We start from the raw sequence: 57671 nt of genomic DNA on the forward strand, positions 1-57671 counted from the left end.
CCGTATGCCCGTTCGTTACCGCAATGAGGACATTTCCCCACGATATAACGGTCTGCCAGGAATTGCCCTGCCTTCTCGTCGTAGAACTGCATCGAGGTCTTTTCGATAAATTTTCCCTCATCATACAGCTTCTTGAAAAAAGCGGAAGATAACTCGTGATGCGTCTTCGAACTTGTCCGGGAATATATATCAAACGAAATACCCAGTTCTTCGAAAGAATCCTTGATGATCTTGTGATAACGATCGACAATATCCTGCGGGGTCACACCCTCTTTCTGAGCCTTGATCGTGATCGGCACCCCGTGTTCGTCCGATCCACCGATAAATGCCACATCCTCACCTTTTTTCCTCAGATACCTCACGTAAATATCGGCAGGCACGTATACCCCCGCCAAGTGTCCGATATGCACGGGTCCATTCGCGTAGGGCAAAGCCGTGGTAATCAAATTTCTCTTGAACTTACTCATATATCCAGTTTATAAACTTTTGAACTCTAGTGGCGCAAAGTTAGAAAAATATTAGTTACCTTCGTACTATAATAACAAAACTTCAACTTTTATGTTACGACCTATATACCTGCAGCCGGGAGATAAGGTGGCTTTAATTTCACCTTCCGGCGTTGCAACAAAAGAACAGCTGGATGCGGCCTGTTCACTCCTGACCTCTTGGGAGTTGGAACCTGTACCCGGACAACACGTTCTTTCCCGACACGGGAGATTGGCAGGCACGGATGAAGAACGATTACATGATTTACAAACAGCCCTTGACGCCGAGGACATCCGGGCCATCTGGTGTATGGCGGGAGATTACGGGATGTTACGTATCGTGCAAGAGGCGGATTATTCCATATTTCAAGGAAACCCCAAATGGGTGATCGGGATGAACGACATCACGGTGTTACACTCCAAACTCCATTCCCTCGGAATCGAGAGTTTACACGCCTTCATGCCTTCCGATTACAACACAACTTCCCCGGAAGTGGTCACGCAATTACGGAATTTCCTTTTCGGGATCATTTCCTCGTACGCCATACCTGCACACCCGTTCAACCGACCGGGAATCGTGGAAACCGAAATGATTGGTGGAATGTTGCAATGGGTGCATAACCTGCATGACACTTGTATCGAACGGAACACGAAAGGGACGATCCTTTTCATCGAGGACCCGTCTAACGATCTGTACGAAATTGACCGGAACGTGAAATGTATGAAATACGCTGGGAAATTCCAGCACTTAGCCGGATTGATCGTCGGGGAATTCGGGAAAGACTCGACCCCGGAATTTAAAGAAGAAGTGTATAAATTGATTCATGACGCCGTGGAAGATTACACGTACCCCGTGTGTTTCGGTCTTCCGGCCGGACACGTGCGCAACAATTTCCCCCTGATCCTGGGAGCAAACGTGGAATTAATCGTTCACCCGAAAGGAGCGGAACTACATTTCCCCTGATCACGTACAAGCCATGCACAAAATTTTATTGGTAATTCTATTTTTAATTTACATTGCAATGAATAATATTGTTTATCCGGCAAAGCTGGACACCCTATACCGGGCGATTGACTATCGCCAGTCACAACACGATTTGCCCATGATCGGCATTTCTGCCAATTTCGAAAACGGGAACTCATGTATCGAACACTCGTACGTGATTTCAATCCTGCAAGCGGGCGCGATACCCGTGCTACTTCCCGTGCATAACGATATCGAAACACTCCGGAAGACCATCGAAACACTCGATGGATTGATGCTTACCGGAGGTGGGGATATTAATCCGCTGTACGGGAACGAGGAGCCTCTCCCCCCGCTCGGAAGTATTGATGCCGCCAGAGATCAATTCGATTTCACGCTGGTAAAACTGGCTGCCGACCGACAAATCCCCATCTTCGGAATCTGCCGCGGGCACCAGATCATTAACATGGCTTTTGGGGGGACAAACTACCAGGACATCTATTCCCAGCATGAACAGCAACTACTGAAACACAGCCAGTCCATCAGCCGGGAATTCGGTTCCCACACGGTAAACATTGTCAGCAACACCGTACTCCATTCTGTTCTCGGAACAGACTCCTTGATCGTGAATTCATACCATCATCAAGCAGTCAAAGACGTGGCTCCCGGATTCCGGGTAAGTGCCACCTCTCCCGACGGGATCGTGGAGGCCATGGAAGGGATGCCCGGACACCGCGTATTCAGCGTGCAATGGCACCCGGAGAAAATGGCCGTTCGCCCGGATGAGCAAATGATGAAGTTATTTCATTATTTCGTGGACGAGGCAACCTTGTTTAAGAAAGCCAAAGAGATTCATCGAAACAGTCTTATCGTGGATTCCCATTGTGACACCCCGATGAAATTCACCGAAGGATTCAATTTCGGGGAACGTCACGAGGATGTCAAAGTCGATCTCCCCAAAATGCAGGAAGGACGAGAAGATGCCGTTTTCATGGTAGCCTATCTTCACCAAGATGCCCGGGATGATGAATCCCTGCAAGCTGCCACGCAAAAAGCCGTGGATATTCTTTTCCAGATTTCCGAGCAGGTAAAACTCAATGAAAACCAAGTAGGCATTGCCTATAACGTAGATGATTTGATCTACTTGAAAAATGCCGGAAAGAAAGCCATCTTCCTTGCCATCGAGAACGGGTATGCCATCGGCAAAGACCTCAACAATCTTTCCATGTTCAAAGACATGGGAATCACGTACATTACCTTATGCCACAACGGCAGCAATGATATATGCGATTCCGCCAAGGGCGAGCCGGAACATGACGGATTGAGCCCGTTCGGTCGGGAAGTAGTAAAAGAAATGAACCGCCTCGGTATTATCATCGACATTTCACATACCAGCGCAAAAACGGTGCAGGATGTTCTGGAACTCAGCACGGCACCCATCATCGCATCCCACTCTTCCGCACGGGCTTTATGCGACCACCCGAGAAACCTCACGGATGATCAGATCAAAGCGATTGCGGCCAAAGGTGGAGTAGTACAGGTATGCCTCTACAACTGGTTTCTAAGCAAACAACCCAACCCGACGATCCTGGACGCCGTGGCACATATCAACCATATCGTGCGACTTGTCGGCATTGACCACGTGGGTATCGGCACGGACTTTGACGGTGACGACACCGAAAAGCTAACCGGTTGCCGGGCTGCCAATGAAGTGATTAACCTCACGGTTGAACTTCTCCGACAAGGGTACACCGCCGAGGAACTGCATAAATTATGGGGAGATAATTTATTGAGAGTATTGAATACCGTGCAAAATTAAAATACAAGCTTGCAATTTCAGCTCATGCTAAATTTCACATTTTAAACCATGACGATCGAAACGTTACACCAGAAATTTATACACGAACTACCCGGTGAAACAGCACAAGAACGGATGTCTCCCCAGCCGAAATACGTGGAAGGGAAAGAGGGAATCCACCAAGGTCATCCCATCAACAGTGCCGTTATGATGCTCCTTGTTCCCTACCAAGGTGACTTGGCAATACCTTTTATCAAAAGAACAAATGCAGGGAAATATCATGGGGGACAGATGGCCTTACCCGGTGGTAAAAGTGAACCGGGAGACGGGAATAGCCTGAACACGGCATTACGGGAATGTGAAGAAGAGATTGGGGTACCCCCCAAGGAGGTCACGGTTATCGGAAAATTAAGTGACGTGTATATTCCATTAAGTAACTTTAATATAACGCCCTTTGTTGGAACTATCCCAGAAATGCCTAATTTTGTACTCTCGAAAAATGAGGTAGAAAAAGTGATCATCATTCCGTTAAAAGACTTACTGGACGACAAGAATAAAACAAGTCAGGTATTGTACCGGCAGGAACAAAAAATCATAGCCCCGGGTTACAAGATCGGAGAAAATTTCATCTGGGGAGCCACGGCCATGATGATCGCGGAACTGGAAGCCATGGTAAAAAACGAACAATAACGACTGAACGCAAGATGAAGAACAAATTTTGTATATACATTCTCTTCCTATTACTCGGCTGCATGGCTTGTAACTTTTCCTCCACACAGGAAAAATACAAAACACTTGGCAGCGAAACATGGGAACGAGACAGCAATTACAAATTCGAATTCGACATCGCGCAACCCGGCAGTTATCATATCAGCACCTGCATCCGTCACACTACCGACTATAAACAAAGAAATATCAGTTGCTACTTGATCATCCGACATCAAGGAGTAGACGTGGATAAAGAGAATTCAGACATTATCATTGTCGACAATAACGGCAGGTGGGTCGGTCAAGGACTCACGGGACTAAAAACAGTCGTACAACCGATTGAACGGATTTTCCATTTTGACTCCACGGGCATTTATACCGTGGAAATCAAACACCGGATGAAAGATAAACAACTGAAAGGGATTAAAAATATAGGAATTAAAATAAAATCCATAACTTATTATGGCGAAGAATAAACTGGCGAAATTTGCCGAAATGGAAACCTTGGAAAACGTGTTCCAGCCCACCCATGAAGAAGTATTCCGCACGGATTACAAGTTAAAGGGAAAATGGGGAGAACAAGTTTTCGGCAATGATCACCCGATCGTTTTAGAAGTGGGATGCGGCAAAGGAGAGTACTCCGTGGGATTAGGCGAACTCTATCCCGAAAAGAACTTTATCGGACTTGACATCAAAGGGGCCCGAATGTGGACAGGAGCGAAAGCCGCGAACGAAAAAGGAATGAAAAACGTCGTTTTCCTGCGTACTCACGCAGAAGAACTAGAATCTATTTTCGCACCCGGAGAAGTTTCCGAAATTTGGATTACCTTTCCCGACCCTCAAATGGCAAAAGCCCGCAAACGACTCACGGGAACCCGTTTTCTCTCCCTGTACCGAAAGTTTCTGAAGGAAGACGGTCTTATCCATCTGAAAACAGACAGCCCTTTCCTCTATCAATACACGGCAGAACTGGTCAAGGTGAACCACCTCCCCGTAAACGTCAACACGGATGATCTTTACGGGGTTGGACTGGATGATAAAATTTTAGGCATCAAGACTTTTTATGAACGTCAGTGGCTGTCACGAGGTAAAACCATTAAATACATCCAATTTTCATTAGCTGGGCCGATCCAACTCGTGGAACCCGAAATCGACATTGAAAAGGATGATTATCACAGTGAAACACAATTCATGACGAGACAATTGAAAGTTGAAAATTGAAAATAAAGAAATGAAAGAACCTGTAACCTGTAACCTACCAATTGGTAACTCGCCGAAGGCGAATCCTCCCCGGGTATTAATGGCCATGAGCGGCGGAATTGATAGCACGGTGGCAGCCATGTTGCTACAAGATCAAGGGTACGAGCTGGTAGGGGTTACTTATCGGGTATACGATCAAATCTCCCAGGCCTGCATGGAGAAAGAAAAAGGGTGTTGCAGCGTGAACGCCATTTTCGAAGCTAAACACATGGCCCTACAAATGGGATTTGAACATCATATTCTCGATATTCGGAAAGATTTTAATGATCTGGTGATTCGGAATTTCATCGATGAATACTTGCAAGGACACACGCCCAATCCTTGCGTACTCTGCAATTCCACGATCAAGTGGGGAAAATTGATTGCCATGGCCGACGAGTTAGGCTGTGATTATATTGCCACGGGACACTATGCCCGCATCGGTCAACAGGACGGACGTTATTTTCTGCGCAAAGGAGTGGACGAGACCAAAGACCAGACTTATTTCCTCTGGACGTTAACCCAGGAGAATCTTGCCCGCACGATCTTTCCTCTGGGGGAATTAACAAAACCTGAAGTACGACAAATTGCCTTGGAGAAAGGATACGAGAAACTCTCCAAGAAAAGCGAGAGCCAAGAAATTTGCTTTATCCCGGATAATGATTACCGTACCTTCCTCGCGGAGAACGTGGAAAACTTTACAGAGAAATACGGTCCCGGATTGTTTGTTGACACTTCCGGCAAACGCTTGGGAGAACACCGGGGATTCCCCAACTACACGATCGGACAACGCAAGGGACTCGGCATCGCCCTAGGACATCCCATGTTCGTGGTCGACATCCGACCGGAAAGCAATGAAGTCGTGCTGGGAACCCGGGAAGAACTACAAGGAAAGACGTTCCGGGCAAAGGATATTAACCTAATGAAGTACGCCTCCCTACCCGATGGCTTTGAAGTAAACGCCAAAATTCGTTATCGCAACCGGGGAGCGCAAGCCTCCGTCTATCACGAAAATGACTTACTCCGGGTAGAATTTCACGAAGGAATGGATTCGATCACCCCGGGGCAAAGTGCGGTTCTATATGAAGGAACCGACGTTGTGGGGGGAGGAATTATCATCTAAATACAAAAATTTAAACTGGAAAAAGAAAATAGAACTCTCTTTTTCCAGCCTAACGTATTATAATCCTTCAACCTAATTGCGGGTACAAAATCCCTTACTCATACTCGTGAAGTGAAAGTGGGATTATTTTATTCCGGTACCCAAGAACTTCATAGAAAAAGAATCAAACTGGTCTATGGCCTCCGGCTGACGAGCCAAGGCATCTGGAACTCCTTCCAAAGCGTATAAACGGGAATATTTCAATATTTTCTCGGACATCGACTTTATCTCTGTTGTCCCTAGAAACTTCTCGGCAGCCCAAACAATATTATCATATGCTTCCGGTTGACGGGCAATAGCGGAAAAACAAGCCGCCAGACATTTTCCCCGAGCCGTTCCCCGTTCCACTTCCGCCTCTTTATCCAATGGAGCGATAGCAGTAATCGTGTCATACTGAGCCAATTTTGCCGTAGCTTGCATCAGTTCTTTTGCCATTTCCGGCTGACGGGCAATACTTTCATATAATGAAAGGGTAGAATACATTTGATTCGCCTTGTAATCAGACGTAAATGTATCACCATTATATATAGTAACATCATCCCCCTCATCCGAACAAGCGACAAAAAATAGTAGGCAGGCAGCCATTAATGTGGTAACAATTCGTCTCATTTGTAATTTAAATTTATCTGTTTAACTTGTTATCTATAATCTTCGTCAATACCTCCCGCAGCGTCCCCCCCATGGCACGCACCATCTTCGGCACGAAACTATTGGAAGTCATCCCCGGAGTAGTGTTCACCTCCAACATAAAAATCTCGTCCTCCCGCACGATATAATCCACCCGGATGATCCCTTCACATCTTAATATATCGTAAATCATCGAAGACAATGTCTTGATCCGGTTAGTCAGTTCGGGTGAGATACGAGCCGGGATAATTTCATCCGACTTTGTCGGGTCATATTTGGCCTCGAAATCAAAAAACTCGTTCTTCGGGACCACCTCGGCAATCGGCATGGTAATATCCATATCCCCAGCCTTCACGACCCCGCAAGTCAGTTCCGTCCCGTCGATAAATGTCTCGATCAACACTTCCCGACAGAGAGCAAAAGCCTTTTTCAAGGCATCTTCCAACTGGGTAGCCTCCTTTACTTTTGTCACCCCGAAACTGGAACCCTCGGCATTCGGTTTCACGAAACAAGGTAACCCCACCTCGTTGATAATCTCGTTCACGTCGTATGCCATTCCCCGAATCAACATCACGGAATCGGCCACGTTTACCCCGTAACTCTTCAAATAAGTATTACACGTGTGTTTATCGAAAGTCAAAGCAGAGGCCAACACGTTACAGCACCCGTAAGGCACACCCATCATATCCAGATACCCCTGCAACAACCCGTTCTCTCCCGGAACACCGTGTATCGTGATATAGGCAAAATCAAACAAGATCTTCTCCCCGTTCCGGGTAAACGAAAAATCATTCTTATCCACGGGGAACTTTTCCTCCCCGATCTCCACGTGCCAGTCTCGTTCTTTCAGAACAACAAGATATTTATTGTACCTAGTCTCATCAACCTCATCATATATATTCTTCCCAGATTTCATGGAAACCTCATATTCTGAGGAATTTCCACCGGCGATAATTGCAATATTTTTCATTTTGAATTCATCTTTTATAACACAACAAAAATACAAAAAAGAGAATAGGAGATGATAAAAAGTTTATATTTTTGCAAGCCTCAATAACACAAGGATATGACAAAGATAAACGACCTGACACAAGGGAGCATCAGCAAGGGAATTTGGAGCATGGCAATTCCCCTTATCACGGCCTCTTTCGTTCAAATGGCATACAGCATGACCGACATGATCTGGCTGGGACATTTGGGTAGCGAAAGCGTGGCCGCAGTCGGTGTCGCCGGATTCTTCACGTGGTTAGGTAACGCTTTATCATTCATTAGTAAAGTCGGGGCCGAAGTCACGATCTCACAATCCTTGGGGGCTCGTGCAAGCAAAAGGGCCCGGGCATACGCCAACCAATCGGCCATGTTGTCATCCATCATTGCCTTGGGTTACGCTTGTTTTATTTATATCGCGGCTCCCATGCTGGTCGGGTTGTTTCACTTGGAAGAGAATATCTCGGAACTGGCCATCATGTACATGCGCCTAATCACCCCCGGACTGTTCTTCACGTTCAATAACAACACGTACAGCGGACTGTACAACGGGCAAGGAAACAGTAAAACCCCGTTGAAGATTGTCGCCACCGGATTAATATTCAACATTGTCCTCGACCCACTATTAATATACGGGTACGGTTTTGTTCCCGCAATGGGAACGGCAGGGGCAGCCATTGCCACGACGTTCTCCCAGTTAGTCGTGTTTTCTATTTTCATTTGGAACCTTTATTTCCGTAATTCATCCATCGGAAAACTATATTTTATCACCCGATTAAGAGCCCGGTTCGTGAAACGTATCGTCTCGCTCGGCTTACCCGTGAGTATGCAAAGTGCTTTATTCGCCATGTTCTCCTTGACACTGGCTACCGTGGCCGCACAATGGGGACATATCGGGGTAGCCGTGCAGAGCGTGGGCGCACAAATCGAGGCCATCACCTGGATGACAGCCGCCGGTTTTTCCACTGCCCTAGCAGCCTTCACGGGACAAAACTTCGGGGCCCGCAACTTGGGCCGCATACGCTTGGGATACCATTACACGTTGAAACTCGCCGGGGGAATCGCCTTGATCGCCTGCCTGGCCTTCTTGTTCTTTAGTAAAGAAATATTCAGCGTGTTTATCAACGAACCGCAGACACTTGTTGCAGGAAGCGCATACCTAAAAATTCTCGCTATTTCCCAGATATTCTCGGCCATAGAACAGGTCACTGCCGGGGCTTTCAACGGATGCGGACGTACCACCCCGCCTGCTATCGTGGGCATCATTCTTACAGGAGCCAGAATCCCCCTAGCCTACTACTTGGTTACGTTCCCCTCACTCGGGCTAAACGGTATCTGGTGGAGCATTTCACTCTCCAGCGTGATGAAGGGTATCGTACTGGCTATCTGGTATCAATCTTTTCAGAAACGTCTGGAAAACGGACAATACAAACCTGTCGGTATTCTGGGAAAAATGCACGCCGTGGCAAGTCGTCTTTGGCAGCAATTTAATTGAAAATTGAAAGAATAAACCGGGATTCAATAAGAATCTCGTTCTTTTCGTGTCAAAACGACATGAAATTATTACAGAAAAAATTCTGTAATTTTTCGGCATAAAGATTGTTGATGTAAAAAATAAGGCTTACATTTGACGGCGTTAAAAAGCAACAAATAGCCATTTAAGAAACGTATAACAATAAAAAAATTACAGAAATGAAAGTAACAGTTGTAGGAGCAGGAAACGTTGGTGCAACTTGCGCGAACTGCATCGCTGAAAAGGACATCGTGAATGAAGTTGTTCTTCTGGACATTAAAGAAGGCGTTGCTGAGGGTAAATCATTGGATATGTGGCAAACCGCCCCGATCAATCTTTATGACACCCGTATCAAAGGTGTAACTAACGATTACGAGGCTACCAATAATTCAGAAGTTGTGGTAATCACTTCAGGTCTTCCCCGTAAACCGGGAATGAGCCGTGATGACTTAATCGCAACAAATGCCGGCATTGTAAAATCAGTTACTGAAAATATTATCAAACATTCTCCGAATGCCAAGATTATTATCGTGTCTAACCCGCTTGACGTAATGTGCTACTGCGCTTACTTGACTGCCAAAGTCGATTCAAGCCGTGTATTCGGTATGGCTGGTATTTTGGATACCGCTCGTTACAGAGCATTCCTAGCTGAAGCATTGAATGTTTCCCCGAAAGATATTCAAGCCTTGTTATTAGGTGGACACGGGGACACGATGGTTCCGCTCCCAAGATACACCACGGTTTCAGGTATTCCTGTAACAGACTTGATTGACCATGACACGTTGAATGCCATCATCGAAAGAACGAAAGTTGGCGGTGGCGAGCTGGTTAAATTGATGGGTACTTCAGCATGGTACGCTCCCGGTGCAGCCGCTGCTCAAATGGTTGAGGCAATCGTGTGCAACCACAGAAGAGTATTCCCGGTTTGCGCTTTGTTGAATGGCGAATACGGAATGAACAACATCTATTTAGGAGTTCCGGTAATCTTGGGTAAGAATGGTATCGAGAAAATTATCGAGGTAAAACTTGACAAGGACGAACAAGAATTATTGGCTCAATCAGCTAAAGCTGTTAGGTCAGTAATGGATGTACTTGACAACATGAAATTATTTTAACTAACAATAGTACTTCACGATCATTCTTTAAAAAACCGTTCCGGGGCGCCGGGACGGTTTTTATTTTGGTACTTATATACACCTTGTAGTGAAATGTGAATTCCTAAATAAGAACACGTGTTATCAAATGAAGAAAGGATAAACATTTAAGGAAATCACCAGATAATCAAAGAGCAAAAGCCTATTAACTTCGTATCAAAGACGTTCATGAACGTCTTTGATACGTCTTTGTTGCGAAGTTGATACGTCTTTGATCCCTGAACACATCGAATATGCAACGGCTAAACACCGTGTATTATCCTAAAAAAGCTACTGTAAACCAGGGTAAACCTATGTCAGAATTTAGTTTTCTAGTTCCACCCCGGATTCTGTTCCAGCTTGGCATCTATATTTGCGTCAATCGCTTTCTGCGGGATCGGGAATAATTTCCACTCGATTGTTCCCGTGTAAGTCGGGTAATCAGCAATGTAATACGCATGAGCCCGAAGTTGATCCTCCATGACAGAGCCTTGCATACGTAATAACGTACACCATCTTCTTTCCTCCATGAACAACTCTCTTGCTCTCTCGTCCAAGATAAAAGCTAAAGAAATATCTCCCGCTGTTGCCATGCGGCTGCATTGCGCCCGACTGCGCAACTGGTTTATGTCATTAGCGGCACTACCGGCATCCCCCATACGGAAATAAGCCTCCGCCCGTAACAAATAAGTTTCGGCTAAACGACAAGCATACTCGTCCCGGAAAGTATTCGTACGATTTCCCCCGTACACTAAATCCTCGTATCCCCAATCATCCACGGGAGCGAATTTGGTCCATACCGGGTAATAATGATCCATGTTTGATTCATCCAACATATCGGCTGTCACGATCTGACCGTATTTACTGTGTTTGGTATCGATACACACGAATTCCCGACGGATATTCGCCTTTGAATTCCGAATATCCGTGGCAAAATCACCCGCCCAAATATCATTAATCATGTAGTTTGTCGGGGCATTAAAAGACACTCCCCGGCCACCAACATAGGCACATAGGTTTCCCCCGGGATAGATTGATTCATCAATATTCGTGTTCCACGGGCCATACCCGGCATCCGATTCCGAATATTCGCTTTTCCAACGCATCTCCCTCAACACGGGAGAAAAACTTCCGGCATAAGGCAAGAAATGATTTCCCCCGAAGTCATGCCAGACCGTCACATCATTTTGCAACGTCCACAAAGCCTCGGTATTTCCCTCGGCATAATCCAAGTTTCCCCGTTGAAAAAGATCAAAAAAGACATCCCCGTCCGGGTAATAAGCCTCGACTCCATTCATGGCTTCACCAGAACCCGGTTTTGCCCGGGAACCGAACCGCTCGGTCATCAAAGAGTGTAACTCGGTAACCTTGGTCGCGTAAAGAATAGATTGCTGCAACAATTCCCGATCATCCCCCAACTCGGTAGCCAAAGCCAGATAAGCCTCTGCCAAATAATGATAGGCCGCACCTTTCGCCACGTATCCCGCCTCTCCCGGATAATCAGGCAAAGTATCCGCCGCATTCTCCAAATCTTGAATGGCAAACCGATACGTTTCCTCCCGGGTCATCCGGGTGAAATCATACCGGGGTTCCTGATAGAATTTCGTCACCTCGGGAACTCCCCCGAACAACTCACCCAAAGTGAGGTAAGCAAATCCCCGGAAGAAATTAGCCTGTGCCCGTACCTGCGCCCGGTCATTCTCGCTATCCCAGTTCAATGTCTTTACTTCTGTCCCCTCCAAAGTCTGGTTGGCATAACTCACTAACTGATAATAGGCCTCGTAAATATTCTTCACTTCATTTTTATCCGTGGACCAAGAAGAGAAATTAGACATCCCGTTACCACTTGACCGCCACATCGGGGTATCAAACATATCGGTACCTGCCCCTTTTAAAAACACGTCATTCTGTAACCAATAACGAGCGTGGGCATACATATTCGTCACGCAAGCTTTTACCTGATCCACGGTCTTGAAAGCATCTTCAGCCGTGTAAAACGTGTCGGGATGTTCTTCCAGAAAAAGATCATCGTTACACCCGGAAATTCCCATTACCATAGCGGCAAAAATAACCGCAATATATTTTCTAGTTTTCATCATCACGTTCCAAATTTAAAATGTCAAATTAACTCCAAATGAATACATGGCTGCTAACGGATAACCGTAACTTCCTCCTAACGTTTGTTTGATTTCCGGATCACCACCAACCCAATTGGTTATCGTGAACACGTTCTTTGCAGCAAAAAAGACTTTCAACCCGGTGATCTGCAAACGACTCAACCAATCCTGATGGAAAGTATAGGAAAGGCTTAAATCCTGCAAACGCACGAACCCATAACTTTGCAGCGGGGTAAAACGACTGTCTGCATAATCCACACGGGGATATTTGTTACTTCTGTTTTCCGGGGTCCACCAACCATGATTCAAGTTATTATCCCACACGGTTCCTGTTGCCGTTTGGTAAGCATACGTGTTCTGGCTCAGTCCGTAACCATTTCCCCCGAACACACCCGCAAACAAAAAATACAATTCCAGATTCTTGTATTTAAGCGTACTACTCAAACTCATCCGGAAGTTTTCCTTGTTATATCCCAGAATCGTACGATCGTCTGCCGTAATCTTACCATCCTCACTCCCGTCCAAATTAGCAAATTTCACGTCACCGGGTGCCGCATTATTTGCCTCGATGTATTCAATATCTTCTTCCTGTACAATTCCTATTGACTTATAACCGTAAATGGCCCCCAAAGATTTCCCGATAAACAGACTATTGGAAATATCATCTTTCCCGTCACCGTATAAATCTTTCAATTTATTCCGGTTTAGATAGAACGTGACAGCCGTACTCCAATTCCAGTCTTTCGTTCGGACATTCTGCGTGGTCAACGTGGCCTCTATCCCCCAGTTATCAATCTGCCCCATCGTGGCTTTCATACTTGTCAACCCGTTATTCATCACGGGCAACAATCGATCAAAAATCTGATCGGTCGTCTTCGAGAAATAACCATCAAATTCCAAATAAATCCGGCTACCCAATAAACCGAGGTCAAACCCATAGTTAAATGCCTCCGTTGTCTCCCAACCCAGATCGGCATTTCCAAGTTTATCATAGCGTTGTCCCCAACTAATCGTCGATTCATTCCCGAAAGGATAACCGATACCGCCTTGTTGTCCTAATTTTATCTGAGACAATGTCATGTACGGATCCAGAGATTGATTACCATTCTTACCCCACGATCCCTTCAACTTTAAATAATCAATGAACGACACCCGTTTCATAAAACGTTCATTCGAAACCGTCCATGCCACCCCGACTGCCGGGAAAACACCCCATTTCGAGTTCTTCCCGAACACGGACGATCCGTCCCGACGCACGGAAACACTTAAATGATACGTGTCGTTATAATTATAGCTAAGTCGTCCCAGATACCCGATATTATTATGCTTTGTCTTATCGATATTCGTGATTTTCTGTGTTTTGGCATATACCAGTCCATCGGCTCCCAACACGGTATTTCCTTGATCCGAAAAATCACTTCCGGTCATCTTCCGGTAGTCATACCGTTTGGAATCCCTCGTGTAAACGTAGGTTGCATCAATAAAATGTTTCCCGAATTGACGATTAAAATTCACGATATGGTCCATCACCCAGTACGTGTTCTTCGTGCGGGCGCTATACCCGTTCGCCTTACTCAAGAAACCGGATAATGCCGAGGCAGAATACCGATCTTCAGAAGTTCCTTCTGCCACAAAATACCCCTCATGCTCGAAATAATCCCGTTCCACGTTCTCCCAGGAATAAGCAGCATTTACCCGGTAAGTCAGTCCTTCCAACCAAGGACATTTCACAAGTACATGCCCCTTTATTAAAGTCGTGGCATAAGTGTCATGATCATCCACCGTACCACTATTCACCAACCACAAAGGATTTGTCAATCCGCCTCCCAATTCTCTCGGGTACTTCTCCAGTTCACCGTTCGGACGTGTGACACGGCCGTAAGGAGTCAAGCGCAAGGCCTGTACCAGATTGTAAGTCGTGGGACCGGAGTAATCATTAAAGGTATATCCCATTTGTGTCCCGACTTGCAACCAAGAAGCCACGTCACTCTGCAAACGGAGCGACAAAGCCTCCCGTTTATAATCATCTCCAATAATCACACCTTCCTGATCAACGTGAGAAGCGGATAGGAAATAATTCAATTTTTCCGTCGCACCGGATACGGATGCCGAATAACTCTGCATCAATCCTACCCGGCTCACGTAATCCAACCAATCCGTAGTCTTGCCGTTTTTATAATTCTCTAGCTCGAATCCACTCATCCAAGCTGAAGGATCGGCATCCTCCGCTAGATGCTGGGTTGCATTAATCTTTTTAATATAATTCTCCGGACTCAGCACCTCCGGACGATTCGCCATCTCCGACAATGTCCACGATGCATTAAAATTCAGCACGGGTTTTCCTAATTTTCCCTGTTTCGTCGTGATCATCACCACTCCGTTAGCAGCTTGTGATCCATAAGCAGCCAAAGAAGTTGCGTCTTTCAACACGCTCATGCTTTCGATGATATTGGGGTCTATATCCCGCAAACTCCCCATAAAAATCACCCCATCCATCACGATCAACGGGTTAGATGTCGATCCCCCGATCGATTTTTGCCCCCGTACTTGTAAAGAAGGTGCCTGTCCTGCTCCTTGTTGTTGCGACACGGTAATACCCGTTACCGTTCCCCGCAACGCATCCATCGAGTTCGTATTCGGTAACAAAGCCAAAGGAGATTCCGCGGTGTTAATCACACTCACGGACCCCGTAAAATTCTTCCGGGCCACGGAACCATATCCCACGACAACCACCTCGTCCAACTCTTCATTATCCACCCGCAACCGGACATTTCGCATCCCTTCCTTTTTTAACACTATTTCCCGGGTAACATACCCGACAAAAGAAACCCGAAGTACGGCTCCAGCCTTTACCGTTAACTTGTAATTGCCCAAAGTATCGGTCACGCATCCATTTGTTGTTCCTTGTTCCAAGATAGCGGCCCCGATAATTGGTTCTCCTTGTTCATCAATTACTCGACCAAATATTTTCCACTTTGCCACTTGCGCCGAATTGATTTCACCCGCAACACTTCGGGAAATTGTTCCCACCATACACAGGCCACCAAGCAATAAAATCATTCCGAACTTGATAACGCCTTTCTGAAAAAAATCTAGATCCTTCATTTTATATCACGTATATGCATTAATTTTCCTTCAAAAATTCACGTAATTTTTCCTACACAACAAACACGCCAAAACACAATGAAGAAAATATCGAATTGATTTTCTGCAAAGAAGGTATCTAAGTTTCATCATGGGCCAACAAAAAAGTGTGGAATTTTTACACATGCCAAACACCAATATTCCACACCGTTTAAATTTATATAAATTTCAACAACAATATCCCTTGCAAAATAATTCACCTTTTTATTGATTTAATAAAAAATCTATTTTAACTTTGTATCGCAAAGAACTTTTAGAATATGGAAAATAAAGAAGCGCTCGATACATTACACGACATCAAAGAACTCATGGAAAAATCCACGAAATTCATGTCGATAAGCGGAATTTCCGCTATTCTCGTTGGCATTTATGCCTGCATCGGAACCGGCTTGGCCTACTTTATTCTAAACAAACAAGACTCTTTTGACACCTTGTTTAATATACCATTATTAAATATCAACACCACTTACCAGCTCGCATCAATTTGCTTGATCGCGCTGGGAGTACTCGCTCTTTCCCTTCTTACCACTTTCACGATGAGCTACCAAAAAGCCAAAAAAGGATGTAGAAACATCTTTAAAGATAAATCCGTTCACCGTTTGCTCTGGAATTTCTTCCTTCCCTTGCTGACTGGCGGGATTCTTTGTTTCTCTTTAATATGGCAGCAATATTACGGATTGACTTCTTCCATAATGCTCATTTTCTACGGGTTATCTCTCGTGAATTGTTCCAAGTATACCTATTCGGACATACGCTATCTAGGTTACGCGGAGATTCTGTTAGGTCTCGTTGACAGTTTCGCAATCACCCATGCCCTTTTATTCTGGGTTACCGGTTTCGGATTACTTCATATAGCGGCAGGAATATACTTTTATTATAAAGTTGAACACAAACAGCATCCGGCAAGACCGTAACCAAGTGTAAATCGCAATCCATGAAAGAATACCTGGAAAATATAAACAAGGCTTTTGAAAGCAAGGCACGCTTGGGGATCATGTCCATCTTGATTGTCAACGAATCGGTAGATTTCGTAACCCTCAAGAATTTACTCGATCTCACGGACGGGAACCTAGCCAGCCATACCAGGAGTCTTGAGGAATTGGGATATATTCAATGCCAGAAACAATTCATCGGACGACGCCCCAACACGACGTTCTCCGTCACGCAGAAAGGCCGGGAAGCTTTTGCGAAGCATTTAAACGCCTTAGAAGAGTTTTTAAAGAATCAGAATATATAATTTTTTTTACTTATTATACTTTGAAATTCAAAGTTCTTTTCAAACAATATTAAATACAATACACCATGGACGAACAAACAGCAAAAAATCAAAAAGAGAACAGCACACGAAAAAGTCTCAACAAACAAGACTCTTTAGTTCTAAAGATCGTACTCATTGCCTTCCTTATCCTCTTGTCTTTCATTCCCATGAGCATGATTCGAGGACTAATCAATGAAAGGGAAATGACAGCAGATGCCGCCGCACAAGAGGTGCAACAGAAATGGAGTAAGTCTCAAACCCTCATTGGCCCGATATTAACCATCCCTTATTTTTACCAGAACGAAAAAGGAGAGAACCAAAAGGGATATATCAATTATCTCCCCGAACAACTGAACATCACCGGAGATGTCAACACGCAGGAACTCAAACGAGGACTATATGAAATTATCGTTTACAATTCCACGCTGGAGATTACCGGGACATTCTCGGCCAGAGACCTGAAAGAAAGCAATCTATTCACCAACGACAAGTGGATTGAAGGTGCCACACTCAACCTTGGGATCAGTGATTTGCGAGGAATCAATGAACAAATCTCGCTTGAATGGGACAACCGGAAACTGAATTTCACACCCGGGGTTGATCCCCACAGTCTCGTCGTTTCCGGCATATCATCGAAAATCACGCCACAACAACTGTTTGCAAACGATTCGGTCGTTCATTTCACGATCAAACTCAAACTGAAAGGCTCCGAATCCATTCAATTTACCCCTCTTGGCAGGACAACAAAAGTCGCCATTCGTTCAAATTGTCAAACCCCAAGCTTCAATGGAGCCTTTTTACCCACGGAACGAGAGGTCTCGTCAGAAGGCTTCACGAGCAAATGGGAAGTACTGGAATTCAACCGGAACTATTCACAGATTCTCAAAGAGAGTCCCTATCGTGCCACCACGAACGAATACAGGGATATGACGGATGACAATTTGGGATTCCAATACACGAACTACGCCATCACGGAATCCACATTCGGGGTAAATCTCCTGTTCCCGGTAGACCAATACCAGAAATCCACACGCTCCGCTAAATACGCCTTTTTAATCATCATATTGACTTTCGTTGTCAGTTTTTTCGTGGAAATATTCCAGAAAAAGAACATTCATCCGGTTCAATATCTACTTGTCGGACTGGCCCTATGCTTGTTCTACACGCTATTAGTCTCCACGTCCGAACATATCGGTTTCACCCCCGCCTATATCATCTCCGCCCTCATGACCACTTTACTCATCACGTTCTACATGGTCGGTATTTTAAAAATAAAGAAAACGGCATTCACGATCGGGGGACTTCTGGCTTGCCTTTACGCCTACATTTTCTTCCTGATCCAACTGGAAACCTACGCCCTACTGGTGGGGAGCATCGGATTATTCGTTATCTTAGCGATTATCATGTATTTCTCTCAAAAAATAAACTGGTACAATAACCAATAACCACTTTTTCCTCTTTCCGAGATCAACCGGAAAGAGGAAAAACAAAAATCGACAACATCATGAAAAAATTCTGGATACACAATTTATCTATCACGCTATCCCTACTCGTTGTTTTCCTAGTCACCTTGTACTCGATAGGAATATACAACAACCGTTTCGGCCATTATCTTGCCCTAGCGATTTTTGGGATTTCCGGATTGCAATCCATAGCTAGTTTGATCATAGGCCTTTACAATATCAAGCTCCAAACCGCCAATATGATTTTACTGGGAATTTTATCCATGGTATTTTCCTCTCTAATAACCATTTACACGTTCAATTGTTTATTCATATCGTGCTAAGAACAGCATACACGAGGATTAACGAATTGTAATTATTAGCTTTATTCCTCGATTTCTTTCTGAAATTAACATTCCTCTTTTTTGGATTTCACCGAAAATGCGTAAGTTTGTGCAAACTTTAAAATATGGAGATAAAGATTCCGATAGAGATCGTTGAACTGGAAGATAACAGCTTTCACATCATCGTCTCTCTGCAAATCGGTAGCATTGAGGGAGATTTCATTATAGACACGGGAGCATCCGTGACGGTCATAGACAAACTTACACCGTTTAGTTATGAACCGCTGGATGATGTTTCCGAGATTAACTCCGGGGGTGTGTGCGGAGAAATTAATGAGGTTCAGCTTGTGAATATCACGGCTCTACAAATCGGCAACCACACGATCGAGAATATCCACGCGGCAGTCATCGACTTGCAGTACGTGAATTCTCTATACGACAAACACCTGCAACGCAGGGTTGCCGGATTGTTGGGGAGCGATTTTCTCGTCAGGCATGAGGCGGTCATTGATTATGGAAATAAGGAGTTAACATTAAAAGTATCTGCCTAATTGTATAGCAATTTTGAAAAAATTGTTATACTTTTGCGCACTAAATATGTGTTAAAAGAAGAATTGAAGCTTAAGTAATTATAAATTCATTAAACAGATGCAGAATAAAGGAGCGATTACACTACTCGCTGTTGCTTTGGCATTGGTGAGTCTTTATCAGTTGTTTTTTACTTATAAAACCAACCAGGTAGAGAACGCGGCGAAGGAGTTCGCCAACGGTAACCCTATTAAAGAGAAAGAGTATTTAGATTCGGTCGCAAACCAACCCGTCTACAACTTCCTCGGTTTAGCCAAATTCACTTACAAGGAATGTAAGGAGTTGGAACTGAACCTCGGTTTGGACTTGAAGGGTGGTATGAACGTGACCATGGAAGTTGACGTGGTAGACGTGATAAAAAGTCTGGCAAACCACAGCACGGATCCCGCTTTCAATCAAGCAATCGAGGAAGCCGTGAAGATGAGAGTTTCCAGCCCGAAAGACTTCGTAACCCTTTTCGGTGAGGCTTTCGAAAAAATTGCCCCGGGAGCGCAACTAGCATCCCCGGCTATTTTCGGTACTCACGAAATGAAAGAAAAGATCAAAGTCGGAGCTAGCAACAAGGAAGTTCTTGACGTGATCCGCAAAGAGGCTGACGGAGCAATCGACAACACGTTTAACATTCTTCGTACTCGTATCGACCGCTTTGGTGTTGCTCAACCCAATATCCGTAAAGCTGACATCTCCGGAAGAATCGTTATCGAGTTGCCGGGTATCAAGGAACCGCAACGTGTGAGAGAGTTGTTACAAGGAACTGCCGCTTTGGAATTCTATGAAACATTCGACAACGCGAAAGGACAAGATGCCGGAGAAGATGCATTCTTCAACTATTTGGTTGCCGCAGATCAAAAACTAAAAGAGGTTCTTGACGCCCAAGCATCCAAAGTTGCGAATGAAGAAACAACCGCTCAGGTAACTGACACGACTAAAGTACAAGATAAAGAATCAGCCATCCTAGACGCGATCAAAGGTGAATCCGATTCATTGAAAACGGTAACCAGCATGGCTGAATACGAGAAAGAACACCCGCTTCTTGCCATATTATCACCTAACGTAACTCAACAATTTCAACCCGTGGGTGGTTCTACAATTGGATATGCCAACATTAAAGATACGGCTAAAATCAACGCCTATTTAAGATTACCGCAGGTAAAAGCAGCTTTCCCCAGAAACGCACGTTTGTTGTGGGAAATGAAAGCTGTAAATGGCATGGTTCCTTTACACGCCATCAAGATTACCACGCGTAATGGTAAAGCTCCGCTTGAAGGAGACGCTGTAATTGATGCAAGACAAGACTATGATCAACAAGGTCGTCCGGTTGTTTCCATGCAGATGAACGGAGAGGGAACCAAAACATGGGCTCGTTTGACAAAAGATAATATCGGACGTTGCATCGCTATCGTACTTGACGGTATGGTTGCATCCTCTCCTAACGTAAACGACGAGATTAAGGGCGGTAGCTCTCAGATTTCCGGACGTTTTGACGTGAAAGAGGCAGGTGACCTTGCAAACATCTTGAAATCCGGTAAATTACCCGCACCCGCACGTATCATTGCTGACGAGGTAGTTGGAGCATCACTGGGACAAGAGGCTATTCAATCCGGTATGTGGTCATTCATCATCGCATTCGTGTTGGTATTGGCCTATATGTTATTCTTTTATAGTAAGAATGCCGGTTTGGCTGCCGACATCGCATTGCTCGCCAACTTGTTCTTCTTGTTCGGTATTCTGGCATCCATTGGAGCCGTGTTGACCTTACCCGGTATTGCCGGTATCGTGTTGACCATGGGTATGGCCGTCGATGCCAACGTGTTGATCTACGAACGTATCCAAGAGGAAATCAGAGCCGGTAAGGGATTGAAACTTGCTATCAAGGAAGGTTACAGTAATGCCTACTCGGCTATTATCGACGGTCAGTTGACCACGTTATTAACCGGATTTATCTTGTACTACTTTGGAGAAGGCCCGATCAAAGGTTTCGCAACCACGTTGATCATCGGTATCCTTTCTTCACTATTCACGGCTATCTTCATCACTCGTTTGATCCTTGAAAGAGCTGCATCCAAGAGTGACAATGTTACCTTCACAACCCCGTTAACTGCAAACTGGTTGAGAAATACCAAGTTCCCGTTCTTGAAAAAACGGAAAATCAGTTACACGATTTCCGGTATCGTGATTGTACTTTGTTTCGTATCCTTGTTCACCAGAGGTTTGGATAAAGGTATCGACTTTGTGGGAGGTAGAACTTATACCGTGACTTTCGCACAAGACGTACAAGTGGGTGATGTTGCAGAGAAACTGGCAGGAGTTTACGGAAGCGCTCCGGAAGTGAAGACCGTGGGAACTGCAAATAACGTGAAGATCACCACGAAATACCGGATTGCTGAAACCGGAGCAGATGTTGACGCAAATGTAGACTCATTATTATATATCGGGTTACAAGAAATTCTTCCTGCCGGAACAGACTACGAAACTTTCCGCAGCGTGAACTTGCAACAGACTCAAAAGATCGGCCCAGCCGTGGCTGAAGACATGACAAGAGCTGCCGTTTGGTCGGTATTGTTTGCCTTGGTTGGAATCTTTATCTACATCATGGTACGATTCTCAAAATGGCAATATGGTGCTGGAGCAGTTGTCGGTTTGGCTCATAACACGATTATCGTGATCGGAGCATTCTCCCTATTTGCCGGTCTCTTACCGTTCTCTTTGGAGGTTGACCAATCCTTTATCGCTGCCGTGTTGACGGTTGTGGGTTACACCATCAACGATACCGTGGTTGTATTCGACCGTATCCGTGAGTACCGTAAACTATACCCGAAACGAGATGATGAACAAGTAGTAAATGACGCATTGAACTCTACGTTACGTCGTACATTTAGTACTTCATTGTCAACCATCGTCGTGTTGTTAGCGATATTCATTTTCGGTGGTGCTTCAATCAAGGGATTCATTTTCGCCTTGTTAGTAGGTATCATTGTCGGTACATACTCATCACTGTTCATCGCAACTCCTATTTCTTTCGACTTGACCAGAAGATTCAAAAAGAAAGTAGAAGAGAAGAAATAAAAAAATATTTCAAGTTTATACAAAGTAGCTCCTTTTTACAGGAGCTATTTTTTTGCACACAGAATAAAGGTACTCACTCCGGTATTACAGTATACATACGCCGGTGTCTCGCTCGCAAGTCAACGGGAAGTTAACGGGAAGTCAACGGGAAGTCGACTGGATAAAGAGGTTCACTTGTGGGCGATATTTCCTTGATATTAATTTCATATATACAGGAAAATACGGAGAGACCCCGGAGGGAGTCACTCGCAATCCACTTTCAATAACATCAAAAAAGTTACAAATTGAAAGTAAAAATGATATATCAATATTAAAGTTGCAATATAATTGGGTTTGTAACAATAAATATCCTACTTTTGTAACGTAGAAAGCAGCAACAGGATAATCGAACAATTACAAGTATGTCAAAGCGTCAGATCAGAATCTGTTTAGGAAGTTCTTGTTTTTCCCGGGGAAACAATACCAACCTCGGAGCGATCAAGAAATATCTGAGTGAAAATAACTTGGAGGCAGAGATCGATTTCTGCGGGCATTTGTGCGAGGAATTGTGTAGTAAGGGTCCTATTATCCGGATCGATGACAAAGTGTATGAAGAAGTAAATCTATCGCGTTTGTACAAAATCTTACAAGAAGAATTCCCATGCAACTAAGACCCATCTATACAGAACCGGATAATTGTCAGGATTGTTATAAATGTATCCGGGAATGTCCCGTGAAGGCAATCCGGATGGAAAACAATCAGGCATCTATCATTGAAGATCGTTGCATCTACTGCGGGCATTGCACGCAAGTATGCCCAACCGGGGCTAAAAAGATACGTGACGGGTTAACCCGGGCGAAATTAACCCTTACGCAGAATCCCAAAGTCATTCTATCACTGGCTCCCTCGTACGTGAGTGAATTCGAAGGAATTCATTCCAGCGTGCTAATTGCCGCCATCAAACGTTTAGGTTTCACAAGTGTATCGGAAACTGCCCTGGGAGCAGAAATCGTCACGGATAGAACAGAGAAATTCCTGGAAGAAGCCGAAAATGGCGTGTACATCTCTTCGGCTTGTCCGGTTGTTGTTGAATATATCCGAAAATATTCCCCGGATCACGCACGTTTTATCACACCGATTATTTCTCCCATGCTGGCTCACGCCAAGATTTTGAAACAGTTATATGGGGAAGATGTGAAAATCGTGTTTGCAGGTCCCTGTATCTGCAAGAAGTTGGAAGCGGACTACTTTAATAACCTCGTTGACGTGGTAATCACGTTCAAGGACTTGAAAAAATGGTTCGAACAATCCGACATCAACTTGAAAAATATCGCACCGAATCAACCGGAGGCTCGTTTCGTGCCTTACCGTTCCGGGATGGGCGCCTACTACCCCATCGAGGGTGGAATGCTGAAAGGGATGCAAGAGGGCAAAAAACAAATACATCACATGGCTTTCTCGGAACTTTCAACCGTGAAAGACGTGTTGAAAGAACTGGATTCACACCGGGAGAACGATTCCATTTTCTTGGAATTATTGGCTTGCAAGGGCGGATGCATCAACGGTCCTGCCAAATTAAGCCATATATCCCCGGCCTTAAAAAGATACGAGATTATTCATCAATCGGAATTGGGAAATCCCAAGGATGATTTCAAAAATATCGATTTGCAGATTCTATTCTGCAAAGACCCTCACGTGCAAGATCACACCTACACGGAAGAGGAAATCAAACAAGCTATGGCCGTCGTGGGCAAAACCGGACCTGAAGACGAATTAAATTGTAGTGGTTGCGGTTACGACACTTGTCGTGACTTCGCCATTGCCATGCTGGAAGGGCGGGCCGAAGAAAACATGTGTGTATCTTACATGAGAAGAATCGCGCATGATAAGGCCACCGTACTCCTCCAAAAGATTCCGGCCGGAGTATTACTCGTCAACTCGGAATTGAAAGTCGTGGACATGAATCAATCCTGCGCCACTCTCATGGGAGAGGACATTGCCTCTATTTACGAGGTCGATCCCGGTTTGAACGGCGTGGAGCTGAAAAACATCTGTTCCTACGAGGACTTGTTCCGTGCCGTGTTGACAACCGGTAAGGAAATTATCGAACGCCAGGTACGGGAAGAAGACCGCACATGGATTATATCCATCTATAACATACAACCTCACCGGTTGGTTTTCGGGTTATTACAGGATTTACGCGAACCTTATGTCCGTAAAGAATGGATGCTCGAAAAGACTCAGGAAGTAATCAAGAAACACATGGAAACCGTCCAACAAGTAGCTTGTTTGCTTGGGGAAAATGCCGCTTTCACGGATGCCACGTTACGCACCGTAATGGAGGCTTACAAGAAAAATGATCAAAAGAAACCACTCTAATTTCATTTGTCTTGAGAAACAACGGTAATTTCATCGAGGTTGACTTCTTCCAGAAGAATAAAGCGGGCAATGTTGTCTGCGGGGATTGTTTCATGTCTCAAAAACTAAAAGGTGAGGGACGTGTCATCAGCGTGTTATCAGATGGTCTGGGAAGCGGGATCAAAGCCTGTGTCCTATCCACGATGACGGCAACCATGGCCATGAACTTTACCGCCATGAACGAGAGTATCCTGCGCACCTCCACCTCGATAATGAATACCTTACCGAAAGATATGGTGCGAAAGATCAGTTATTCGACCTTTTGTATCTGTGACATCGACTGTTTCGGTAACGTGAAAATTATCGAATATGAAACTCCCTCCTACTACTTGTACCGGAACGGGCGTTTTGTCAGTATTTCCAAGGAGAAAATTCCGGTGGAACGGGAAGACCTCGAAAATACGTTTCTGTGGATTTCCGAGTTCACGCTGGAAAAAGAAGATCGAATTATCTTCTTCAGTGACGGGGTTAGCCAATCCGGCATGGGAACGGCTAAAATGCCCTTTGGCTGGGAAGACGGGGCAAAAGAATATATTGCAAACCTGGTAAATCAATATAATGATATATCCGCCAAGGAATTGGCACATAAGATAGTGAATCAAGCGGAAAAGAACGACGGTTACTCGCTGAAAGATGACACGAGTTGTTGTGTCATTTATATGCGAAAACCCCGTAACCTGCTTGTATGCACCGGACCTCCCTACGACGAGAAGAACGATAAATACCTGGCCAACCGGGTACGGGAATTTCAAGGGAAAAAGATCCTGTGCGGGGGAACCACGGCGACCATTATCTCCCGTGAACTGGGAGCAAAAATGGAAGTTGACATGAATATCGTGGACAAAGAACTCCCTCCCATCTCCAAGATGGAAGGTGTCGATCTTGTCACCGAAGGAATTCTGACGTTAGGTAAGGTTGAGCGTATCCTGACGGAAGGAGATATTGACCGCCGTCGGGAAGCCGGACCGGCAGAGATGATGGTGAGAATGTTGTTGAATAGTGATAAAATCACGTTACTCGTGGGAACCCGTATCAACACGGCGCACCAGGATCCCAATCTTCCCGTGGAGTTAGAGATCCGGAGAAACGTGGTCAAAAAAATAAAATTTTTATTGGAGACAAAGTATTTGAAAGATGTCGAGATTATGTATATTTAGGGGATAAAATCAAAAACAAAACCAACTCACAACACTATGGAAAAAGTAAATGTAAAAATATGCGTAGGAACCATGTGCTATGTCATGGGTGGCGCAGAGTTGAGAGACACGATTGAATCTCTTCCCCAAAATATCCTCGAACATCTAAATGTAAGCTATTCTCCATGTTTAGGGTGTGGCAAAGGTGAACAAGCCCCACCGTTTATTGAAGTAAATGGAAAACGTATTGCTGGCGTTAGTAAAAATAGTTTAATACAAATCGTTAAAGAGGAAGTAAGAAATGTTATATGACAATTTTGCGATGCTCACGAAACGTGAGTTACTGATTAGAATTGTAAAACTTTTAAAGGAAGAAAATCTAGTAGATGGGGTGAAGTACATTCCGGTGGAAATGCGCCCAAAAAATAAAAGACCGATCAAGTGTTGCGTGCATAAAGATCGCTACATCTTGAAACATAAGATTATTTCAATCTTGGGTTTCGAGATCACGGACGAGGAAATCGACCTGATCCCCTTGTCTGAATTCGCACAGAAAGCACTTGATAACAAGAATACGAAAGAGAATATTCTTTCCGTGGTCCACGAGGCTTGTAGTGCTTGTATGCAATCCCAGTACTTCGTGACGAACATGTGTCGCGGTTGCGAGGGACGTCCTTGTTTGATGAACTGCCCGAAAGCGGCAATCTCTTTCAAGGGGGGTAAAGCTTGCATCACGCAGGAAGACTGCGTGGGTTGTGGACTATGTTCTAAAGTCTGCCCTTACCACGCGATCGTGTACACGCCCGTACCTTGCGAGGATGTTTGCCCGGTGAAAGCGATCACCAAAGGCGAAGACGGAACCGAGCATATCGACAAAGATAAATGTATCTATTGCGGGAAATGTATGCAAACTTGTCCTTACGGGGCCATCATGGAACGTTCCAAGGTGATCGACGTGTACAAGAGCATTACCGCCCCGGACAAGAAAATCATAGCTATTCCGGCTCCGGCTATCTACGGACAGTTCAATGCAACTCCGGGACAGATTCTTTCCGCCATCAAGGCCATCGGTTTTGATGACGTGGTAGAAGTAGCTTTGGGTGCAGAAGATACTTCCCGCAACGAGGCAGCCGAGTTCTTGGAACGCATGGAAGAAGGAAAACCTTTCATGACTACTTCCTGCTGCCCGGCTTACGTGGGTTGGGTCGACAAACACGCCCCTATGGTAAAACCGTTTGTTTCCGACACCCGTAGCCCGATGGTTTATGCCGCCCGCCGGGTAAAAGAACAATATCCGGATGCCGAAGTCGTATTTATCGGCCCGTGTCTGGCTAAACGTTACGAGGCTGAAATGTACGTTCCGGAAGTAGACTACGTGATGAGTTTCGAAGAATTGGGAGCATTCATGGTGGCTTATGACATTAATCCGGAAACTTGTGAAGAATTACCATTGGATCCGGAAGTTACGAAATTCGCCCGCGGATACGCTCAAGCCGGTGGAGTTCGCAATGCTATTGTAGAGGCTATTGGAAATAGTTACACGACTCTTTCCATCGAAGGACTTGACAAGAAGAACCAGACTTTACTGAAAACTATGGTGAAAAAACCGGAAGCCCAGTTTGTCGAAGTAATGGCGTGTGATGGTGGCTGCGTGAACGGACCTTGTTCACTAGCTCCGCTTACATTAGCCAAACGGCAGATCAAGAAAGCGTTAGAAAAATAAAATAGGAATCCCCGCCTTTTGAGCGGGGATTTTCATTTACACGATATTACTTTCCTCTTCTCCTTATCCACATAAATATTGTAAAGATCAATAGACCTATTGGTAATATCCATTTGAAAATGATCTTAAACACCTCCATAGCTGTCTCTCCAATATAAACCTCATTATCCGGCAGCGGGGGACGACGAACATCAATTGGCACCTCTTCATCTGATAACCAATAGAAAATACCTGAAATTAAGATGTAGTTAGCCGCTTTCACGTTAGCTCTTCCCCGACTTAACTCCACATTACTCAAGCAATCCGCATCACCCAGAACAACGATCTTTTGTCGCTTTTCTCCAAACTGACGGGACAAGGCCAAAGCCGTAACATAAGAACGTTCCACCTCTCCTGTTTCCGGATTCAATTCCACTTTATCATCAATGAAATTAACCGTTTGCAACTCATTCCATCCCTTTGCGGAATCGCTCACAAACAAGGGAATAACGTCATACCCTTTATCATCCACGTATTCCAATGCCGTGCAGCCGGGCATGGCAATGACGCCCTTGGCATAACTCAAACTATTAAAGAGATAAGACATTGCATTTGCCTCCGGGGTTGCCTTGGCAAGCACGAGATCCGGTAAAAAATGTTCTGTTGGCCGTACGAGTTGTCCCGGCAAGAATCGGACTCCTAATTGTTCCACGAGTGGATTCATCACCTCCTGCCGTCTCGGTTCCCCCACGATTAACAAGTTACCTCCTCGCTCGATATAAGCATTTAAGCGAGTCATTTCATTCTCTGATAGCGGGGTTTTCATATCCGCAATAACCAATATATCCAACTTCTCCGGTAATTCCTCGTTCAATGAAATCTCCTTTACATCAAAACCACTATTTATTAACGCATATCGATAAGTTTTAGCCCAAGCAAAAATATTGTAATCACGATCCCCCTCTTTCAAACAATCACGCTCTCCATGTCCTTTCAAGAATCCCACAGTAGGCAAGTCCATGACCAGTCTCTTGAAAGCAGCCGTAATTTCTGCTTCCGTGGGAAATACGACGGCATCATCAAAGACTCGTAAGAAAGTTTTCTCTCCACTCTCCCGTTCCACCTGCCGAACAAAGCGATTCTTCTCCCCGGAAAGATCTATTATCTGACGAATTTCCTCCGGACGCAAAAACATATTAGAATCTAGGTTATAATTATTAGCGATCTTTACCATGCGTTCCCGATCGGAAAGTGTAGGGTATCGGTCATCCAGACTCTTATTATCAGCCTTGTCATAATAATACACGTATTTCAAATCTATTTCCGGCTTAAAACGAGTATACCGATTGAAACGAGATAAATCCCGATTCCTCTCTTCCGGTAGTCCCACGCGGAAATGTTTATCCAGTAAATTGACATAGGTAGTAATCGTTAGTCCCCCCTTCATCTTTGCCATAATTTCTTGGCTGTTCTCTGTCAACGTATTCATCTTTGTCTCCGTGACATCATAATAAAACATCATCTTCGGACGGGAAGATATATACCCTAACAAAGCCACAATCACAAATACTCCGATATATTTACCCCACGTCACGATCCAAGAACTTTTCTGGCGTACCGCTTTCAATTTAATAATGGCAAACATCAGGAATAACGTGATCACGAGCAAGAAATAGATAAAATCCTCGCTACAAATAAGCCCGTTCACAAAAGTGTCTGAACGACCGGAAAGGGCTAACCACCAAGTAATATCCCGCACGAAATCAATATCTTGCCACCATCCTTTCACGTAATTCAACACGGTTAACACGGCTAAAGTCAACATTGCAGCCACCACCTGATAAGAAGTCAGGCTGGACATGAATAATCCCACGGCTGCATAGGCACATATCAAAAGATACACACCTAGCAATCCAGACAGGATTAAAGGAAAATCAAAAGATTTAATCGTAAAAGCGGCAAACAAGACAAAACAGAAGAGAATCCCAATCAGAACCAATCCGTAAATCATCATAGAAATGAATTTTCCCAAAATAATCTGGCAATTGCTGACAGGGGATGAATAAAGTAGTTTAATAGACCCACTTCCCAGCTCTCGACTCATTAACCCCATCGTAATCAACGGGATATAAAGGTATAAATACCCCTGCATGATCCCGAAAATTCCTGCCCGGGATGCAAAAGTCTGATATGAAAGTCCTCCCGGCAATTGGTTCCCGATAGCCTGACTGGTCACAAATCCCCCGAAGGTCGGACAGAAAAACATGCCCACTTGGAAAGTAAACATGATAAGAATAAACCAGGCTATAGGAGAATAAAACAAAACCTGTAACTCTACCCTAGCTATATTAAATGCTGTTTTCATAATTGACGTAATTTAAAATTCTACTTCTTCGATAGTTCGGCAAATACAACATCCAAGGAGCTTTTCTCCATATAGACCTGACTTAATCGCCAATTATGGATACCACAAGTTTCGATAATTTCATCCACCATGTTCCGGGCATCGGCAAACTGTAAACGATAATCCATCTCCCCCAGATGCTGGGCTGCTACCAAACCGGGAATCATGGTCAACTCTTCCACGGTCGGATGAGCGAGAAGGGTTACCCGGATCGTGGTCGGCAAAATATAATTATCAAATTCATCGACCGTCCCGGAGAAGACCATTTTCCCTTTTTCTACCATATAGATATATTCACAAGTAGCCTGCACTTCCGGTAAAATATGAGTGGATAGAATCACGGTTCTCTCCTGTGCAATCTGTTTGATCAAATTACGAATCTCTACAATCTGATTCGGGTCCAAACCATTCGTCGGTTCATCCAGAATGATAAAATCCGGATTGTGAATAATAGCTTGGGCAATTCCTACCCGTTGCTGGTATCCCCCGGAGAGATTTCGTATCAATCGCCTTCTAAAATGCGAGATTCCGCATTTCTCTACCACCTCTGTTATTGCAGCCGGAATTTCCTTATGCGGGATATAGCGCAACCGGGCCGAATAATCTAAATATTCCTCCACCGTCAAATCCGGATGTAAAGGAGGCTGTTGGGGTAGAAAGCCGATATGACATTTTGCCTCAACGGGATCTATTCTCGTATTTATTCCTTTTATATATATATCACCTTCCGTCTGTTTCAACACGCCGCACATGATATTCATAATCGTTGACTTTCCAGCTCCATTTGAACCTAAAAGTCCATAAATACCATGCTGTCTGATTTCCAAATTTATATCCCGAACGGCCCACTGAACACTATAACGATGGGATAGATTCTCTATGCGTACAATTGGAGTATCCATATTTATATTCATTAATTAATTGACTATCTTCCTTTTCTCCTTATCCAAATAAAAATTCCTATACCCAAAAGCAAGAAGGGGAAAACCCAGAGGAATAGAATTTTCACCACGGTCATTCCTTCCATTGTAACACTTACTTTGTTATCCACCGCTTTAGGACGACGAACATCAAAAGGAGCCACCCCGTCAGATAGCCAACAGAACGATCCGGTAATCACAGCATAATTATAAGCCGGGATTCCTTTCCGTTTTATATTATGCTCTGCATTACTGATACAATCCGCATCTCCCAATATGATAATCCGTTGTTCCTTACCATTCATCTCCCGTGCTAACGCAATACCGGTCGCATATATATCTTCCTTCTCCCCGACTTCCGGATTCAATTCTACCGGATCATCAATAAAATCAACGGTTTCCACCTCATTCCAAGTATGTAGCGTGTCACTCGTGAAAAGAGTTGTTACCTCGAATCCTTTCTCTTCGGCCAAAGAATAATCCAACCCCACACAGGTAGGCATCGGGATAAACCGCCGAAACAAGTAACCGAAAGGATAAGATAATTTCCACGCCGCAGGCCTCGGTAAAGAGAATATCATATCGGGATCATAATGCTCGGATTTTCGAACCAGTCGTCCGGGCATAAATTGAACACCAAACTGTTCCACGATAGGATTCATGGCCTCTTGACGAGTAGGCTCTCCCGCAATAAAAAGATTTCCTCCCCGGGCAATATAATTTTGCAGATGTCGCATCTCGTTTTCAGATAGCGCCGTGTGCATATCCGCAATAACAATAATATTTATACTATCTGGAATATCCTGTTCCAAAGTCACTCCTGTCACGTCAAATCCCTGGTTAGGCAAGGAATGGCGGAACAATTTATTTTTGGCAAATAAATTATACCCTCTTTCCCCGATTTGGTCCATATCCCGTTCGCCATGTCCTGTCAAGAATCCGACCCAAGGCATATCCATCACCAACCGTTTCAGAGCCACGGAAATCTCCGACTCGAAAGGCATTAATAAAGGATCATTGAATACACGCAAGAAAGTTTTCTCTCCACTTTCCCGTTCAACAACACGCACAAATCGATTGTACTCACCGGAAAGATCAATGATCTGTTTCATCTCTTCCGGGGTCTTGAAATCAGTCGAATCCATGTTATAACGGGGAGCCAACTCCAACATTCTCTCCCGATCCGAAAGATTCGGAAACAACCGGTCAAGCGAAGGACTATATCCCCGATCATAGTAGTAAACATACTTCATCTTGATCTCCGGCTTAAATCTCCAATACTTTTTAAAGTTTTGAAAATCAGAGTTCACACTTGAAGGTTGTCCCAAGTAAAATAGGTCATCCAAGATATTCACGTAAGTCGTTATCGTCAGCCCACCTTTTAATTTCTTAATAATCTCCTGACTATTGGGCGTAAGCGTATTTACTTTCAAACGTGTCGCATCACAAAAGAACATGAGTTTCGGCCGAGAAGTAATATACCCCAACGAAAAGGTTACCAGAAAAGCCAACAGATACCTACTCCACGCTTTTCTCCAAGATATTTTCTGCCGGATCGCATTCAAACGCAAAACAGATAACGTCAAGAAAAGTCCGGTTACAAAAACAAAATAAAGAACATCCTCACTACATATCAAGCCGCTGATAAACTCGTTAGCCCTTCCACTGATAGAAAGCCACCAAGTGATGTCGCGCACCCACTCTATATCCTGCCATAGTCCCCCAACCATGTTCAACACAAACAGGATACTCAACGTTCCCAAAGCAGCGACAATCTGGTAGGACGTCAAGCTAGACATGAAAAGCCCAATGGCCGCATAAGAACATATCAACAGGTAAACACCCAACAACCCGGACACCGTTAACCAGAAATCAAAATGATCTATTGTACAAGCACCGAAAATAATAAACACCAACAATATTCCCACAAATACCAAGGCGTAAATCATCATAGATACGAATTTCCCAAGAATAATCTGAATATTATTTACTGGTGAAGAATAAAGCAATTTAACCGACCCACTACTCAACTCCCGACTCATTAATCCCATCGTGAGAAGCGGGAAGTAATAAAACAAATAGGGTAATATTGAGGTGTACAAGCCTCTGAAACCGGAAAAAATTCCCTGAGTCAGATTCACCGGACGGTATCCCAAATTAAAGCGTTCTACATAAGTACCGAATACACTCGAAAAAGTCATACTAGCCTGTACGACAAAAATAATCAATGTCAACCAAGCGATCGGAGAATAGAAAAGAGTCTGTAACTCCGTTCTTGCAATATCCAATATCATTCTCCATTTATTCCGTTTCATATTCATCGTTTTCAATTTTTAGTGTTACGCTTTACTTCTTGGATAACTCGGCAAAAATGACATCCAAAGAACTTTTCTCTAAACGAATTTCTTTCAGATTCCACCCTCTCTGCCGGCTGGTATTCACCATCAATTCCATCACCGGGTTGGCATCCTCCCCGGTGAAATGCACCCGGAAATTCATTCCACCCAACTCCTCAACTTCTTTTACCCCTTGTATCACTTTCAAATCTTCTATCAATGGCGGAGAGGCCAATGACACGACAAAAGAATCCGGAATAATATAATTATCAAATTCTTCCAGCGAACCGGAAAAGACCATAGTTCCCTGCTCAATCATATACACGTGATCACAAACAGCTTGTACCTCGGAAAGGATATGCGTAGAAAGAATCACCGTACACTCCTTCGATATATCTTGAATCAAACGTCGAACCTCCAATATCTGATTGGGGTCCAACCCATTCGTGGGTTCATCCAACACGACGAATTCCGGTTTATGAACAATCGCTTGTGCGATCCCGACACGCTGCTGGTAACCTCCCGACAAATTGCGAATAAGACGATTCTCAAAATGGGCAATACCACAACGCTCCATCACTTCTTTCACAGCTTTTTTCCTCTCGGAGGAAGGTACATGCCTCATCCGGGTTGCATGCATGAGATATTCATACACGGAAAGATCCATGTGTAAAGGGGGTTTTTGTGGTAAGAATCCGATACAGCGTTTCGCCGAGACAGGATTCTCTCGCACATCAATCCCCTTGATCAACACACTACCCCGGGTCTGTTTAAGTACCCCGCAGATAATATTCATCGTGGTTGATTTACCAGCTCCGTTAGAGCCAAGTAAACCATAAATACCATGCTTTGATATTTCAAAATTAATCCCTTGGATTGCCCACTGCACGTTATAGCGATGGGACAAATCCTTTACCTGTAAAATTGGTTTTTCCATACTATGTGATTTACATACAACTACTCCATCTACATGATCACGTTACTATAAATGAACTTAATGTCGGCTACCCCTCCATCATATTTCTTTTCCAACAAGTAAGTACATTGCATTTCATTGGGTTTCAACGGATCTTTATACAATCTTCCAATCTTGAACTCCCCGTTATCAAAAGCAACCGCAAACAACCATCCACTAAAATATTGTGTTGCCGGAGCCGCCGATTGAGAGGCCCAAGGACTCAGCCGGAAGAAATTCGTAATCTTACGTCCCGATTCGAAAGAATAAAGTACGGACTTATTCCCCCCGTTAGCATCCAATTGATAGATCGTATTCTCTGATATGACATAGAAAATATCCTGACGGGAATCATTCTGACTCTTCATGACAATAGTTCCCTCCTTGTCCAACAAAGCCGCCACGTCTGCCCCCAACAAAGTATTCCCGTCGATCGTATATCTCACCGTGTGCGGAATACTATAAATACTAGTTGAAATCGTGTGTGCCTGTAAACGATAATTTGCCCCGTCCTTGTAAATAATATGCGTACGTTGAGGATAACCCAACGGTGGTAGCACGGCGACCACTTCCTTATCAAACTTGTGTAACGCAACCTCGTTATCTTTCAGTTTGATTTCCGGGAATTGAAGTACCACGGAGTAATCAATTCCTCCCGTATCGTCCGGCATAAAAGTACTACTAACCGAGAAAAACAGGAATCTCTCCTTACTCTTCTCATGAATAATCGCCCAGTTGTTCGATACTTGTTTATCCGCTACTACAAAATTAGCCTCCACGTCCATCCATCCTTGATCTGGCACATCATTCGGATCATCAAACCGTAACCGTTGAGAACTGAATCTTCCCGTATTAGGTGTTCCATTGTCATAATTTGTCCGAACATAAGCATCACCTTGCTCCCCGTACAACAAAGTTGACATTCCCACGTTCACCATGCCCTTCACAAAAAGATTTGCTGGTTCCCCGACAAACTCATCATCCATCCCGGCCACTTTTTCTATCGTCTTCCCATAAAATGCCATCGAATAACGCCAGTCCCGATCCAGAACCTGCATTACTTGCGTCTTGTCTTTCCCTTGTCCCCACACCATCTTTACCGGTTCACTGCCTTGAAGTTCTTCTCCATCATTATACAACGAGAAAACATTTGCTTGTTCCTCATAATAAGGTATATTCATTTCCATCGACTGCCCCAGGAAAGTCACACTCTCTTTCTCCGTGTAGTACCGCATAAAGTCCACCACGGTCTTCCCTTCCTGTTTTGCCAACACGTAAACCCCACTACCGAAAGGCTGGACCAAGTTGATAAGCATATGATAATCCGTCACTTTGGTTTTATCACCCCGGTAAACAAGTAAAACCAAACGTCCCTCTTTCGTGAACACGTGATGCAACTTTTTCTCGTTTCCGATAATATTTCCATCGAATTGCCACTCGTAGCCCAATTCCGCTCCACCGGAATAGACGACCTCTGCCTCTAACTCAACTTCCGTCCCGGCCAACAGGGAAAACGATCCTTGAAACATTTCAGAATGTGACAAAGTTGTTGCTTTCCCACTCACCTTATCAATCACTCTCACCGTATCCGGCAACATCACGTCATTGTAATCCAGATTCGTGTGATCCTCCAGGCAAGCATTCAACAATACCAACCCCAAAAGGCATATCATAATTATCCTTATTTTCATATCTCGTGATTTTAAATCCATTATTACCATTACTACATAAACCCATCATCCAGTAATCGTCACTGACATCGGTTTTCCATCTTCATCCATCCGAGGTTCCCGTTCCAAAGCCCGCTTGAACAACAGGGCATAATGCCTCTTCTCGGAAGCATCCAACTCTCCGAAGTCAACAATACCGGTCTCGTCAATAAACTCCTGATATTTAAGCGCCGAATATTTCCCAAGATAAGCCTCTTCCACAGCCAAATCCCACCAAGATGGCTTCGTGAAAATATCATCTACCGTAATTTCCACGAACAGAGAATCTGACATATAAGTTTGAAAATTCTCATTGGAAATCAATTTGATTCTTAACTTCTTACTTTCCTGTTTCAAACTCTCATCCCGAAACAACACCACGGTCAAAGAATCAATGAAACTCGAATCTGCTTGAAAAATCTGGTTCACGGTCAGATTAAATCCGCTCTGTGGTAACGTTGTCCCCGTGTCAACAGCCACGGCATAGGCCAAACCTTCTGTTAACGTGTACCCCCTGTATTCTACCGGAATTTTCAGCTCTTTCTCCTGCACGTCATCCGGCTCATAAGCAAAAGAATAATTCAACTTGTAATAATCCTCTCCCAAGTCATTATAGAATCGGAATTTTATATATCTCGTATCGGTAAAAAGATCCGCTTTCTCTTTTTCACACCCGACCACAAACAACACGCTTAAAAGAATAAAAAAACATGTACGCATATCTTTCTGTTTTAATTATCAATATTTATTCAATTCCCGCTTCAGTATCGGGTACAGGTATCACTAACTTTCCATCATGAGCAAATTCTCCCCCAGTAATCCGTATCGGGATATTGAGTCGCTTGTAAAGAAATACTAATTGCCCCTCGCACAAGAATTCCCGTCGATATTCCTCCACCAAAGCATCCATAAACCGCACCTTATCCACGTCCGCAGGTAAAGAATACACCTCGTTCAAACGTTTTTTCAACACGGTATGAAACAACTCAAGGGCTTTCTCCTTATCTTTTTCGAAGACACACTCAGCCGCAATAAAATAGGCTTCCGGGATTCGCATCACCGGAATTGTCGTACTCGCCCGCTTCATATCAGACTCGTTACTACCGGTTATCGAAAACTTGGTCGGCATCCGATCCACGATAGCCTTCAGGCGCACATCATTCGCATTATCAAAAAGATCATTCGGATCCTTAATTCTCAACTTATTAGTTGTCACGCTTTCTCCAAAATAACTTTCCGTCAGATCCGTTAATTTCGAATTATAAAGTCCCCAGATAATTTCTTCATGAAGCCTCGGATGAACGGAAGAAATTGCAATTTCCGGATTACCGATAAATCCCGGAGCCGTGAAATCATAAATGGTCTGGGTGTTCACCATCTCCACGATCTCGCTGGCATACTCGTACGCCTTGTCTTTATCTCCCGCATACAGACACACCCTTGCCAATAACAAGGTTATCGGGTAATATCCCAATCGATCTGCCCGATACCGAAAGAATTCCTCGCTGGCATGAGTCACGGTTATATCTCCGGTTACCTCTAACTTTAAACGACGGTCAACATTTCGATCTAAATAAGAGAGAGAACCCGGGTACTCAGACTCCGTATCAAACGGTTTTACCAACTCTCTTGCCTTCTCCAACTCTTTTATAACGGATGCCAAGATCTCTTTCGTGGGAATAGGCGGATTCACATGAGATGGGTATTCCGTCACGTAAGGCACGGTTGCCGTCACGCCACCCCCATCAATCACGGGAGCTTTCGTGAATATACGTACAACCTCAAAATGCATTAAACTACGGATTGCATAAGCCTCCCCCAGTACCATGTTACGAGTGGCATCCCCATGTTTGAACACGACATTCTTGTCCGCCTCCAGAGCTTGAATCAAATTATTCGCCTCCGCAATAATCTTGTAACAACGCAACCAGATAGCCTCCCCCAAACTCTTCGGTCCCGAATTCGCATATTTAAGATTTGCCAGATCCGAAAATGTCGTCAAGTTATTATTATCCAGATCATAACTTCTGGACCAAGCCTCCATTGCCCCATAACTCAAATTCGAGCCATACAGCGTTCCCTCTGCCATCAGGATATACAACCCGTTTAGTGCCGTGTAATATCCCCTGCTCTCCTCGAACATCGATTCCTCGTACACTTCCTGATCGGACGTCACGTCTAACCAAGAGTTACAACCATCAAGACCTATACACAATAGGATTAAAATGATATATTTCTTCATAAACATCTGTTTTGTCGATTTAAATACCAATATTCAGCGAAAAACTATAACCTCTGGAGAAAGGATAGGATAATCCTCTTTCCTGTCTGATTGTTGAAAGACGGAAAACATCATTCATATTAAATGAAAATCTTACTTTATTCAGATATAATTTCTGTACAATCCTATCAGGTAACTCGTAACCTAACGATAGGGACTGAAATGTTAACGTGTTATCATCCTGCACGAAACGGGTGGTAGGATTCGTTGATTCCCGGTAATCCTTCAAACTCTTGAACTGACAAATATCTCCCTCATTTTTCCAACGATCGGTAAATACCCGTTTGTCCACGTTCTTTTCAATATTGGCATTCTCAATTTTTGATTGTAATGTTTGATTATACTGCTGTCCTCCATAGGTATATGTAAAATAAAGATCAAGAGTTAATCCTCTGTAATAAAAATTCGTGGAGATAGAACCGTTGATTTTCGGTTCGGAATTACCTACCGCCACATTCTCCGACGCAATCCACTTGTTCCCTACCGTACCGTCTTTAGAAATAAACATCTCCTTACCCGTTTGAGGGTCTATACCCAAAGAACGCATGGCATAAATCGAGGTTGTCGAGGCTCCTTCCACAAATTTCAACATGGGTTTCCGGTCTATCAGTGCATTTTGCGCATAACTATCTTCTACCCGTTTATTATAAGATTTCAGTGCCTCTGAAATTTTTTCAATCCGGTTCTTATTCGCCGCCAGATTACCATTCACATATAGTTGCATCTTATTTGTACTAAACACTTTCCAGCGAAGATCTAACTCGAATCCTTTATTCGTAATCTCTCCCACGTTATCTTTATAAGAAAGGAAACCGGAAGATGATGGAATATACATATCGGCTATTAAATCCAAAGTTCGGCGCACATAATATGACCCGTTCACTCTCAACTTGTCGCCGAGCAAACCTAACGAAAGACCAATGTCACTGATTTTCGTCCTCTCCCATTTCAACTTTTTATTTCCCATGGCAGTAATATTTCCTCCCACCCCCGTGGCATACACGTAATCACTATTCATCGTGTAAACTGTGCGAGCCGTCTTTGCCGGGAAATCAGCCTTACCGGTAATCCCGTAAGATCCCCGAATCTTTAACTCGGAAAGCCATTCTAAATTCTGCGCAAAATGATAGTTATGAATATTAATTCCCAGACCAACAGACCAGAACGGAGCAAACCTCGAATCGCTCCCGAAAGAAGAGTTTCCGTCCAAACGTCCCGTCAAATCCATCAAATAAATATTATCATACGTGTAATTCAACGACATCATCGCCCCGAAAAGCCGATTTGTCTGACCAAAAGCATTCGGAGACTTGGCCATTTCTCTCGCAAACTGAGGACTTGAAAAACCTCCCGCCGGAAGATCTCTTAAATAATAGGTTTCCTCGTCATTCTTCCGTTCCCGAAGATTCACCCCGAAAACGAAATTAATGTTGTGACTATTAATAATATCGTTATAATAACCAAACAAACTACCGTCTATCGAAGTCTCGGAATTATCTCCCAAGGTCAACTCCCCCTTGTAAGTAGTCGTGGCATATTTCCCGGCCTGGGGTGAAATATATTCCGAAGAATTTCCAATCTTACGAGTTAAAGCCAACGTGGCCTTGAAATTCAGTTTTTGAGACAGAAAATACTGCACGCTGAAATTATTATAAAACTCCTCCGTTTTCTTCTTATCATAACTTCCTAACGTCGCATCATACAGGGGATTCGGGACATCCGTACTTCCCGGAACCGGAATAATCTCCAACATCGTCCCGTCATCATCCAGATAAGGCAGATAGGGATTCATCGTCGTGTAGTCAGAAAAACTCCCGTAAGGAGACTCTTTTTCATTTACCCCGGTATACCCGGCTGCATTCCTGAATGTTAACTTTCCGGCACGATACTGTAATTCAAAACCAATTCCGTATACCTTCCGCTCGGAATCCTTCATCACACCGTTATTCCCGTAATAGTTCATATCAATGGCATAGCGCAATCCTTTAGCACCTCCTTCCAGACGAATAAAATGCTTACTGTTAGCCACATTACGCAAAGGTTTATATAACCAATCCGTTTCTACACCTCTTTCCAACAAACGAAGTTTCTCGTTATAGTACCGAATCCCCCACACGTTCTCACCAAAAAGCCCTGCCTCCTTTTCGGCCTCCAACTTTTCCTTAGCATTCATTAAATTGTAATCACGTAAATCAGGTAATTGAATTTCCAGATTGTAATTATACGTGATCAAAACCTCGCCCGGCTGAGGAGCCACCGTCGTGATCACGACTACCCCGTTCGCGGCACGGGAACCATATATTGCCGTTGCGGCCGCATCTTTTAACAATGTAATTGACTCGATCCTGTTTATATCCAAATCATACAATTTCTCAACACTAACCTCAAAACCGTCCATAATGAATGTCGGTAAATTCGGATTATTTCTCAATGCCGTTTCAGAAAGATCTTCCGAGTCAAACTCGGTAACCCCGATCCCGGATGCCCCCCGGATACTGATATTAGGCAAAGTGTTCGGGTTTGACCCCATCTCGTTATTCACGGTCAAACGAAAAGACGGGTCCAGCACTTGAAGAGACTTGAGCACATTCGTTTGTGAAACTTTCTTCAACTCATCCGCAGTCACGGTCTTCGCATTTCCCGTGAAAGACTGTCTGGAAAGATTGGCATATCCAGTGACAACCACGTCCTCCATACGAACATTCTCCTCCACCAACACGACTTTCAACTTTTCCTGTTTCACTCCCCAAGAGTCCATACTTAACTTAACCACCTGTTTTTTCATCCCCACGAAAGAAAAGACAAGAGACACCTCTTTAAACTGGGGAATAACCAAACCAAAATTTCCGTTTTCATCAGTCGTCACGCCTATTGTCGTACCTTCCACAAGCACGGTCACCCCGGGCAAGGAATTACCGAATTCATCTTCCACGACACCTGTAATTCTCACAGCTCGACTCTCTTCCCGCCGTTCCAAACGTTTAAAAACAATAGAAGTCCCTATAAATTCATACCCGATAGCACTCCCTTTCAGGCAAGAATCTAACGCAACCGTTAACAACACACCCTTTAAAGTCAAATTCTTTTTACCTAACTTCAAGATGTCGGCATCATGATACAAGAATTTGTAAGAGACCTGCTGTTCCAGCAATTTAAAAATATCAACCACGGTCTGCTGCTCCACGGCCAATGAAACACGTTGTTGTTTCTCTTGAGCCTGTGCGGGAAAAACCAAAATTATCCCGATAAGAACCTTCACCACACGAGCGAACATTTTTTTTCGCATAATACGATCCTTCAAAGATCGAAATCTTCGATTTTTTTCCATAATTTTGTCATGTTAAATTTAAAATGGCAAAGTCAAACGTAATTTACCCCAATTAATTATATGCTTTGACTTTGTCGTTTTCTTTCACCCAAATATATCCGTTCCTTTTCTCAAAAGAGACCACATTCATCCTTTCCATTAAATTTAAAATACCATCCAAACCTTCATCTCGATTCACCGTTCCCGTAAACTGGAACTCTTTTAATTTTTCATCTTTAAAGCGGAATTCCACGTCATACCAACGAGACAATTGATTTATAACATACGATAATTCATCATGTTCAAAAACGAACAGGCCATCCACCCACGCCAAGACCGCATTCACATCCACCTCTCGCTTTCGCAATTTTCCTTCTGTCCAGTAGGCCTGTTCGCCGGGGACTAACACCACCTTTGACTTCCCGGCGACGACACGCACCCGCCCTTCCGCTAAAGTCGTACTGGCCATGCTTTCATCTTGATACACCCGCACCCCGAAACGGGTTCCCAGCACTTCTATTTTCAACTCTTTCACATGAACGATAAAAGGACGAGTCGAATCTTTTTTCACTTCAAGGTAAGCCTCTCCCTCGATTTCCACTTCCCGAAGTGAATCGGAAAAACTTTCAGGGAAACGAATACTCGATTCCGAGCTCAAGCGAACACAAGAGCCATCCGCCAGTACCAAAGTGTACTCGCCCCCCCTCGGGACCTCCAATCGATTATAGCGTAAAGAATCTTTTACCGGCAAATTCGTCCCACAAATCAATTCTTTCACGGAATCCCTGATCTGGAATGTCTCTAAATCCCGTAAAGACATTTTTTCCTGTATCGAAATAACATTTCCATCGGCGGTGGTCAACACGGCTTGTAATTTTCCTTCCTTTACCACCAACTCATCTCGTAATTGTGAATCCGACAACCGGAATAACGGAATCGCACATAAAGCAATAATCAAAACTGCGGCGACCCCGCTCCACCGGATAATCATCCTTCTCTGTTTTACCCGATCATAACGATGAATCAACAGTTCAAACTCCCGTACCGCATCCATCTTCTCGTACTCTTTGAATCGATCATGCAGAGTACAATCTCCACGTAGTTTAACAAGTAGATCCCGATTCTTTCGATCCGCCCATAACCACACGGCTAACTGCCTCCGTTCTTCCGGTTCCAGCGTCTCCTCAAAATATTTTTGTAGTAAAAGACGATATTTTTCTATTTCTCCGTATACATCTTTCTCGTTCATACCAGACGTGTTGTTGACTTGATTTTATATATACACACGCTCCCAGTAAAAAACGACTACACGGACTATTCATTTTTTTTCAAAAAGATTGCCATACACAAGGCAAAATATTGAATATAGTTTTTTAACTCATTCTTAGCCCGCTGTTTATGTGTCAATACAGTATTTACAGATATATTTAATTTTTTTGCAATTTCTTCATTCGAGAACCCGTCCACGTGCATCCATAATACCTCCCGTTGCATCGGCGGTAATTTTTCAATTCTCTTGCAAAGGAAATCGTACATTTCTTCCTCTATCGCTATATCCCGAAATTCCGATTCACTTTGCAACTGAAACATTTTCTCCCGACTCTTTATCTCTACCTCCCTGTCTCGCAAATAATTAATAGCCCTATTACGAATAGTGGCATAAAGAAAAGCTTTCACGTGAGCCTCTTCCCGGAAAGTCGTTATCCGTTCCCACATGGCAATAAACGCCTCTTGTACAATATCCCGTACGGCCTCCATATCATCAATAAATCGCAATCCGAATTGGCAATACAGCCTGACATGCTCTTGATGAAAAGCACGAAAAGCCATCGGATCTTTTTTTACCAATTTTTCTATACTATATTTATTTTGAGGCATCATGCTCCAAACCACTCCCTTTGTTTTTCCAAAAATATAAAAAAAATCAATCCATCCGCCAAATTCTATTTTATTCTTTATCTATCAAAAAAATGAGGCTGCATCAAACAGCCTCAAAAAAAATAATGATACTTCTAAATTATCACTTACTTCACCATCGCATGACGATATCCTTTCGTCTTGTTCCAACCTCCGCGGGTGAAATCAGGAATCGCCACCGGAGCACTGTTATTCTCTAAAGAAAGAGCTGTCAGCTCACCCAAACAACACCATTCTGCCAAATCATACACATCCATATCTAACGGTAATCCATTCCGCAAGCAATATACCAAGCGGTAATCCATGATAAAATCCATTCCACCATGTCCCCCCACTTTTTTGGCTTGCTCTTCCAACTCGATCTGAATCGGGTGTTTATATTTTTCCATCAAAGCCTTCTTCACATCCTCCGGCACAAAACCGTGAGAATTCAAATCCTCGTGATCGGGAGCCACATCTGATGAAATTTGTGTCGGCTTCAAAGCATATCCCGCAACCGGATATTTATTAGCAAATCCTTTTGTTCCCGTCAATTGGTACATCCGGCTATACGGACGAGGCGACACCACGTCATGCTGAATCTGGATGGTCTTCCCGTTTTCCGTGCGAATCAACGTGATCGTGTGATCCCCGTTCTTGAAATCTTTCACCTCTTCCCCGGTCTTGTTTTTCAAATATTCGGGAGCAGAAACAGCCTTCGTGTCCATACATACCAAATAATTCATCTTGTCCCCCCGGTGAATATCCAGCAACTGGCAAGCCGGTCCCATACCGTGAGTAGCATAAACATCACCCCTGTGTTTCCGGTTATAATCCATACGCCAGTTATTCCAATAATAAGGCCAGAATTCCTCCAAATTATGAATATAAGCCCCTTCCACGTGCAAAACTTCACCAAACACACCTTGTTGAGCCATATTTAACGTCGTCAATTCAAAGAAATCATACACGCAATTCTCCAACATCATGCAATGTAACTGTTTCTTCTCTGCCATATTAATCAACGCCCAAATTTCCTCCATGTTCATAGCAGCAGGAACCTCGATCGCCACGTGCTTCCCATGTTCCATGGCATACAACGCCATTGGGGCATGATGTAACCAATCCGTAGCAATATACACTAAATTAATATCCTCCCGTTCGCAAAGCTGTTTCCATGCATCCTCGCTTCCGGAGTAACCGACAGCCTCCGGAACCCCTGCTTTCTTCAGAATTCCCTGACATTTCTCCACTTGTTCCGGGCGAATATCACACAAGGCAACCACCTTCGTTCCGGGTATATGCAGGAATCGTTCCACCGCACCGGGTCCCCTCATTCCCAAACCGATAAACCCTACCCGCACGGTATCCAGTTTCGGCGTCACCAAATTTACTACATCCTTCTGCCCAACGGGACGCTCGGGAGCAGGCACCTCGATCATTAAACTTTTCTTCGTCTCTTTTTCTGATACACCATTGGTACAGGAACAAATCATCCCGCACAAAATGGCTGCCACGACACATACAAACGTTATTTTCCTCATAAATTATCAAATTAAAAACACAACAAACATATCACGTGTAAAGATACAAATTTTAAATAACATCAATACCTATTCCAGCTATTAGTTAATTTGTTTTTACCAATAAACACGTTTCATCTAATTCGCATAGCAAACCGTCTCTCGCTATCCTTTCGATCTTTCTGGATATACAATGAGTATACAACCCCAGTAAACCAAGTATACCTTTCCAAATAACTAATATACTACATATACCACCCAATTTGCAAACATAACCATATCAAAAACCAATTTTATCGAAGGTGAATGCAACATGAATCCAAGATGAATGCTCCATGGTCTAAATGAACTATAAGGAAACAATCTGGAAATTATTACCTAGGGCAAAAGGATATATTACCCAGAATAAACGAAGTCACCTAAGAATCCAACCTAAAAACAACATCCCTCGTCGACAAAAAACACTCATTCATCGGGAAAAAATCTCTCAACATCTAAATTAATTGTATTCGCTTTCAACACCTTATATCTTTGTAAAAAGCAAAAAAAGAAAACAAGATGAATATACAAACGAACATTGCAACCATCCTTTTTATAATCATTCCGTCCTTAGTGGGCTTTTCTCAGGAAAAGCCCACTTCTTCCTGGAATTTGAAGGATTGTATCGATTATGCCCGGAAAAACAACATTCAGGTGCAATCGGCAAAAGTAACGCAACAAAGCGCTAACGTGGATTTATTACAGGCGAAAGCCCAGCTTTTCCCCTCGTTGACATTTAGTAGTTCTCAGGGCTGGGGACACCAGAAAACAGAACAGACAGATGGCAAATTCAAATCTCAAAGCGCCTACACGGGCAGTTACACCTTGAACGGCGGACTGACAATCTATAATGGGGGTAAATTAACCCGTTCCATCCGTCAACAGCAAATCACGAACACGGCACAGGAGTATCAGGTAAACATGGCCGAGAACGACATCGAAATTGCCGTCACCGAGGCCTACCTGCAAATACTTTACGCAAACGAATCGCTAAAAACCAACCGTCAAACGTTGGAAACTTCTGCCGCCCAGCTGGCACGTTCCAAAGAACTATTGGCTGCCGGTTCGATTGCCCCCAGCGATTATGCCCAGATCGAGGCACAGTACAGCAACGATCAGTACAACGTGACGATGGCTGAAAACACGCTCACTTTGAACAAATTGCAATTAAAACAATTGTTAGAACTGGAACCAACAGATAGTTTCGATGTCTATTTCCCGGAACTGGAGGACACGCAGGTACTCACCCCTGCACCTTCCCTCTTGGAAGTTTACCAGATCGCCCTAGAAACCATGCCGGAAATGAAAAACAGTCAGTTGAACGTGGAATCGGCACAGCTGGAAGAAAAGATCGCGGCAGGAGATCGCTTGCCCAGCATCTCGCTCAGCGCATCCGTGGCCACGAACCATGACTCGGAATCAGACCACTCTTTTTCAAAACAACTAAATAATCGATTAAACGAGAACGTGGGGATCAACATCAGCATCCCCATTTCTAAAAATCGCCAGATCAAATCTGCCGTTGAAAAAGCAAAATTACAAACGGAAACAGCCCGTCTGGAAGAACTGAATACACGCAAGGAACTGTGGAAAACGGTAGAGACACTCCACCAGAACGTGATCTCCGCGCAAAGCAGGTACGTCGCTGCCACGAACAGCGTGAAATCGGCCACGATGAGTTACAACCTCGTTCAAGCCCAATTCGACGCCGGTATGAAAAACACGGTGGAACTACTCACGGAAAAGAACAATTATCTTTCCGCCTTGCAGGAACAAATTCAAGCAAAGTTCGAGGCGATTCTGTCACTCAAACTGCTCAACTTCTATCGAAATCAACCTATCGAAATCTAATGTAAAATATTAATTATAGAACAACATGAAAAAGATTGTTACCATAATCATCGTCATAGCCGTTATTGTCGGGGTCTTTTTCTTCTTCCGCTCGGGAGATAAGAAAGTGACGACGTACGAAACGGTCGAACTAAAAAAAGGCTCCATCAACAACACGGTGACCGCCACGGGAACGATAGAACCAATCACCAAAGTAGACGTGGGTACCCAGGTTTCCGGAACGATTTCACACATTTACGTGGACTACAATTCCGTCGTGACAAAAGGACAATTACTTGCCGAACTCGACAGGAAGCTACTGGAAGCCGAGTTGAAATCGGAAATGGCAAACTTGAAATCAAGCAAAAGCGAATTCGAGTATCAAGATAAAAACTTCAAACGTCTACGCCAGTTACACGAAAAGAACTTGATTAGCGAAACAGAATACGAGGAAGCATTATATCAATACGAGAAAGCACAACAAGCTTACGAGAAAGCACAAGCCACGATGGTAAAGGCCCAATCAAACCTCGATTACGCAACGATTACCTCACCGATTGACGGGGTTGTATTATCCAGAGAAGTGGAAGAAGGACAAACAGTTGCCGCCAGTTTCGAAACCCCGACCATGTTCACCATCGCTAACGATTTGCGCAAGATGCAAGTGATCGCTGACGTGGACGAGGCTGACATCGGTCAGGTACTCGAAGGACAACGCGTGACGTTCACGGTTGACGCTTTCCCGGATGACACGTTCGAGGGCGACGTGACTCAAGTGCGTCTAAACCCGACAACAGAATCCAACGTGGTCACTTACGAGGTGGTTATTGATGCCCCGAATCCGGAATTGAAACTGAAACCGGGATTGACCGCCAACATCACGGTCTACACGATGGAGAAGGACAACATTCTACTGGCCCCGTTGAAAGCTTTCCGCTTTACCCCGGAGACCAACCCGGAAGACCCGCAAACCGCACAAGCCCCGCAAGCGGGAAGAGGTGAAAAAGTCGTTTGGTTACAAACGGCAGAAGGTATCGTTCCTAAAGTAATCAAAGTTGGAGTCAGCGACGGAATATACTCGGAAGTGAAAGACGGTCTACCGGAAGGCGCTCGTTTGATCGTGGGAATCCAACGCAGTAAGAACGTGGCACCCCAAGGAGGCAGCGAGGAATCCAATCCGTTCATGCCGCCACGTCCGGGACAAAAGAAAAAATAGTTACCGTATAAGATTGAACTCATGACAAATGATATTATAAAAATAGAAAACCTGAGGAGGGATTTTAAGGTGGGATCGGAAACCGTTCATGCTTTGCGCGGTATATCATTTTCGATCCGTGCCGGAGAGTTCGTGACGATAATGGGTACGAGTGGTTCCGGGAAATCCACCCTGCTCAATATCCTCGGATGCCTCGACACTCCCACCTCGGGGGACTATTACCTCGATGGTATCGCGGCCAGAGACATGGGAAAAAATGACCGGGCCACGTTGAGAAATCGCAAGATCGGTTTCGTGTTCCAGTCCTACAATCTGTTACCCAAAACGACCGCCTTGGAGAACGTGGAGTTACCGTTACTTTACAACCCGGCCTTTTCTTCCCGCGAACGTCGGGAGAAAGCCATGAATGCCTTGAATGCAGTGGGACTGAGTGACCGTATCAACCATCGTTCCAACCAGATGTCCGGCGGACAGCAACAACGTGTAGCAATCGCGCGGGCTATCGTGAATGACCCGGTAATCCTGCTTGCCGACGAGGCCACGGGAAACTTGGATACTCGTACTTCATTCGAGATCCTCACGCTTTTTCAACGCCTTCATGCGGAAGGAAGAACCATTATATTCGTGACTCATAATCCCGAAATCGCCCAGTTCAGCAGTCGCAACATCGTTCTGCGGGACGGCCACATCACGGAAGACACGATTAACCAGAATGTAGCATCGGCCAAAGAAGTATTGGATGCGCTACCCAAGGAGAACGATTAAAAATTCAGAGTTTAGAATGAAAAAGATTTCGTGATTGCCGATTCGATGATTGGGTGATTAAAATCACTTAATCGATAGGATCTAAAATCATAAATCAAGAAATTAATAGGATCATAAATCTAAAATTAACACATGAACTACGCAAATTTAATACGAATCGCTTTACGAGCCTTGGCAAACAACAAATTCCGGGGATTCCTGACTATGTTGGGAATCATTATCGGAGTGGGGTCCGTGATTTCCATGCTGGCAATCGGACAAGGTTCAAAACGTAGCATTCGTGACCAAATATCAGAGATGGGGTCCAACATGATCATGATCCATCCCGGGAACGGGAAGTTCGGGGGAGTCCGTCAAAGTGCCAGTAGTATGCAAACGCTGAAACTGGAAGATTACGAGGCGATCGTTCGTGACGTGGACTTGATCGACAAATGCACCCCTTCCGTGAATTCAAGCGGTCAGGTTATATACGGAGCCAATAATGCCCCGACAACCATCTACGGAGTAAACCAAGATTATCTTGACATCCGGAAATTCAGCGTGGGGGAAGGTGAGATGTTCACGGATCACGACATCAAAACTTCCGCAAAAGTATGTATCGTGGGACAAACCGTTGTCGACAACCTATTCACGAAGGGAGAAGAACCACTGGGAAAGACCATCCGGTTCAACAAAACCCCCTTCCGCATCATCGGGGTATTGACACCCAAAGGATATAACTCCATGGGACAGGACCAGGATGATATGATTATCGCCCCTTATACCACTATACAGAAACGTCTGCTGGCCATCACCTACATTCAAGGAATATTCGCCTCGGCCGTCACGGAAGACGATTCGGAAGAGGCTATCGAGGAAATATCCGCTATTCTGCGCCAAAATCATAAAATAGCCACGGGAGATGAAGACGATTTCCACGTGCGCTCGCAAGAAGAACTCAGCTCCATGATGAGTACGACAACCGACTTAATGACTGTCCTGTTGGCCTGTATCGCCGGAATATCATTACTTGTCGGCGGAATCGGAATCATGAACATCATGTATGTATCCGTCACCGAACGAACCCGGGAAATCGGCCTTCGCATGTCCATCGGGGCAAAAGGACGACACATCCTATTCCAATTCCTTATCGAGGCGGTCATTATCAGCGTCACGGGAGGTATTATCGGGGTAGTTCTTGGAATCGGTTCATCACTTATTATTAAATACGCTATCGGCTGGCCCATATACATCCAGATGTATTCTGTCGTGCTTTCCTTCCTGGTCTGCACGGTTACCGGAATATTCTTTGGCTGGTATCCGGCACAAAAGGCATCCCAATTAAACCCAATCGATGCTATACGATACGAATAGATTGCCGGGAAACCCGGCAGTTACGGTTGCAAGTTTTCAAGTTACCGGTTCGACAGAACTTCTTCCATAAACTTGTAACTTACAACCCTGTAACTTGTAACTTTTTTTATACCTTTGCAAGTGGAGAAAGACGATATAATGCAAAAGACACGGAACAAGAAGATATTAACGGGAGCCATCCACGTGCTTGGATGGGGAATATTCTTTGCCCTTCCCTTTTTCTTCTATCGCGGAGAAGGTGTTTCAATTACCCTAAACAGATATTTGGGATATTGTTTCGTCCCGTTAAGCTGCCTGATCATATTCTACACGAATTTTCTCTGGCTGATCGAACGACAGCTTTTCCGTAGAAAAGTATCAACATTTATTCTAAGTAACATCGTTCTCGTGATGCTCCTGGGAGCTAGTCTTCATTTCTGGCAGGACTTTCACCGGAAACATTTATCTGAACCCGTTCCGAAAGCATTGAAAGAGTTACAAGAGTCCTTACCTAAACCGCCCCGGTACGTGTTTATCGCCCGGGACATGATGCTCATGGCATTGACCGTCGCCCTCAGCGTGGCAATCAAAATGACCGGGGGATGGTATGAAACCGAGAACGAGAAACAAGAACTAAAAAAAGCTCAGGCCGAGGCGGAACTTCAAAACTTGAAAAGCCAGTTGAACCCGCACTTCTTATTCAATACCTTGAACAATATCTACTCGCTCATCGCTATCAACCAAGACAAGGCCCAGTATGCCGTCCATGATCTCAGTCGTATGCTCCGTCACGTCCTATACGAGAATAACCAGCATTTCGTGTCGGTAGATAAAGAATTCGAGTTCATGAAAAGCTATATCGAGCTAATGAGTCTCCGCTTACCTAAAAGTACTCGGCTGGAAGTTTCCATCCCGGAAAGAGGCAACGGAATCATGATCGCCCCGCTCTTGTTTATCCCGCTGATCGAAAACGCGTTCAAACACGGGGTCAGTAGCACGCAGGAATCATTTATAAACATTAAGTTCGAATTGCAGGGGAATAACCGGATCAACTGTCTCGTGGAAAACAGTAACTATCCTAAAAAAGACAACGACCGGAGTGGCTCCGGAATCGGGTTAACCAACTTAAAACGCCGTCTGGAGTTACTCTATCCCGGAAAATATATCTTTAAGGCTGAAACCCTTAACAACCGATTTATCACGGAATTGCTTATTCAACTTTAAAATGAAAGGACATGACTCTGAATTGCCTCATCGTGGATGATGAACCGTTAGCCTTGGATTTGCTAGAGAGCTACGTGAGCCGGACACCGTTCCTACACCTGGTCGCACAATGTGATAGTGCCGTGAAAGCGCTTTCCGTCATAGAGGAAGAACCAATAGATCTGGTTTTTCTAGATATTCAGATGCCCGAACTCAACGGGCTTGAATTGTCCCGTCTCGTGGGCAACAAAGTGAAAATCATCTTTACCACCGCTTTCGAACAATACGCGCTGGAAGGCTTTCGGGTTGATGCGCTGGATTACCTGCTGAAACCGTTCAATTACACGGAATTTCTCCGGGCTGCCACGAAAGCCTTACGTTGGATCGAGATGAGCCGGGCGGAGAATGTTTCCGCCAACGTGCCGGATTCCATTTTCGTGAAAAGCGATTACAAATTGATCCAGATCCAGTTGAAGGATATTCTTTACATCGAAGGACTAAAAGATTACATTCGTATCCAAACCGAGGACAAGGAGGGCGGTATTCTCACGCTGATGAGCATGAAAAGTATCGAAGACCATCTTCCCGGCGATATATTCATCCGGGTACACCGTTCCTATATTGTCAATATCAACAAAATTAAAACCATCGAACGGAACCGAATCGTGTTCGGGAAACTCTACATCCCTATTTCCGATTCCTACAAGGAACGTTTCATGGAATTGCTGGATAAACGAGCAATTAATTGAAAATTGAAAATTGAAAATTGAAAATTATATCTACCTTTGCGAACAGATAAATAGAATTAGTATTAGGAAAATTTGAATTCTTGGAAATGAGAAATTCATGAAAACATTTCATTTTCAATTTTCAATTTTCAATTTTCAATTGCCATGAGAAAAGACGAAAGATATAACCAGCGAGGAGTGTCCGCATCCAAAGAAGATGTGCATAACGCCATAAAAAATATCGACAAAGGTATTTTCCCGAAAGCTTTCTGCAAAATTATCCCCGATTATCTCGGAGGCCAGAAAAGCTACTGCAACATTATGCACGCCGACGGGGCCGGAACCAAATCTTCACTCGCCTATATGTACTGGAAAGAAACCGGGGACTTATCCGTGTGGAAAGGTATCGCACAAGACGCCTTGATCATGAACATCGACGACTTGCTCTGCGTGGGTGCCGTGGATAATATCCTGCTCTCCTCCACGATCGGGAGAAACAAGAAACTGATACCGGGAGAAGTTATCGCGGCCATCATCAACGGAACGGAAGAGCTGATCGAGGAATACCGGAAATTGGGAGTAAACATTTACTCTACCGGAGGCGAAACCGCAGACGTGGGGGATCTTGTGAGAACCATTATCGTGGACTCCACGGTGACTTGCCGGATGAAACGTTCGGACGTGATCTCTAACGACCGTATCAAAGCGGGAGATGTAATTGTAGGACTTTCGTCATACGGGCAAGCCTCTTACGAAACAGAATACAACGGTGGGATGGGTTCCAACGGACTAACTTCTGCCCGTCATGACGTGTTTGCCAAATATCTGGCGAAGAAATACCCGGAAAGCTATGACAACTCCGTTCCGGAAGAACTCGTTTACTCCGGAAAATGTAAACTGACAGACGAAATTGCCGGATTGGGCATTGATGCCGGGAAACTGGTATTGTCTCCGACCCGTACGTATATCCCGGTAATCAAGCAGGTGCTTGACAAGTACCGGAAACAAGTTCACGGCATGGTACACTGCTCCGGTGGGGCCCAAACCAAAGTGATGAATTTCGTGGAGAACATGCACATCGTGAAGGACAATATGTTCCCTGTTCCTCCCCTGTTCAAATTAATTCAGGAACAATCGGGAACCCCGTGGGACGAAATGTACAAGGTATTCAACATGGGTCACCGTATGGAAATCTACGTGGACGAAGAGATTGCAGATGACATCATCGCCATTTCCAAAAGCTTTAACATCGATGCCCAAATCGTTGGTCGTTGCTACGATAACGATGAGGGAAAAGGTAATAAGCTCACGATAATCAGCGAACTCGGGAAGTTCATATACTGAACCGTGGGTTTGATTCTTAAAACCTATATATAAAAAAAAGGATGCCTGCAGGCATCCTTTTATCATTCCCTCGCAGATTGCAATATCCGTCGAATTTGATTACGTACATTAATCTGGGCGCTATCCACCTTCGCTCGTTTGGAAGGGATAAACAGGTCCTTGTACTTTGCCTTCGTAATCTTGAATTTCATCTTCTCCATCGACCCGTAAATGTCTACTCCCAATTTGAAGGGTACAGGTGATTTTAACACGGAAATATGGTAATTAAAAGTCATGTCGATCTTATGTTCTCCACCCACGGCCACCTTGTAACGATCCACCTCAACCAAGAAGGGGAATACTTCAATCATACCATCCTTGATGCGGAAGTCCACGGCCACGCTATCAATCAGATTACGCTCCTTGTTTTTAAACATCAACATTTTGGAAATCTCCGAGAACGTCTCCCCGTCCATCAACACCAAATCCTTACCATCAATGTAAGCCACAGCCCTCAAGGTCGGTAAATCAACCATCATTGTAGAATCCAGATCTGTCTCCGCCGCCATATGGAAATCTACCAGCCCATCGAAAGAGCGCAGCATCGGGACGATCGAATCCAAAGATGGCATAAAATTAATCAACGCCCCCACGTCAATATCATCCATTCGTAAATCGAAACCGGTATACGCTTTCTCTTTCCCGGAAGCCTTGTACAACATCGTGGTCTTCACATCTGCCGCCATGGAACGCATACTCAAATCCGATAACTCGATACATTGATTTTGCATCACCACTTTCCCGTGAATACTATCCAATTCCAACTTTCCATACAACACCTTCTTAATATTCGTTTCAAACGTGAAATCAACACCGGGAGGAACAACAAAAACAGACATGGTAGAGTCAGCCACGTACGTGGAATCAGCCGCTAAATCCACATCAGACAATTCATCCTCACTTAATTCCTCTTCTGTCCCCCACTTCATGTTCATTCGATTGGCAGCCCCAACTTCCATGGCTTTCATCAATTGATTGCAATTAATCATATTCGATCTCACCTTCAAATTAGCTTTCAAATCCTCCTGCCGCAAAAATGCACCCGCCAGATTGTACACTTCCCCGGTTAACAAAAGATCAGAACGTCCCATCTTCAACTTTGCACCATTCAATTTAATATGTCCGGGACTTAAAGTAATCTTCGTCCCCGGCATACGCATCCGCAGAGGAAACAAGGGGGTGTACACCCGCATATCCTTAAAGCCGACTACCCCACTGGCGAGCCATTGACGTTTATTTTTCCGGTCCGGAACTCCCGAAAGATCAAATCCGGCATTCGCCAGTCGTAAACGATTCCCTCTAGCTCTTACCCGTAAACTATCCATATTGACCTTCGCTTTTACTAACGGGAGCTTTTTATCTTCCGGAGAGGGAGTCAAGGCAAAATTAGCCGTGCTATTTCCCATCCGGAACCGCAGGGAGTCACCCATCACCAAGTCAATCCATCCGAAACGAATGTCTGCCGACATAGAGGCAACAGCCGTGGTATCCCGCAAGGGAGAAGTTTTTACCTTCACGTAAGAAGTATCCATGTGAAAGGTTAAAGCATTCTTCCACTGTATATCGACACTATCAAAACCAAAGATTCCATTCAACAGGTTCTTTTCCTGCAAGATAGTCTTATCTTCCATATTGGTTCCGAATCCCAATATCACAGATTTTGAACGTAATCTCAAACTATCCTTTTCGCTGGCTAACAAAACATTCTTTAATTGACACCCTCCTCGAATATCCAGTTTTCCATAGTTTTTATTCTTTATGTCAGCCAATAAAACATTTCCTTTTAGCCCTGCATTCAAACTTCCCGTCAATGTCACCCCCTCTTGTATCGGGAATATTTTGGGTAATATAGAGAAATCAACATCCGCCTTCACGCTCGCGGTAATCAAAGGATTGGAAAGTAATTGATCCACCCGGCCATTTAAATCCACATCCACATCTGTTCCCTTCACGTAAAACCGGTTTAATTTCAAGAATGAAGGTTGTTCTTTCTGTAAATCAACGACACCTTCCAAGTCAACATCCAATTTATCCAACGAATAAGGCATCCCCGCGTATTTCACGGAGCCTTCATTTATTTTGAAACGAGCATCCAACACGGGAACTCGATCCTTTCCATATTTCCCCTTCAACGTTCCCCGGCATAACACCTCTCCCGATACCGTCACGTTTTCATCATGTTTTAGTACTGTTTCCGGAACAAGGTCAAGCAGGGTTTTCAAAGAAGGAACTTTTATCCCAAAGGTCAGGTCCACGTCCAACAAACGATTCAATGTATCTGCCTGTAAACGTCCTCCTACCCCGAATTTCATTCTATTCACCCTCATAACAGCTTTATCCAACACGTAAAGCATTGAATCTCGATCCAGACGCATTCCTGTTTGCAAAGCAAACCGCAAGCGTTTCACGAGTAAATTACCTTCTTGCCAGAAAAGAATATTCTTTGCTTTCACATCCAACTGCAAGTCCGCCTTCCGCTCCATAAAATTTCCATCGATTTTCAAACCGAACCCCTCCAATCGGGCATAAAGTTCATTCGCACGATCATCAAACACGAGTTTTCCACCCTCAATACGAATGTTACGAATATCAATACTTTCAATCCATTTTTCTTGAATCGTATCCGTCTCCACCATGACCGCTGAATCCTGTTCAGCAGACTCCCGCATTACATTCCAACCAGGAACCCCGTTCGTGTCAATATAAGCGTAAATCTGCGGTTCTTCCAAACGCAATTCTTTCACGATAACTTCCTTTCGAGACAGATAAGCCATCGGGTTCACGATCAGCCGACAACGCTTGAAACTCATCAATGAATCAGTAGCAGCATAAACATTCTCCTGTTTCAACGAATCCTGAAAGACTTTTGTCACCACGCTACCATTTCGCATTTCAAGCCCGAATTCCGGGAAAGTCGAGAAAAAGGTTAACTCGATTGCGTCAAAATGTACTTCCGCATTCAAAAACTCATTGGCACTTTTCTCCACGATAGGAGTCAACTTCTCCGGGGTAAAGATAAAATTCAACACGATGCCTATCGAAGCACACACTAAGATCACCAATACTAACAGTGAAATAAAGAAATACTTTAATAAACGCCACATGACATTTCTTGATTTATAATTTCAAATTTTAGATCCTATCAATTTCTTGATTTATGATTTTAGATTAAGTGATTCCCTCCCGCTAACCAACATTTTTAATCATAAATCAGATACTTTTCTCTCACCTTCATAAACTCGGCAACCTCATCCTTCCATCCGGCACGAATCTCTTCTTCCGTTGCTCCATCCTTCAGTTGTTGCTGCACTCTATCATTTCCCACCAGCTTGTTGAACAAAGCATTAAAGAAGGGTTCCTTGCCTTTATACTCTTGATAAGCCAGCAATAACCAAGCCAGATTCAGACGTTTCATCTTTAAAATAGTGTGGTATTCTCCCTGCAAATCCATGCCGTAACAAGTTTGTCCCTTGCATTTGGGCTGCATACTCATTCCCTTAATCGGGCGAGGCACGTAAGAATAGGGCATACCTTTCAAGCTCGGATGCCCGAACACCTGAAACGGACGTAGCGTCCCTCGTCCCTCGTTGATCGCTGTTCCTTCAAAAAAACAAGTTGACGGGTAAAGCATGATGGAAACAGAATCCGGCAAATTCGGAGACGGGGCATAAGGTAACGCCACGGGTTGTTCCCGACTCCATCCCTCGCAAGGGATCACGGTCAGATCACAGGTCACGCTATCTTTCAACCAACCTTCCCCGTTAATCATTCCGGCATATTCACCTATCGTCATCCCGTACACGACCGGAACCGGGTGCATCCCGACAAAAGACTTAAACTCTTTCTGCAGGACCGGGCCATCCACGTAAAAAGCATTCGGATTAGGACGGTCCATCAAGATCAAGGGAATGTTCTGTTCCGCACAAGCCTCCATCACGTAATGCAACGTGGACAGATAAGTATAGAAACGTACTCCCACGTCCTGCATATCAAAAATCATCACGTCAATTCCCGACAGATCCTCCGGCTGGGG

43 protein-coding genes (1 of these 43 running past the window's edge) are annotated in these 57671 nt (G+C 44.2%); 25 read left to right on the top strand and 18 right to left on the bottom strand.

Annotation, left to right across the window (positions count from 1 at the left end):
- Nucleotides 1-467: class I tRNA ligase family protein (locus tag AB5542_RS07150; protein ID WP_368243023.1), on the bottom strand; the 467-nt coding region annotated here is incomplete at its 3' end.
- A gap of 91 nt (nucleotides 468-558) precedes the next feature.
- Between AB5542_RS07150 and AB5542_RS07155 the strand changes: the two genes are divergently transcribed.
- From AB5542_RS07155 to mnmA, 6 genes are read left to right on the top strand one after another with little or no spacing between them, the layout of a single operon-like run.
- Nucleotides 559-1449, top strand: coding sequence for an LD-carboxypeptidase (locus AB5542_RS07155; protein WP_087420975.1), 891 nt, complete (start codon nucleotides 559-561; stop codon nucleotides 1447-1449).
- Nucleotides 1450-1507: 58 nt separating this feature from the next.
- On the top strand, nucleotides 1508-3268 hold the full coding sequence (locus AB5542_RS07160) for a gamma-glutamyl-gamma-aminobutyrate hydrolase family protein (RefSeq protein ID WP_279037783.1): 1761 nt from the start codon (nucleotides 1508-1510) through the stop codon (nucleotides 3266-3268).
- Nucleotides 3269-3316: 48 nt separating this feature from the next.
- On the top strand, nucleotides 3317-3937 hold the full coding sequence (locus AB5542_RS07165) for an NUDIX hydrolase (protein WP_279037781.1): 621 nt from the start codon (nucleotides 3317-3319) through the stop codon (nucleotides 3935-3937).
- A 14-nt stretch (nucleotides 3938-3951) separates the two neighbouring features.
- The gene (locus tag AB5542_RS07170) at nucleotides 3952-4431 is read left to right on the top strand and encodes a gliding motility lipoprotein GldH (protein WP_279037779.1); all 480 of its coding nucleotides are present in this window, start codon (nucleotides 3952-3954) and stop codon (nucleotides 4429-4431) included.
- Nucleotides 4418-5176: a tRNA (guanosine(46)-N7)-methyltransferase TrmB gene (gene trmB, locus AB5542_RS07175; protein WP_279037777.1), complete on the top strand. Its 759-nt coding sequence runs from the start codon at nucleotides 4418-4420 to the stop codon at nucleotides 5174-5176. Before AB5542_RS07170 ends, trmB begins: the two co-directional genes overlap by 14 nt.
- Nucleotides 5177-5186: 10 nt before the next feature.
- Nucleotides 5187-6317 (top strand): tRNA 2-thiouridine(34) synthase MnmA, encoded by a 1131-nt coding sequence (gene mnmA / locus AB5542_RS07180; protein ID WP_229782374.1) that lies wholly within the window; start codon nucleotides 5187-5189, stop codon nucleotides 6315-6317.
- 123 nt (nucleotides 6318-6440) lie between these two features.
- Here mnmA and AB5542_RS07185 read toward each other — a convergent pair whose 3' ends face one another.
- A complete protein-coding gene (locus tag AB5542_RS07185; protein ID WP_279037775.1) occupies nucleotides 6441-6965 on the bottom strand; it encodes a hypothetical protein in 525 nt (174 codons plus the stop codon).
- A 13-nt stretch (nucleotides 6966-6978) separates the two neighbouring features.
- Nucleotides 6979-7953 carry a D-alanine--D-alanine ligase gene (locus tag AB5542_RS07190; protein ID WP_279037774.1) on the bottom strand — a complete coding sequence of 325 codons (975 nt, stop codon included), beginning with the start codon at nucleotides 7951-7953 and terminating at the stop codon, nucleotides 6979-6981.
- Between the two features lie 96 nt (nucleotides 7954-8049).
- On the opposite strand from AB5542_RS07190, the gene AB5542_RS07195 reads away from it, so the two are divergent.
- Both AB5542_RS07195 and mdh read left to right on the top strand, forming a co-directional pair.
- Entirely contained in the window at nucleotides 8050-9465 is a 1416-nt protein-coding gene (locus tag AB5542_RS07195) for an MATE family efflux transporter (RefSeq protein WP_087420966.1), read from the top strand.
- A 197-nt stretch (nucleotides 9466-9662) separates the two neighbouring features.
- Nucleotides 9663-10598, top strand: coding sequence for a malate dehydrogenase (gene mdh / locus AB5542_RS07200; protein ID WP_027202820.1), 936 nt, complete (start codon nucleotides 9663-9665; stop codon nucleotides 10596-10598).
- Nucleotides 10599-10948: 350 nt separating this feature from the next.
- On the opposite strand, the gene AB5542_RS07205 is transcribed toward mdh, so the two are convergent.
- Together AB5542_RS07205 and AB5542_RS07210 are read right to left on the bottom strand one after the other, a co-directional pair.
- Nucleotides 10949-12715 carry a RagB/SusD family nutrient uptake outer membrane protein gene (locus tag AB5542_RS07205; protein WP_279037772.1) on the bottom strand — a complete coding sequence of 589 codons (1767 nt, stop codon included), beginning with the start codon at nucleotides 12713-12715 and terminating at the stop codon, nucleotides 10949-10951.
- 12 nt (nucleotides 12716-12727) lie between these two features.
- Entirely contained in the window at nucleotides 12728-15838 is a 3111-nt protein-coding gene (locus tag AB5542_RS07210) for a SusC/RagA family TonB-linked outer membrane protein (RefSeq protein WP_087420965.1), read from the bottom strand.
- Nucleotides 15839-16137: 299 nt separating this feature from the next.
- On the opposite strand from AB5542_RS07210, the gene AB5542_RS07215 reads away from it, so the two are divergent.
- The 10 genes from AB5542_RS07215 to AB5542_RS07260 all read left to right on the top strand — a co-directional run bounded on the left by AB5542_RS07215 (nucleotide 16138) and on the right by AB5542_RS07260 (nucleotide 27832).
- Nucleotides 16138-16791 (top strand): hypothetical protein, encoded by a 654-nt coding sequence (locus AB5542_RS07215; protein WP_118304426.1) that lies wholly within the window; start codon nucleotides 16138-16140, stop codon nucleotides 16789-16791.
- A 20-nt stretch (nucleotides 16792-16811) separates the two neighbouring features.
- Complete coding sequence (locus tag AB5542_RS07220) at nucleotides 16812-17114, top strand: winged helix-turn-helix domain-containing protein (RefSeq protein WP_087420963.1); 303 nt, start codon at nucleotides 16812-16814, stop codon at nucleotides 17112-17114.
- Nucleotides 17115-17179: 65 nt separating this feature from the next.
- Entirely contained in the window at nucleotides 17180-18580 is a 1401-nt protein-coding gene (gene creD / locus AB5542_RS07225; protein WP_288215153.1) for a cell envelope integrity protein CreD, read from the top strand.
- Between the two features lie 466 nt (nucleotides 18581-19046).
- On the top strand, nucleotides 19047-19472 hold the full coding sequence (locus AB5542_RS07230) for a retropepsin-like aspartic protease (RefSeq protein ID WP_087420961.1): 426 nt from the start codon (nucleotides 19047-19049) through the stop codon (nucleotides 19470-19472).
- A 97-nt stretch (nucleotides 19473-19569) separates the two neighbouring features.
- Nucleotides 19570-22575: a protein translocase subunit SecDF gene (secDF, locus tag AB5542_RS07235; protein WP_118304429.1), complete on the top strand. Its 3006-nt coding sequence runs from the start codon at nucleotides 19570-19572 to the stop codon at nucleotides 22573-22575.
- Between the two features lie 401 nt (nucleotides 22576-22976).
- On the top strand, nucleotides 22977-23225 hold the full coding sequence (locus AB5542_RS07240) for a (2Fe-2S) ferredoxin domain-containing protein (protein WP_018338306.1): 249 nt from the start codon (nucleotides 22977-22979) through the stop codon (nucleotides 23223-23225).
- Complete coding sequence (locus tag AB5542_RS07245; RefSeq protein ID WP_087420959.1) at nucleotides 23216-24934, top strand: [Fe-Fe] hydrogenase large subunit C-terminal domain-containing protein; 1719 nt, start codon at nucleotides 23216-23218, stop codon at nucleotides 24932-24934. Before AB5542_RS07240 ends, AB5542_RS07245 begins: the two co-directional genes overlap by 10 nt.
- Nucleotides 24935-24945: 11 nt before the next feature.
- Nucleotides 24946-26130 carry a SpoIIE family protein phosphatase gene (locus AB5542_RS07250; protein ID WP_279037762.1) on the top strand — a complete coding sequence of 395 codons (1185 nt, stop codon included), beginning with the start codon at nucleotides 24946-24948 and terminating at the stop codon, nucleotides 26128-26130.
- A gap of 36 nt (nucleotides 26131-26166) precedes the next feature.
- Nucleotides 26167-26421, top strand: a complete 255-nt coding sequence (locus AB5542_RS07255; protein ID WP_118304432.1) for a hypothetical protein — start codon at nucleotides 26167-26169, stop codon at nucleotides 26419-26421.
- Nucleotides 26411-27832, top strand: coding sequence for a monomeric [FeFe] hydrogenase (locus tag AB5542_RS07260; RefSeq protein WP_279037760.1), 1422 nt, complete (start codon nucleotides 26411-26413; stop codon nucleotides 27830-27832). Before AB5542_RS07255 ends, AB5542_RS07260 begins: the two co-directional genes overlap by 11 nt.
- A 46-nt stretch (nucleotides 27833-27878) precedes the next feature.
- Here AB5542_RS07260 and AB5542_RS07265 read toward each other — a convergent pair whose 3' ends face one another.
- The 11 genes from AB5542_RS07265 to AB5542_RS07315 all read right to left on the bottom strand — a co-directional run bounded on the left by AB5542_RS07265 (nucleotide 27879) and on the right by AB5542_RS07315 (nucleotide 45115).
- Complete coding sequence (locus AB5542_RS07265; RefSeq protein WP_279037744.1) at nucleotides 27879-30176, bottom strand: Gldg family protein; 2298 nt, start codon at nucleotides 30174-30176, stop codon at nucleotides 27879-27881.
- 20 nt (nucleotides 30177-30196) lie between these two features.
- Nucleotides 30197-31117 (bottom strand): ABC transporter ATP-binding protein, encoded by a 921-nt coding sequence (locus AB5542_RS07270; protein ID WP_279037742.1) that lies wholly within the window; start codon nucleotides 31115-31117, stop codon nucleotides 30197-30199.
- 23 nt (nucleotides 31118-31140) lie between these two features.
- On the bottom strand, nucleotides 31141-33456 hold the full coding sequence (locus AB5542_RS07275) for a Gldg family protein (protein ID WP_288215152.1): 2316 nt from the start codon (nucleotides 33454-33456) through the stop codon (nucleotides 31141-31143).
- Between the two features lie 25 nt (nucleotides 33457-33481).
- Nucleotides 33482-34408: an ABC transporter ATP-binding protein gene (locus AB5542_RS07280; protein ID WP_279037739.1), complete on the bottom strand. Its 927-nt coding sequence runs from the start codon at nucleotides 34406-34408 to the stop codon at nucleotides 33482-33484.
- A 29-nt stretch (nucleotides 34409-34437) separates the two neighbouring features.
- Nucleotides 34438-36117: a hypothetical protein gene (locus AB5542_RS07285; protein WP_279037737.1), complete on the bottom strand. Its 1680-nt coding sequence runs from the start codon at nucleotides 36115-36117 to the stop codon at nucleotides 34438-34440.
- Between the two features lie 45 nt (nucleotides 36118-36162).
- Nucleotides 36163-36855, bottom strand: a complete 693-nt coding sequence (locus AB5542_RS07290) for a DUF4843 domain-containing protein (protein ID WP_279037735.1) — start codon at nucleotides 36853-36855, stop codon at nucleotides 36163-36165.
- A 25-nt stretch (nucleotides 36856-36880) separates the two neighbouring features.
- Nucleotides 36881-38377 carry a RagB/SusD family nutrient uptake outer membrane protein gene (locus tag AB5542_RS07295; RefSeq protein ID WP_279037733.1) on the bottom strand — a complete coding sequence of 499 codons (1497 nt, stop codon included), beginning with the start codon at nucleotides 38375-38377 and terminating at the stop codon, nucleotides 36881-36883.
- 19 nt (nucleotides 38378-38396) lie between these two features.
- A complete protein-coding gene (locus AB5542_RS07300) occupies nucleotides 38397-41702 on the bottom strand; it encodes a SusC/RagA family TonB-linked outer membrane protein (protein WP_279037731.1) in 3306 nt (1101 codons plus the stop codon).
- 94 nt (nucleotides 41703-41796) lie between these two features.
- A complete protein-coding gene (locus AB5542_RS07305; RefSeq protein WP_279037729.1) occupies nucleotides 41797-42972 on the bottom strand; it encodes a FecR family protein in 1176 nt (391 codons plus the stop codon).
- 65 nt (nucleotides 42973-43037) lie between these two features.
- On the bottom strand, nucleotides 43038-43553 hold the full coding sequence (locus AB5542_RS07310) for an RNA polymerase sigma factor (protein WP_279037726.1): 516 nt from the start codon (nucleotides 43551-43553) through the stop codon (nucleotides 43038-43040).
- Between the two features lie 194 nt (nucleotides 43554-43747).
- Complete coding sequence (locus AB5542_RS07315) at nucleotides 43748-45115, bottom strand: Gfo/Idh/MocA family protein (RefSeq protein WP_279037888.1); 1368 nt, start codon at nucleotides 45113-45115, stop codon at nucleotides 43748-43750.
- A 585-nt stretch (nucleotides 45116-45700) separates the two neighbouring features.
- Here AB5542_RS07315 and AB5542_RS07320 point away from each other — a divergent pair.
- From AB5542_RS07320 to AB5542_RS07350, 7 genes are all read left to right on the top strand, one after another.
- Entirely contained in the window at nucleotides 45701-47032 is a 1332-nt protein-coding gene (locus AB5542_RS07320; RefSeq protein WP_118304434.1) for a TolC family protein, read from the top strand.
- Between the two features lie 25 nt (nucleotides 47033-47057).
- Entirely contained in the window at nucleotides 47058-48227 is a 1170-nt protein-coding gene (locus AB5542_RS07325) for an efflux RND transporter periplasmic adaptor subunit (protein ID WP_279037723.1), read from the top strand.
- 21 nt (nucleotides 48228-48248) lie between these two features.
- A complete protein-coding gene (locus AB5542_RS07330; RefSeq protein WP_087420953.1) occupies nucleotides 48249-48992 on the top strand; it encodes an ABC transporter ATP-binding protein in 744 nt (247 codons plus the stop codon).
- 132 nt (nucleotides 48993-49124) lie between these two features.
- Nucleotides 49125-50345: an ABC transporter permease gene (locus tag AB5542_RS07335; RefSeq protein ID WP_087420952.1), complete on the top strand. Its 1221-nt coding sequence runs from the start codon at nucleotides 49125-49127 to the stop codon at nucleotides 50343-50345.
- Nucleotides 50346-50483: 138 nt separating this feature from the next.
- Complete coding sequence (locus AB5542_RS07340; RefSeq protein ID WP_087420951.1) at nucleotides 50484-51548, top strand: sensor histidine kinase; 1065 nt, start codon at nucleotides 50484-50486, stop codon at nucleotides 51546-51548.
- 11 nt (nucleotides 51549-51559) lie between these two features.
- Nucleotides 51560-52276 (top strand): LytR/AlgR family response regulator transcription factor, encoded by a 717-nt coding sequence (locus AB5542_RS07345; RefSeq protein ID WP_087420950.1) that lies wholly within the window; start codon nucleotides 51560-51562, stop codon nucleotides 52274-52276.
- Nucleotides 52277-52420: 144 nt separating this feature from the next.
- Nucleotides 52421-53599 carry an AIR synthase related protein gene (locus AB5542_RS07350; RefSeq protein ID WP_279037716.1) on the top strand — a complete coding sequence of 393 codons (1179 nt, stop codon included), beginning with the start codon at nucleotides 52421-52423 and terminating at the stop codon, nucleotides 53597-53599.
- Between the two features lie 62 nt (nucleotides 53600-53661).
- On the opposite strand, the gene AB5542_RS07355 is transcribed toward AB5542_RS07350, so the two are convergent.
- A complete protein-coding gene (locus tag AB5542_RS07355) occupies nucleotides 53662-56742 on the bottom strand; it encodes an AsmA-like C-terminal region-containing protein (protein WP_288215151.1) in 3081 nt (1026 codons plus the stop codon).
- 95 nt (nucleotides 56743-56837) lie between these two features.
- Nucleotides 56838-57671 carry the 3' portion of a DUF1343 domain-containing protein gene (locus tag AB5542_RS07360; protein ID WP_279037712.1) on the bottom strand. The gene runs 324 nt beyond the window's last position, so 834 of the gene's 1158 nt are visible here — the last part of the coding sequence; its start codon lies beyond the right edge, outside the window; the stop codon is at nucleotides 56838-56840.

The organism is Butyricimonas sp. RTP31003st1_G1_RTP31003_210430, from assembly GCF_040920905.1.
GTDB lineage: Bacteria > Bacteroidota > Bacteroidia > Bacteroidales > Marinifilaceae > Butyricimonas > Butyricimonas paravirosa.

What these genes read in the sequence shown, in the direction of transcription:
- AB5542_RS07290 (WP_279037735.1), bottom strand. Translation starts at nt 36,855, where the DNA reads ATGCGTACATGTTTTTTTATTCTTTTAAGCGTGTTGTTTGTGGTCGGG.
- AB5542_RS07340 (WP_087420951.1), top strand. Translation starts at nt 50,484, where the DNA reads ATGCAAAAGACACGGAACAAGAAGATATTAACGGGAGCCATCCACGTG.
- secDF (WP_118304429.1), top strand. Translation starts at nt 19,570, where the DNA reads ATGCAGAATAAAGGAGCGATTACACTACTCGCTGTTGCTTTGGCATTG.
- AB5542_RS07310 (WP_279037726.1), bottom strand. Translation starts at nt 43,553, where the DNA reads ATGGCTTTTCGTGCTTTTCATCAAGAGCATGTCAGGCTGTATTGCCAA.
- AB5542_RS07315 (WP_279037888.1), bottom strand. Translation starts at nt 45,115, where the DNA reads ATGATTTGTTCCTGTACCAATGGTGTATCAGAAAAAGAGACGAAGAAA.
- AB5542_RS07300 (WP_279037731.1), bottom strand. Translation starts at nt 41,702, where the DNA reads ATGCGAAAAAAAATGTTCGCTCGTGTGGTGAAGGTTCTTATCGGGATA.
- AB5542_RS07320 (WP_118304434.1), top strand. Translation starts at nt 45,701, where the DNA reads ATGAATATACAAACGAACATTGCAACCATCCTTTTTATAATCATTCCG.
- AB5542_RS07265 (WP_279037744.1), bottom strand. Translation starts at nt 30,176, where the DNA reads ATGAAAACAGCATTTAATATAGCTAGGGTAGAGTTACAGGTTTTGTTT.
- AB5542_RS07280 (WP_279037739.1), bottom strand. Translation starts at nt 34,408, where the DNA reads ATGGAAAAACCAATTTTACAGGTAAAGGATTTGTCCCATCGCTATAAC.
- AB5542_RS07195 (WP_087420966.1), top strand. Translation starts at nt 8,050, where the DNA reads ATGACAAAGATAAACGACCTGACACAAGGGAGCATCAGCAAGGGAATT.
- AB5542_RS07270 (WP_279037742.1), bottom strand. Translation starts at nt 31,117, where the DNA reads ATGGATACTCCAATTGTACGCATAGAGAATCTATCCCATCGTTATAGT.
- AB5542_RS07305 (WP_279037729.1), bottom strand. Translation starts at nt 42,972, where the DNA reads ATGAACGAGAAAGATGTATACGGAGAAATAGAAAAATATCGTCTTTTA.
- AB5542_RS07255 (WP_118304432.1), top strand. Translation starts at nt 26,167, where the DNA reads ATGGAAAAAGTAAATGTAAAAATATGCGTAGGAACCATGTGCTATGTC.
- AB5542_RS07185 (WP_279037775.1), bottom strand. Translation starts at nt 6,965, where the DNA reads ATGAGACGAATTGTTACCACATTAATGGCTGCCTGCCTACTATTTTTT.
- AB5542_RS07285 (WP_279037737.1), bottom strand. Translation starts at nt 36,117, where the DNA reads ATGAAAATAAGGATAATTATGATATGCCTTTTGGGGTTGGTATTGTTG.
- trmB (WP_279037777.1), top strand. Translation starts at nt 4,418, where the DNA reads ATGGCGAAGAATAAACTGGCGAAATTTGCCGAAATGGAAACCTTGGAA.
- AB5542_RS07295 (WP_279037733.1), bottom strand. Translation starts at nt 38,377, where the DNA reads ATGAAGAAATATATCATTTTAATCCTATTGTGTATAGGTCTTGATGGT.
- AB5542_RS07205 (WP_279037772.1), bottom strand. Translation starts at nt 12,715, where the DNA reads ATGATGAAAACTAGAAAATATATTGCGGTTATTTTTGCCGCTATGGTA.
- AB5542_RS07215 (WP_118304426.1), top strand. Translation starts at nt 16,138, where the DNA reads ATGGAAAATAAAGAAGCGCTCGATACATTACACGACATCAAAGAACTC.
- AB5542_RS07245 (WP_087420959.1), top strand. Translation starts at nt 23,216, where the DNA reads ATGCAACTAAGACCCATCTATACAGAACCGGATAATTGTCAGGATTGT.
- AB5542_RS07160 (WP_279037783.1), top strand. Translation starts at nt 1,508, where the DNA reads ATGAATAATATTGTTTATCCGGCAAAGCTGGACACCCTATACCGGGCG.
- AB5542_RS07345 (WP_087420950.1), top strand. Translation starts at nt 51,560, where the DNA reads ATGACTCTGAATTGCCTCATCGTGGATGATGAACCGTTAGCCTTGGAT.
- AB5542_RS07325 (WP_279037723.1), top strand. Translation starts at nt 47,058, where the DNA reads ATGAAAAAGATTGTTACCATAATCATCGTCATAGCCGTTATTGTCGGG.
- mdh (WP_027202820.1), top strand. Translation starts at nt 9,663, where the DNA reads ATGAAAGTAACAGTTGTAGGAGCAGGAAACGTTGGTGCAACTTGCGCG.
- AB5542_RS07335 (WP_087420952.1), top strand. Translation starts at nt 49,125, where the DNA reads ATGAACTACGCAAATTTAATACGAATCGCTTTACGAGCCTTGGCAAAC.
- AB5542_RS07170 (WP_279037779.1), top strand. Translation starts at nt 3,952, where the DNA reads ATGAAGAACAAATTTTGTATATACATTCTCTTCCTATTACTCGGCTGC.
- AB5542_RS07275 (WP_288215152.1), bottom strand. Translation starts at nt 33,456, where the DNA reads ATGAATATGAAACGGAATAAATGGAGAATGATATTGGATATTGCAAGA.
- AB5542_RS07260 (WP_279037760.1), top strand. Translation starts at nt 26,411, where the DNA reads ATGTTATATGACAATTTTGCGATGCTCACGAAACGTGAGTTACTGATT.
- AB5542_RS07190 (WP_279037774.1), bottom strand. Translation starts at nt 7,953, where the DNA reads ATGAAAAATATTGCAATTATCGCCGGTGGAAATTCCTCAGAATATGAG.
- mnmA (WP_229782374.1), top strand. Translation starts at nt 5,187, where the DNA reads ATGAAAGAACCTGTAACCTGTAACCTACCAATTGGTAACTCGCCGAAG.
- AB5542_RS07155 (WP_087420975.1), top strand. Translation starts at nt 559, where the DNA reads ATGTTACGACCTATATACCTGCAGCCGGGAGATAAGGTGGCTTTAATT.
- creD (WP_288215153.1), top strand. Translation starts at nt 17,180, where the DNA reads ATGGACGAACAAACAGCAAAAAATCAAAAAGAGAACAGCACACGAAAA.
- AB5542_RS07355 (WP_288215151.1), bottom strand. Translation starts at nt 56,742, where the DNA reads ATGTGGCGTTTATTAAAGTATTTCTTTATTTCACTGTTAGTATTGGTG.
- AB5542_RS07165 (WP_279037781.1), top strand. Translation starts at nt 3,317, where the DNA reads ATGACGATCGAAACGTTACACCAGAAATTTATACACGAACTACCCGGT.
- AB5542_RS07220 (WP_087420963.1), top strand. Translation starts at nt 16,812, where the DNA reads ATGAAAGAATACCTGGAAAATATAAACAAGGCTTTTGAAAGCAAGGCA.
- AB5542_RS07210 (WP_087420965.1), bottom strand. Translation starts at nt 15,838, where the DNA reads ATGAAGGATCTAGATTTTTTTCAGAAAGGCGTTATCAAGTTCGGAATG.
- AB5542_RS07350 (WP_279037716.1), top strand. Translation starts at nt 52,421, where the DNA reads ATGAGAAAAGACGAAAGATATAACCAGCGAGGAGTGTCCGCATCCAAA.
- AB5542_RS07330 (WP_087420953.1), top strand. Translation starts at nt 48,249, where the DNA reads ATGACAAATGATATTATAAAAATAGAAAACCTGAGGAGGGATTTTAAG.
- AB5542_RS07230 (WP_087420961.1), top strand. Translation starts at nt 19,047, where the DNA reads ATGGAGATAAAGATTCCGATAGAGATCGTTGAACTGGAAGATAACAGC.
- AB5542_RS07240 (WP_018338306.1), top strand. Translation starts at nt 22,977, where the DNA reads ATGTCAAAGCGTCAGATCAGAATCTGTTTAGGAAGTTCTTGTTTTTCC.